68 protein-coding genes and 1 tRNA gene (2 of these 69 running past the window's edge) are annotated in these 53,270 nt (G+C 61.9%); 15 read left to right on the top strand and 54 right to left on the bottom strand.

Annotated elements, in window-relative coordinates; all coding sequences use genetic code 11:
- Nucleotides 1-286, bottom strand: partial view of a heme-degrading domain-containing protein gene (locus tag JET14_RS06330; protein ID WP_200337296.1) — the 5' portion only. The gene continues 185 nt to the left of window position 1, outside the view; 286 of the gene's 471 nt are visible here — the first part of the coding sequence; the start codon lies at nt 284-286; its stop codon lies beyond the left edge, outside the window.
- Between the two features lie 32 nt (nt 287-318).
- Entirely contained in the window at nt 319-939 is a 621-nt protein-coding gene (gene pdxH, locus JET14_RS06325; RefSeq protein WP_061449868.1) for a pyridoxamine 5'-phosphate oxidase, read from the bottom strand.
- A 258-nt stretch (nt 940-1,197) separates the two neighbouring features.
- Between pdxH and fabI the strand changes: the two genes are divergently transcribed.
- The 3 genes from fabI (at nt 1,198) to aroC (ending at nt 3,953) form a co-directional block, all read left to right on the top strand.
- Complete coding sequence (fabI, locus tag JET14_RS06320) at nt 1,198-2,016, top strand: enoyl-ACP reductase FabI (RefSeq protein ID WP_061449636.1); 819 nt, start codon at nt 1,198-1,200, stop codon at nt 2,014-2,016.
- A gap of 184 nt (nt 2,017-2,200) precedes the next feature.
- Nucleotides 2,201-2,794, top strand: a complete 594-nt coding sequence (locus JET14_RS06315; protein ID WP_200337295.1) for a histidine phosphatase family protein — start codon at nt 2,201-2,203, stop codon at nt 2,792-2,794.
- 61 nt (nt 2,795-2,855) lie between these two features.
- On the top strand, nt 2,856-3,953 hold the full coding sequence (gene aroC / locus JET14_RS06310) for a chorismate synthase (RefSeq protein ID WP_200337294.1): 1,098 nt from the start codon (nt 2,856-2,858) through the stop codon (nt 3,951-3,953).
- Between the two features lie 32 nt (nt 3,954-3,985).
- On the opposite strand, the gene JET14_RS06305 is transcribed toward aroC, so the two are convergent.
- Entirely contained in the window at nt 3,986-5,185 is a 1,200-nt protein-coding gene (locus tag JET14_RS06305) for a winged helix-turn-helix domain-containing protein (RefSeq protein ID WP_200337293.1), read from the bottom strand.
- Between the two features lie 112 nt (nt 5,186-5,297).
- On the opposite strand from JET14_RS06305, the gene JET14_RS06300 reads away from it, so the two are divergent.
- Genes JET14_RS06300 through JET14_RS06290 form a run of 3 tightly spaced genes read left to right on the top strand, consistent with a single transcriptional unit; the run spans nt 5,298 to nt 7,158 of the window.
- A complete protein-coding gene (locus JET14_RS06300) occupies nt 5,298-5,975 on the top strand; it encodes an energy-coupling factor ABC transporter ATP-binding protein (protein WP_200337292.1) in 678 nt (225 codons plus the stop codon).
- Nucleotides 5,975-6,598, top strand: a complete 624-nt coding sequence (locus tag JET14_RS06295) for an energy-coupling factor transporter transmembrane component T family protein (RefSeq protein WP_200337291.1) — start codon at nt 5,975-5,977, stop codon at nt 6,596-6,598. Before JET14_RS06300 ends, JET14_RS06295 begins: the two co-directional genes overlap by 1 nt.
- On the top strand, nt 6,595-7,158 hold the full coding sequence (locus tag JET14_RS06290; RefSeq protein WP_200337290.1) for a biotin transporter BioY: 564 nt from the start codon (nt 6,595-6,597) through the stop codon (nt 7,156-7,158). The genes JET14_RS06295 and JET14_RS06290 overlap by 4 nt, the downstream gene beginning before the upstream one ends.
- A gap of 5 nt (nt 7,159-7,163) precedes the next feature.
- On the opposite strand, the gene JET14_RS06285 is transcribed toward JET14_RS06290, so the two are convergent.
- Entirely contained in the window at nt 7,164-7,562 is a 399-nt protein-coding gene (locus JET14_RS06285) for an acyl-CoA thioesterase (RefSeq protein ID WP_061449629.1), read from the bottom strand.
- 267 nt (nt 7,563-7,829) lie between these two features.
- Between JET14_RS06285 and JET14_RS06280 the strand changes: the two genes are divergently transcribed.
- From JET14_RS06280 to JET14_RS06260, 5 genes are all read left to right on the top strand, one after another.
- Complete coding sequence (locus JET14_RS06280; protein ID WP_200337289.1) at nt 7,830-8,084, top strand: exodeoxyribonuclease VII small subunit; 255 nt, start codon at nt 7,830-7,832, stop codon at nt 8,082-8,084.
- Nucleotides 8,085-8,123: 39 nt separating this feature from the next.
- Entirely contained in the window at nt 8,124-9,053 is a 930-nt protein-coding gene (locus JET14_RS06275) for a pirin family protein (protein WP_200337288.1), read from the top strand.
- 64 nt (nt 9,054-9,117) lie between these two features.
- Nucleotides 9,118-11,037, top strand: a complete 1,920-nt coding sequence (gene dxs, locus JET14_RS06270) for a 1-deoxy-D-xylulose-5-phosphate synthase (RefSeq protein ID WP_200337287.1) — start codon at nt 9,118-9,120, stop codon at nt 11,035-11,037.
- 153 nt (nt 11,038-11,190) lie between these two features.
- The gene (locus JET14_RS06265; protein WP_200337286.1) at nt 11,191-11,970 is read left to right on the top strand and encodes a TlyA family RNA methyltransferase; all 780 of its coding nucleotides are present in this window, start codon (nt 11,191-11,193) and stop codon (nt 11,968-11,970) included.
- Entirely contained in the window at nt 11,960-13,213 is a 1,254-nt protein-coding gene (locus JET14_RS06260; protein WP_200337285.1) for a class I SAM-dependent RNA methyltransferase, read from the top strand. Before JET14_RS06265 ends, JET14_RS06260 begins: the two co-directional genes overlap by 11 nt.
- A gap of 63 nt (nt 13,214-13,276) precedes the next feature.
- Here the strand turns inward: JET14_RS06260 and JET14_RS06255 are convergent, their stop codons facing one another.
- The 6 genes from JET14_RS06255 to JET14_RS06230 form a co-directional block, all read right to left on the bottom strand.
- Nucleotides 13,277-13,780 carry a BA14K family protein gene (locus JET14_RS06255; protein ID WP_200337284.1) on the bottom strand — a complete coding sequence of 168 codons (504 nt, stop codon included), beginning with the start codon at nt 13,778-13,780 and terminating at the stop codon, nt 13,277-13,279.
- A 171-nt stretch (nt 13,781-13,951) separates the two neighbouring features.
- Nucleotides 13,952-14,557, bottom strand: coding sequence for a BA14K family protein (locus tag JET14_RS06250; RefSeq protein WP_024709634.1), 606 nt, complete (start codon nt 14,555-14,557; stop codon nt 13,952-13,954).
- Between the two features lie 133 nt (nt 14,558-14,690).
- Nucleotides 14,691-15,728: a histone deacetylase family protein gene (locus JET14_RS06245; RefSeq protein ID WP_200337283.1), complete on the bottom strand. Its 1,038-nt coding sequence runs from the start codon at nt 15,726-15,728 to the stop codon at nt 14,691-14,693.
- A gap of 106 nt (nt 15,729-15,834) precedes the next feature.
- Nucleotides 15,835-16,362, bottom strand: a complete 528-nt coding sequence (locus tag JET14_RS06240) for a GNAT family N-acetyltransferase (protein WP_200337282.1) — start codon at nt 16,360-16,362, stop codon at nt 15,835-15,837.
- A gap of 12 nt (nt 16,363-16,374) precedes the next feature.
- A complete protein-coding gene (locus tag JET14_RS06235; protein WP_200338004.1) occupies nt 16,375-16,941 on the bottom strand; it encodes a helix-turn-helix domain-containing protein in 567 nt (188 codons plus the stop codon).
- 88 nt (nt 16,942-17,029) lie between these two features.
- The gene (locus tag JET14_RS06230; RefSeq protein WP_200337281.1) at nt 17,030-17,827 is read right to left on the bottom strand and encodes a hypothetical protein; all 798 of its coding nucleotides are present in this window, start codon (nt 17,825-17,827) and stop codon (nt 17,030-17,032) included.
- A gap of 55 nt (nt 17,828-17,882) precedes the next feature.
- On the opposite strand from JET14_RS06230, the gene JET14_RS22900 reads away from it, so the two are divergent.
- Nucleotides 17,883-18,014 (top strand): hypothetical protein, encoded by a 132-nt coding sequence (locus JET14_RS22900; protein ID WP_281435286.1) that lies wholly within the window; start codon nt 17,883-17,885, stop codon nt 18,012-18,014.
- A 62-nt stretch (nt 18,015-18,076) separates the two neighbouring features.
- Complete coding sequence (lepA, locus tag JET14_RS06225; protein WP_200337280.1) at nt 18,077-19,903, top strand: translation elongation factor 4; 1,827 nt, start codon at nt 18,077-18,079, stop codon at nt 19,901-19,903.
- A gap of 48 nt (nt 19,904-19,951) precedes the next feature.
- On the opposite strand, the gene JET14_RS22895 is transcribed toward lepA, so the two are convergent.
- From JET14_RS22895 to JET14_RS06200, 6 genes are all read right to left on the bottom strand, one after another.
- The gene (locus JET14_RS22895; protein ID WP_281435285.1) at nt 19,952-20,080 is read right to left on the bottom strand and encodes a hypothetical protein; all 129 of its coding nucleotides are present in this window, start codon (nt 20,078-20,080) and stop codon (nt 19,952-19,954) included.
- Complete coding sequence (locus JET14_RS06220; protein ID WP_200337279.1) at nt 20,077-20,316, bottom strand: hypothetical protein; 240 nt, start codon at nt 20,314-20,316, stop codon at nt 20,077-20,079. Before JET14_RS06220 ends, JET14_RS22895 begins: the two co-directional genes overlap by 4 nt.
- Before the next feature lie 35 nt (nt 20,317-20,351).
- Nucleotides 20,352-20,909, bottom strand: a complete 558-nt coding sequence (locus tag JET14_RS06215; RefSeq protein ID WP_200337278.1) for a YceI family protein — start codon at nt 20,907-20,909, stop codon at nt 20,352-20,354.
- Between the two features lies 1 nt (nt 20,910).
- Nucleotides 20,911-21,495 carry a cytochrome b gene (locus JET14_RS06210; protein WP_200337277.1) on the bottom strand — a complete coding sequence of 195 codons (585 nt, stop codon included), beginning with the start codon at nt 21,493-21,495 and terminating at the stop codon, nt 20,911-20,913.
- Nucleotides 21,496-21,561: 66 nt separating this feature from the next.
- Nucleotides 21,562-22,137, bottom strand: coding sequence for a YceI family protein (locus tag JET14_RS06205; RefSeq protein WP_200337276.1), 576 nt, complete (start codon nt 22,135-22,137; stop codon nt 21,562-21,564).
- Nucleotides 22,138-22,368: 231 nt separating this feature from the next.
- Nucleotides 22,369-22,860, bottom strand: a complete 492-nt coding sequence (locus tag JET14_RS06200; protein WP_200337275.1) for an acyl-CoA thioesterase — start codon at nt 22,858-22,860, stop codon at nt 22,369-22,371.
- Between the two features lie 216 nt (nt 22,861-23,076).
- On the opposite strand from JET14_RS06200, the gene JET14_RS06195 reads away from it, so the two are divergent.
- Nucleotides 23,077-23,925 (top strand): hypothetical protein, encoded by an 849-nt coding sequence (locus JET14_RS06195; protein WP_246750542.1) that lies wholly within the window; start codon nt 23,077-23,079, stop codon nt 23,923-23,925.
- A gap of 4 nt (nt 23,926-23,929) precedes the next feature.
- On the opposite strand, the gene JET14_RS06190 is transcribed toward JET14_RS06195, so the two are convergent.
- Entirely contained in the window at nt 23,930-24,973 is a 1,044-nt protein-coding gene (locus tag JET14_RS06190; RefSeq protein ID WP_246750541.1) for a magnesium transporter, read from the bottom strand.
- A gap of 238 nt (nt 24,974-25,211) precedes the next feature.
- On the opposite strand from JET14_RS06190, the gene clcA reads away from it, so the two are divergent.
- Complete coding sequence (clcA, locus tag JET14_RS06185) at nt 25,212-26,558, top strand: H(+)/Cl(-) exchange transporter ClcA (RefSeq protein WP_432443080.1); 1,347 nt, start codon at nt 25,212-25,214, stop codon at nt 26,556-26,558.
- Between the two features lie 20 nt (nt 26,559-26,578).
- On the opposite strand, the gene JET14_RS06180 is transcribed toward clcA, so the two are convergent.
- The 37 genes from JET14_RS06180 to JET14_RS06000 form a co-directional block, all read right to left on the bottom strand.
- Complete coding sequence (locus JET14_RS06180) at nt 26,579-27,523, bottom strand: formylglycine-generating enzyme family protein (protein ID WP_200337272.1); 945 nt, start codon at nt 27,521-27,523, stop codon at nt 26,579-26,581.
- Between the two features lie 208 nt (nt 27,524-27,731).
- Nucleotides 27,732-27,808, bottom strand: a tRNA-Pro gene (locus JET14_RS06175).
- 496 nt (nt 27,809-28,304) lie between these two features.
- Nucleotides 28,305-28,697 carry a DUF6941 family protein gene (locus JET14_RS06170; RefSeq protein ID WP_200337271.1) on the bottom strand — a complete coding sequence of 131 codons (393 nt, stop codon included), beginning with the start codon at nt 28,695-28,697 and terminating at the stop codon, nt 28,305-28,307.
- Nucleotides 28,694-29,125 (bottom strand): helix-turn-helix domain-containing protein, encoded by a 432-nt coding sequence (locus JET14_RS06165; RefSeq protein ID WP_200337270.1) that lies wholly within the window; start codon nt 29,123-29,125, stop codon nt 28,694-28,696. The genes JET14_RS06170 and JET14_RS06165 overlap by 4 nt, the downstream gene beginning before the upstream one ends.
- A complete protein-coding gene (locus JET14_RS06160) occupies nt 29,112-29,591 on the bottom strand; it encodes a hypothetical protein (RefSeq protein ID WP_200337269.1) in 480 nt (159 codons plus the stop codon). The genes JET14_RS06165 and JET14_RS06160 overlap by 14 nt, the downstream gene beginning before the upstream one ends.
- A 236-nt stretch (nt 29,592-29,827) precedes the next feature.
- Nucleotides 29,828-30,151 (bottom strand): hypothetical protein, encoded by a 324-nt coding sequence (locus JET14_RS06155; protein WP_200337268.1) that lies wholly within the window; start codon nt 30,149-30,151, stop codon nt 29,828-29,830.
- A gap of 12 nt (nt 30,152-30,163) precedes the next feature.
- A complete protein-coding gene (locus tag JET14_RS06150; protein WP_246750540.1) occupies nt 30,164-30,586 on the bottom strand; it encodes a hypothetical protein in 423 nt (140 codons plus the stop codon).
- Nucleotides 30,583-31,527, bottom strand: a complete 945-nt coding sequence (locus JET14_RS06145) for a glycoside hydrolase family protein (RefSeq protein ID WP_200337267.1) — start codon at nt 31,525-31,527, stop codon at nt 30,583-30,585. Before JET14_RS06145 ends, JET14_RS06150 begins: the two co-directional genes overlap by 4 nt.
- A 61-nt stretch (nt 31,528-31,588) precedes the next feature.
- Nucleotides 31,589-31,945 carry a hypothetical protein gene (locus JET14_RS06140; RefSeq protein WP_200337266.1) on the bottom strand — a complete coding sequence of 119 codons (357 nt, stop codon included), beginning with the start codon at nt 31,943-31,945 and terminating at the stop codon, nt 31,589-31,591.
- Complete coding sequence (locus JET14_RS06135; protein WP_200337265.1) at nt 31,938-32,999, bottom strand: hypothetical protein; 1,062 nt, start codon at nt 32,997-32,999, stop codon at nt 31,938-31,940. Before JET14_RS06135 ends, JET14_RS06140 begins: the two co-directional genes overlap by 8 nt.
- A 27-nt stretch (nt 33,000-33,026) precedes the next feature.
- Entirely contained in the window at nt 33,027-33,293 is a 267-nt protein-coding gene (locus tag JET14_RS06130) for a hypothetical protein (protein ID WP_200337264.1), read from the bottom strand.
- Nucleotides 33,294-33,297: 4 nt separating this feature from the next.
- On the bottom strand, nt 33,298-33,942 hold the full coding sequence (locus tag JET14_RS06125) for a DUF4376 domain-containing protein (protein ID WP_200337263.1): 645 nt from the start codon (nt 33,940-33,942) through the stop codon (nt 33,298-33,300).
- A complete protein-coding gene (locus JET14_RS06120; RefSeq protein ID WP_200337262.1) occupies nt 33,942-34,799 on the bottom strand; it encodes a hypothetical protein in 858 nt (285 codons plus the stop codon). Before JET14_RS06120 ends, JET14_RS06125 begins: the two co-directional genes overlap by 1 nt.
- The gene (locus JET14_RS06115; RefSeq protein WP_200337261.1) at nt 34,796-37,993 is read right to left on the bottom strand and encodes a host specificity protein J; all 3,198 of its coding nucleotides are present in this window, start codon (nt 37,991-37,993) and stop codon (nt 34,796-34,798) included. The genes JET14_RS06120 and JET14_RS06115 overlap by 4 nt, the downstream gene beginning before the upstream one ends.
- Nucleotides 37,994-38,010: 17 nt before the next feature.
- Nucleotides 38,011-38,607: a tail assembly protein gene (locus tag JET14_RS06110; RefSeq protein WP_200337260.1), complete on the bottom strand. Its 597-nt coding sequence runs from the start codon at nt 38,605-38,607 to the stop codon at nt 38,011-38,013.
- Entirely contained in the window at nt 38,597-39,292 is a 696-nt protein-coding gene (locus JET14_RS06105) for an NlpC/P60 family protein (protein ID WP_200337259.1), read from the bottom strand. Before JET14_RS06105 ends, JET14_RS06110 begins: the two co-directional genes overlap by 11 nt.
- 13 nt (nt 39,293-39,305) lie before the next feature.
- Nucleotides 39,306-40,061 (bottom strand): phage minor tail protein L, encoded by a 756-nt coding sequence (locus tag JET14_RS06100; RefSeq protein WP_200337258.1) that lies wholly within the window; start codon nt 40,059-40,061, stop codon nt 39,306-39,308.
- The gene (locus JET14_RS22700) at nt 40,058-40,426 is read right to left on the bottom strand and encodes a spike base protein, RCAP_Rcc01079 family (RefSeq protein WP_246750538.1); all 369 of its coding nucleotides are present in this window, start codon (nt 40,424-40,426) and stop codon (nt 40,058-40,060) included. The genes JET14_RS06100 and JET14_RS22700 overlap by 4 nt, the downstream gene beginning before the upstream one ends.
- Nucleotides 40,423-40,770, bottom strand: coding sequence for a phage tail protein (locus JET14_RS06090; protein WP_200337257.1), 348 nt, complete (start codon nt 40,768-40,770; stop codon nt 40,423-40,425). Before JET14_RS06090 ends, JET14_RS22700 begins: the two co-directional genes overlap by 4 nt.
- Nucleotides 40,770-43,889: a tape measure protein gene (locus tag JET14_RS06085; RefSeq protein ID WP_200337256.1), complete on the bottom strand. Its 3,120-nt coding sequence runs from the start codon at nt 43,887-43,889 to the stop codon at nt 40,770-40,772. The genes JET14_RS06090 and JET14_RS06085 overlap by 1 nt, the downstream gene beginning before the upstream one ends.
- Nucleotides 43,890-44,138, bottom strand: a complete 249-nt coding sequence (locus JET14_RS06080) for a hypothetical protein (protein WP_200337255.1) — start codon at nt 44,136-44,138, stop codon at nt 43,890-43,892. It lies immediately after the preceding gene.
- The gene (locus JET14_RS06075; RefSeq protein WP_246750537.1) at nt 44,135-44,461 is read right to left on the bottom strand and encodes a gene transfer agent family protein; all 327 of its coding nucleotides are present in this window, start codon (nt 44,459-44,461) and stop codon (nt 44,135-44,137) included. Before JET14_RS06075 ends, JET14_RS06080 begins: the two co-directional genes overlap by 4 nt.
- Nucleotides 44,461-44,910, bottom strand: a complete 450-nt coding sequence (locus JET14_RS06070) for a phage tail tube protein (protein ID WP_200337254.1) — start codon at nt 44,908-44,910, stop codon at nt 44,461-44,463. The genes JET14_RS06075 and JET14_RS06070 overlap by 1 nt, the downstream gene beginning before the upstream one ends.
- Before the next feature lie 73 nt (nt 44,911-44,983).
- Nucleotides 44,984-45,511 (bottom strand): DUF3168 domain-containing protein, encoded by a 528-nt coding sequence (locus JET14_RS06065; protein WP_200337253.1) that lies wholly within the window; start codon nt 45,509-45,511, stop codon nt 44,984-44,986.
- Nucleotides 45,511-45,942, bottom strand: a complete 432-nt coding sequence (locus JET14_RS06060) for an HK97-gp10 family putative phage morphogenesis protein (RefSeq protein WP_200337252.1) — start codon at nt 45,940-45,942, stop codon at nt 45,511-45,513. The genes JET14_RS06065 and JET14_RS06060 overlap by 1 nt, the downstream gene beginning before the upstream one ends.
- Nucleotides 45,942-46,304: a head-tail adaptor protein gene (locus tag JET14_RS06055; RefSeq protein ID WP_200337251.1), complete on the bottom strand. Its 363-nt coding sequence runs from the start codon at nt 46,302-46,304 to the stop codon at nt 45,942-45,944. Before JET14_RS06055 ends, JET14_RS06060 begins: the two co-directional genes overlap by 1 nt.
- Nucleotides 46,285-46,467, bottom strand: coding sequence for a hypothetical protein (locus JET14_RS06050; protein WP_200337250.1), 183 nt, complete (start codon nt 46,465-46,467; stop codon nt 46,285-46,287). Before JET14_RS06050 ends, JET14_RS06055 begins: the two co-directional genes overlap by 20 nt.
- Before the next feature lie 10 nt (nt 46,468-46,477).
- On the bottom strand, nt 46,478-46,708 hold the full coding sequence (locus JET14_RS06045) for a hypothetical protein (protein WP_200337249.1): 231 nt from the start codon (nt 46,706-46,708) through the stop codon (nt 46,478-46,480).
- Entirely contained in the window at nt 46,705-47,214 is a 510-nt protein-coding gene (locus tag JET14_RS06040) for a head-tail connector protein (RefSeq protein ID WP_200337248.1), read from the bottom strand. Before JET14_RS06040 ends, JET14_RS06045 begins: the two co-directional genes overlap by 4 nt.
- Nucleotides 47,215-47,263: 49 nt before the next feature.
- Complete coding sequence (locus JET14_RS06035) at nt 47,264-48,466, bottom strand: phage major capsid protein (RefSeq protein WP_200337247.1); 1,203 nt, start codon at nt 48,464-48,466, stop codon at nt 47,264-47,266.
- Nucleotides 48,467-48,498: 32 nt separating this feature from the next.
- Nucleotides 48,499-49,125, bottom strand: coding sequence for an HK97 family phage prohead protease (locus JET14_RS06030; RefSeq protein WP_200337246.1), 627 nt, complete (start codon nt 49,123-49,125; stop codon nt 48,499-48,501).
- Nucleotides 49,109-50,284 (bottom strand): phage portal protein, encoded by a 1,176-nt coding sequence (locus tag JET14_RS06025; RefSeq protein WP_200337245.1) that lies wholly within the window; start codon nt 50,282-50,284, stop codon nt 49,109-49,111. Before JET14_RS06025 ends, JET14_RS06030 begins: the two co-directional genes overlap by 17 nt.
- Nucleotides 50,281-52,053 (bottom strand): terminase large subunit, encoded by a 1,773-nt coding sequence (locus JET14_RS06020; RefSeq protein WP_200337244.1) that lies wholly within the window; start codon nt 52,051-52,053, stop codon nt 50,281-50,283. The genes JET14_RS06025 and JET14_RS06020 overlap by 4 nt, the downstream gene beginning before the upstream one ends.
- Nucleotides 52,046-52,444 (bottom strand): P27 family phage terminase small subunit, encoded by a 399-nt coding sequence (locus JET14_RS06015; RefSeq protein ID WP_200337243.1) that lies wholly within the window; start codon nt 52,442-52,444, stop codon nt 52,046-52,048. Before JET14_RS06015 ends, JET14_RS06020 begins: the two co-directional genes overlap by 8 nt.
- 84 nt (nt 52,445-52,528) lie before the next feature.
- The gene (locus JET14_RS23035; RefSeq protein WP_432443079.1) at nt 52,529-52,729 is read right to left on the bottom strand and encodes an HNH endonuclease signature motif containing protein; all 201 of its coding nucleotides are present in this window, start codon (nt 52,727-52,729) and stop codon (nt 52,529-52,531) included.
- 85 nt (nt 52,730-52,814) lie between these two features.
- Nucleotides 52,815-53,066: a spike base protein, RCAP_Rcc01079 family gene (locus JET14_RS06005; RefSeq protein ID WP_200337241.1), complete on the bottom strand. Its 252-nt coding sequence runs from the start codon at nt 53,064-53,066 to the stop codon at nt 52,815-52,817.
- Between the two features lie 169 nt (nt 53,067-53,235).
- A protein-coding gene (locus JET14_RS06000) for a transcription termination/antitermination NusG family protein (RefSeq protein WP_200337240.1) crosses the window boundary here: on the bottom strand, nt 53,236-53,270 show its final stretch. The gene runs 523 nt beyond the window's last position; the window shows 35 of its 558 coding nt (coding positions 524-558); its start codon lies off the right edge, out of view; it ends in the stop codon at nt 53,236-53,238.

Genomic DNA, 53,270 nt, shown 5'->3' with positions numbered 1-53,270 from the left:
GGCGGTGTTCCAGCTCGATCGCATAAGACGAACGGTGAAAGTGGAACACGACGTTCGATTTGCGCCGCGCCCACATGTCGTTGTCCGGCGCGGAACCCGGCAGGGCGGCATGAAAGAGCGTGCGGTTCGGCGTGCGGATATTGATCACCACCTTCGCCTCGTGCGTCAGCGCGCGGCCGACCAGCCGCTGACCAAGATCCCAGGCGTCGTCCTCGCTGAAGGTGGAAAACACCAGCCGCTCTTCCTGAGCGGCGACGTCCTTTTCCGTGTCTGCGATATCGTTCATTCTTTCCTCCCGTGCCGGAAATGTGACGTCTGTCAGGGATACATCCTGACCTTCTGCCAGCCGCCCTCGGGGCTTGCCCGGCGGAACTCGATCCGGTCGTGCAGGCGGAACTTGCCGTCGCGCCAGAATTCGATCGAGACCGGCTTCAGCCGGAACCCGGACCAGTAGGACGGGCGCGGCACCTCGCCGACGCCGTATTTGGCGGTATGCTGCGCCACGGCCTTTTCCAGCGCAAAGCGGCTTTCCAGCGGCCGCGACTGCTTCGAGGCCCAGGCGCCAATGCGGCTGGCGCGCGGGCGGGACTGGAAATAGGCATCCGCCTCCTCTTCCGACACCACCTCGACCGGACCGCGCAGTCGCACCTGGCGGCGCAGCGACTTCCAGTGGAAGCACATGGCGGCCTTCGGCTGACCAAGCAGCTCCCGCCCCTTCTGGCTTTCGAAATTGGTGTAGAAAACGAAGCCGCGGAGATCGTATTCCTTCATCAGCACCATGCGCACATTGGGAAGCCCGTCTTCATCGACGGTGGCGACCGCCACCCCGTTCGGGTCGTTCGGCTCGCTCGCCTGCGCATCCTTCAGCCACTTGCCGAAGAGCGCGAAGGGATCGTTTTCGGCTGTAAAATCCTTGGGGGTCTCGTCCGACTGGGACATGGCATCGTCTCCCGCATCGCGCCAGGCGGCGCGTTCCAATTCGAATCCCGCCCGAGAGCGAACCGTCTTCACTGCCACATCGCCGCCTGCAGAGAGGTTTCACGCACCCGGCCAGGCGCCGGTCGGGGCATTTTTGCAAGGGCTTGGCAATAACCTTTTCGGAAGCTAAAGCGGGTTCAGCACGGTTCTGATTGCTTGAACCGCATTGCTGCCTATGCCATAGGCAGAAACGAAGAGAGTTGCAAGGAGCATCGACACATGGCTGAAGCAAACGGCCTCATGAAAGGCAAACGCGGCATTATTCTCGGTGTTGCCAACAACCGATCGATCGCGTGGGGCATTGCCAAAGCGTGTCATGAAGCCGGCGCCGAAATCGCGCTGACCTGGCAGGGCGACAACCTCAAGAAACGCGTGGAGCCGCTGGCAACGGAGCTGAACGCCCTCATGGCCGGCCATTGCGACGTCACCGATCCCGCGAGCGTCGAAGCCGTTTTCAAGACGCTCGAGCAGGAGTGGGGCAAGATCGACTTCGTCGTCCACGCCATCGCCTTCTCCGACAAGGATGAACTGACCGGCCGCTATATCGATACCTCGCGTGAAAATTTCGCGAAATCCATGGACATTTCGGTCTATTCCTTCACCGCGATCGCCCGACGCGCCGAGCAGATCATGAATGAAGGCGGATCGATGATCACCCTGACCTATTACGGCGCGGAAAAGGTGATGCCGCACTACAACGTCATGGGCGTCGCCAAGGCGGCGCTGGAGGCGAGCGTGCGCTACATGGCGGTCGATCTCGGCGGTCGCGGCATTCGCGTCAACGCCATTTCGGCCGGGCCCATCAAGACGCTCGCCGGCTCCGCCATCGGCGATTTCCGCTATATTCTGAAGTGGAACGAGTATAATTCGCCGCTGAAGCGCAATGTCACCATCGACGAGGTCGGCAATACGGCGCTGTTCCTGCTCTCCGACCTTTCGACCTCTGTTACCGGCGAGGTTCTGCATGCCGACAGCGGCTATCACGTTGTCGGCATGAAGGCGGTCGACGCACCCGACATTTCGGTCGTCAAGGACTGAGTCTGACCGACGGCGCGGACCTTGCCCGCGCCGTTTTGCTTTGCGCTTTCTTCTCGCCGACGATAGATTTCGAGAGCCGCAACCGCGTTTCTGCGGGTGAAGATTTTCCAAAACATGTGCAAAACCCTCCTAACACTTTGAATTTTCGCTTCATCCTTTAATGAAAATTGAACGGTAAGAAATCGTGCTCATCTACGCCATACGTCACGGCCAGACCGACTGGAACGCCGAATACCGTCTGCAGGGACAGAAGGACATTCCGCTGAACGACACCGGACGCGGTCAGGCCCGCGACAATGGCGCGCGTCTTGCGGAAATTCTGGGCGATGAATCCCGGCTTTACGATTTTGTCTCAAGCCCGCTGTCGCGCACGCGCGAGACGATGGAGCGGGCGCGCGCAGCCATGGGCCTGACGCCCGAGCTCTATCGCACCGACGACCGGCTGAAGGAACTCTCCTTCGGCGACTGGGAGGGACGCACGCTGGAAGAAGTCGCCGGCTTCAGTCCGGCGCTTCTGCACGAACGCGAGAAGGACAAATGGGCTTTCGTTCCGCCGGGCGCCGATGCCGAAAGCTACGAAATCCTGTCCTGGCGGATCGGCGCCTGGCTGAAGGATGTCGTCGGCCCGACGGTCTGCGTCTGCCATGGCGGCGTGATCCGCAGCTTCTTCCGCATCGTCGGCGGCGTTTCGACGGCCGAGGCCGCCGAGCTTCCGATCCCGCAGGATGCCGTCTTGCGCATCGATCCGGGCGCCGGAGCGATCGGCTGGATCGAGTAGGCTTCCCCTCATCCGGCAATTGCGATAGAGCGAAGCCGCGCAACGACGGCAGAGGTAAACCATGTCGCACAACACATACGGACATCTTTTTCGCGTCACCACCTGGGGCGAAAGCCACGGTCCGGCGCTCGGCTGCGTCATCGACGGCTGCCCGCCCGGCATTGCCTTCGAGCTGGCGGAAATCCAGGCCTGTCTCGACCGGCGCAAGCCCGGCCAGTCGCGCTTCGTCACCCAGCGGCGCGAGGCCGACGCGGTGAAGGTGCTGTCCGGCGTCCTGCCGCAGGAAGACGGCCGGACCTATGTGACCACCGGCACGCCGATTTCGCTGATGATCGAGAACACCGACCAGCGCTCGAAGGACTACGGCGAGATCGCGCGGCAGTACCGCCCCGGCCATGCCGATTATACCTATGACGTCAAATACGGATTGCGCGACTATCGCGGCGGCGGCCGCTCCTCCGCGCGCGAGACGGCGGCCCGCGTCGCCGCCGGCGCCATTGCCCGCAAGGTGCTGCCGAATGTGACCTATCGCGGCGCGCTGACCCAGATCGGGAAGTACAGGATCAACCGCGAAAACTGGGACTGGGCCGAGATCGACAACAACCCCTTCTTCTGCCCGGATGCCGGGATGGTGCCGGTATGGGAACGCTATCTGGACGATATCCGCAAGGCCGGATCCTCGGTCGGCGCGGTGGTCGAGGTGGTTGCCGAACATGTTCCGGCAGGCCTCGGTGCGCCGATCTATGCCAAGCTCGATCAGGATATCGCCTCGAACCTGATGTCGATCAACGCCGTCAAGGGCGTCGAGATCGGCGAGGGCTTCAATGCGGCCGAACTGACCGGCGAGGAAAATGCCGACGAGATGCGCATCGGCAATGACGGGCGGCCGCGCTTCCTGTCGAACCATGCCGGCGGCATTCTCGGCGGGATTTCGACCGGCGAGCCGATCATCGCGCGTTTCGCCATCAAGCCGACATCCTCGATCCTGACGCCGCGCCAGTCGATCGATCAGGATGGCCGGGAGGTCGAGCTGCGCACCAAGGGACGCCATGACCCCTGCGTCGGCATTCGCGCCGTGCCGATCGGCGAAGCCATGCTCGCCTGCACCATCGCCGACCATTATCTGCGCGACCGCGGACAGACGGGCCGGCTGGCCTGAGACTGTGCAGCAACGGCGGGGGGCGGGCTGTTTCAGGACAGGTTTTCACGCCACCCCGTCAGGTATTCCACCCGCTCGACGCCGGTAAACCTGGCGAGCCGCTGCAGTTCGGCATCAAGCCTTTCCAGCCGCCCGGCGGCTGCCCGAACGCCGGGTTCAAGCCAGAGCTTTCGGACATCGAGCGTGCCGCGCTTGCGGTCTGCCTTCATGTCGATCCGCCCGATCAGCCGCGCGCCTTCCAGAAGCGGGAAGACGTAATAGCCGTATTGCCGCTTCGGTTCCGGCACGAAGACCTCGATCCGGTAGGAAAAGCCGAACAGGCGCTCGGCGCGCGCCCGGTCGCGCAGGAGCGGGTCGAAGGGGCTGAGAACGCGCACGCGCGCCGGCGGGTCCGGCACGTCGGCAAGGCTATCGACCTCTCCGGCCAGCGCAAGGGCCAGACGCGGCTTGCCGGCCTCCACGGTCTCAAGCGCAACCTCCGCCAGTTGGTCGCGGTTCTCCTCCACCCAGGCCTTCGCCTCCTGCGGCGTGATGATATCGAAAAAGGCGGCGATCTCGCCCGAGGTCGCAAAACCGAGCCTTTGAAGAGCCGCCCGGCAGGCCCAGTCGACGAAGGCGTCATGATCGACGTCGACGAGACGGTGTGCATCCGGGATCACCCGCTCGGCAAGATCATAGGCCTTCTGGAAATTGACGCGGTGACAGATGGCGACCCGTCCCGTGCGCCAGTGGTATTCGAGCGCGGTCTTGGCCGGGTGCCAGTTCCACCAGCCGCCGGAGACGTGATCATCCTCCTTCAGTTCGCGGGAAAACAGCGGGCCGTTGTCCCTGACGGCCGCATAGGTCTCCTCGAAAACCGCCTCGAAGCCCTCGCCCTGCCATTTGCGCCAGCGCGCGACGAGGCGTTCCTGCTCGCGGGCGAAGCGGTGCTTCCAGTAGGGGTAGAAGCGGGTGGGAATGAGCGAGGCGTCATGGGTCCAGTGCTCGAACAGGCCCCGGTCCTTTTCCAGAAGCGCGGCGAGATGCTGTCGGCGGAAGGTCTGGTTGCGGGAGAAGAGAATGAGATCATGCGCGCGCTCGACGGTGCGGATCGAATCGACCTGAACGAAACCGATCTTCTCGATCAACGCCAGAAGGCCCGCCTTGTCCATCGCCTGCCCCGGAGGGCCGGAAAGTCCCTGACGCGCGAGGAAGATGCGACGCGCATCCATGTTCGAAATCACCTTGGCCATGGACCAACGTTAGTGCGATTCGGACAAAATAAGAACATCCGGTCTTTCGAAACCGCGCTTTGATGCCTATAAGGAAGCGCCCGACAGTCTTTAGAGAAAACCGGGGACGCATGTGAAAATCGAATTTCTGGAAGCCGGCGTGACCTATGAGGGCCGCACGGCCCTTCACCCGCTGACATTGACGCTCACCGGCCGCCGCATCGGCGTTATCGGCCTGAATGGTTCCGGAAAGACCACTTTTGCCCGGCTGATCAACGGGTTGACGAAGCCGACGACCGGAAAAGTGCGCGTCAATGGCCGCGACACGGCGGAGGAACAGGCAGCGGTCGCAGCCGATGCCGGCTATGTGTTCCAGTCGCCGCAAAACCAGATCATCCTGCCGATCCTGAAGGACGATATCGAGCTTGGCCTCAAGGCGCGCGGCGTGGCGAAGACGGACCTGGCTCTGCGCGCGGAGGAAAGCCTTGCGCGGCTCGGCATCGCCCACCTCGCTACGCGCCGCGCCCACGAACTCTCCGGCGGGGAACTGCAACTCGCAGCCCTTGCCGCCGTGCTCGCCACCCGCCCTTCCCTGGTCATCCTCGACGAGCCGACCAACCAGCTCGACCTGAAGAACCGCCGCCGGGTCGCCGAAACCATTGATGCGCTCAATGAGGATGTGATCGCGATTTCGCACGATCTTTCAACGCTTTCCTCTTTCGAGCGCGTGTTGCTGTTCCATGAGGGCAGGCTTGCCGGGGACGGTCCGGCAGAGGCGATCATCGCGGACTATCAGGCGATGAACCGCTGATGCAGTCGCTTTATGTCGAGGGCAACACGCTTCTGCACCGCCTGCCGCCGGGCTTGAAACTTGGCGGGCTGGTCGTCTTCTCCATTGCCGTCTTCTTTTCCGGCGATCTCGTCTTTCTCGGCGCGCTGCTCGCCCTTGCCGCGGGGCTTTACGTCTCCCTGCCGATGCGGCCGCGCCAGGCGCTCGCCCGGCTCTTGCCGATCGGGGCGGCGATCCTTCTCGTCGGTGGCTTCAATCTGATCTTCAGCCCCTGGCAGGTGGCGGCGGTCTCCGTTCTCCGGCTTTCGGCGCTGATGTTCCTGGCAGCCGCGATCACGGCAGCGACGCCGGTTCCGGACTTCATCGATACCGTCACGCGCTTCGCCATGCCGCTTGAGCGCGCCGGCCTCGTCAAGGCGGCCGATATCGGCCTTGCGATCGGACTTGTCATCCGCTTCGTGCCGGATATCCTGCAACGCTATCACGCCATTCGCGATGCGCACCGGGCGCGGGGCATCCGCTTCAGGCCATCCGGCGCAATCGTCCCGCTGATCATCTTGACCTTGCGGGACGCCGACAGTATCGCCGATGCGATTGACGCCCGCGGCATTCGCGGCGGGCAGGAAAAAAGGAAGACGAAATGACCTCACGCGATCTGGTTCTGGTTGCGCTTTTCACGGCCATCATCGTGGCGCTCGGCATTCTTCCGCCGATCCCGCTCGCCTTCATCCCCGTGCCGATCACCGCGCAGACGCTCGGCGTCATGCTCGCCGGCCTGATCCTCGGGCGCAGGCGCGGCGCGGCTGCCGTTCTTCTCATGTTCGTTCTGGTCGCCATCGGCCTGCCTGTGCTTTCCGGCGGACGCGGCGGACTGGGCGCCTTCGTCGGCCCCACGGCCGGCTTCCTCATTGGCTGGCTGCCGGGCGCCTATATCGCCGGCGGCCTTGCGGAAATGCATGCCGATACAAAGAGCGCGCTGCGCCAGACCTTCGGCTTCTTCATTGCCGCAGCCATGGGCGGCATCGTGGTGGTCTATTTCTTCGGCATCGCCTGGCTTGCCTTCGGCGTCGGGCTCGGCATCTCCAAGGCCGTGGCGGGAACGGTCGCCTTCGTGCCCGGAGACCTGGTCAAGGCCGCCCTTGCCGCCCTTGCCGCCCGCGCGGTGATGGTCGGCTACCCGCTGCTGCCGCGACGCTCGGCCTGAGCCTCTCAGTCGAGGAAGGAATAAAGCCAGTCCCGCGTTTCCTCAGGCAGGGGCGCGGGCTCGCCGCTGTCGCGATGGACGGCGCTCCACAGGAGCTCGACCTCTGCGGCGATCTCGTTGCCGGCCTGCACGGCGACATTGAAGCCGATCGACTTGCCGCCGATCTTTGCCGCCCTGACGGTCAGTTCCGCGAGTTCGCCGTTGCGAAGGCCCCGGTAATAGGTGCAGCCGACCTTGCGCACCACATAGGCCGGCTCGTTTGCGACTTCGGGACGAAACCGCCAGAAATGCGCAAGCGCCTCTTCCGCGTGCTCGATATAGGCGGCCGTGTGCATGCGCCCGTGCATATCGATATCCCGGTAGGGAACGCGCAGTTCAATTCGCTCCGGATGCCTGTCGTCCATCGGACACCTTCCCGGCCGCCTGCCCTTCATGGGACTTGCGACCCGTTACGCAAAACCTCGGTCTTCAAAGCCCCCGCGATGCGGCATGGCTCATTCGTTCTATAGAACCTTTCCACATCAAATGAAACGATGCGGTCAGGGAATGGTTAGCGCCCGTCAGGCCGGAAGCCCGCGCCGGCTTGCAATCGCGCCGCCGTGCATTACCTTGCCTGAACGGTCCCGCCGCGTTAAGTGCGGGCGATGATCGAAAATTCAAGAGGCAGGACTATGACCGATCCGGCAAAGCCGACCGCCGTTAGCGAACTCACCTTCGAGCGCGCCGTAGACGAGCTCGAACGGATCGTCGCGCGGCTTGAACGCGGCGACGTGGCGCTGGATGAATCGATCGCCATCTATGCGCGCGGCGAGGAACTGAAGAAGCACTGCGAAAAGCTGCTGAACGCGGCGGAAGCGCGCGTGGAGAAAATCAGGCTCGACCGCGAGGGAAAACCCGCCGGAGCCGAACCGCTTGACGAGGCCTGAGGCCGATTGACAGCGCCCGGCGCTGAGAAAGGTGCCGTAATGTCGTTTTTCCCCGGACAAGACCCCGAATTCGGCGACGCACAGTCGTGCAATGCCGTCTCGCAATTGATCATTCCGCGCACCAGCGATATCGGCGGCTTCGAGGTGCGTCGCGCGCTGCCGACGATCAAGCGCAGACTCGTTGGGCCTTTTATCTTCTTTGATCGCATGGGCCCGGCGCGCTTCGGCGGCTATGGCGAGGCGCTCGACGTCAAGCCGCATCCCCATATCGGGCTTTCGACCGTGACCTATCTGACCACGGGCGAGATCGGCCACCGCGACACGCTCGGCAACCATACCGTCATCCGGCCCGGCGACGTGAACCTGATGACGGCCGGGCGCGGCATCGTCCATTCGGAGCGCACGCCGGAGGATCTCCGGCTGCGCCCGCATGCGCTCTCCGGCGTCCAGACCTGGCTCGCCCTGCCGGAAAGCGACGAGGAGACCGACCCGACCTTCGGCCATACGGAAAAGAACGCGCTGCCAACGATTTCGGAGGCGGGCGTCAGCGGGCGCGTGGTGCTCGGCGATTTCTGCGGCTTGAAGGCCGATGTCCGGACCTTCACAGACACCCTGTTCGTCGACATTGCGCTCAGGCCCGGCGCGCGGTTTTCCTTTCCCGCCGAGCATGAGGAGCGCGCGATCTACGTGCTGGAAGGCGAAGTGGAGATTGCCGGCGATCGCTTCGGCCCGGAGCAATTGCTGGTTCTGGCGCCCCTCGACACGATCACGATTTCCGGTTCCGGGGAACACGGATGCCGTCTCATGCTTTTCGGAGGAGCGGCTTTGGAAAAACCGCGGCATATCTGGTGGAACTTCGTCTCCTCCTCGAAGGAGCGCATCGAGCAGGCAAAGGAAGACTGGCGGCAGGGCCGATTCGGCCTCGTCCCCGGCGATGAAACGGAATTTGTTCCTTTGCCCGGACGCTGAAATTCGCTAGAACCGATTTAGAAACAGAAAACGCGCGTTCGTTTCGCGCACGAGGCTTCAAGACGTGACGCTACCGGCCAAAACCTCCATCCTCGACCGGATCAACCTGCCGGCAGACCTTCGCGACGTGGAAGACCGCGACCTGCCGCAGCTTGCGGGCGAAGTGCGCGCGGAGATGATCGACGCGGTTTCGCGCACCGGCGGGCATCTGGGCGCGGGCCTGGGCGTGGTCGAACTGACGATCGCCATCCACAAGGTTTTCAACACGCCGCATGACCGGGTAATCTTCGATGTCGGCCACCAGTGCTATCCGCACAAGATCCTGACCGGTCGGCGCGACCGGATGCGGACGCTGCGGCAGGAGAACGGACTGTCCGGTTTCACCCGCCGCGCGGAGAGCGAATACGACCCCTTCGGCGCCGGTCATTCCTCGACTTCGATTTCCGCCGGCCTCGGCATGGCGGTCGCCTCGAAGCTTCAGGATAACCCGCGCAACGTCATTTCCGTCATCGGCGACGGCGCGATGTCGGCGGGCATGGCCTATGAGGCGCTGAACAATGCCGGCGCGCTCGGCGCGCGCCAGATCGTGATCCTCAACGATAACGACATGTCGATCGCCCGCCCGACAGGGGCAATGAGCGCCTATCTGGCGAGGCTCGCTTCCGGCAGGACCTATCTCGAGGTCCGCGACTTTTCCAAGCGGCTGACCTCCTATCTCGGCAAATCGATCGACAGGGCGATTTCCCGCGCCGTCGGCCACGCGCGCGGCTTCGTCACCGGCGGCACCATGTTCGAGGAGCTCGGCTTCTATCATATCGGCCCGATCGACGGCCATTCCTTCGAGCACCTGTTGCCGGTGCTGCGCAATGCGCGCGACAATGCGCGCGGGCCGGTGCTGATCCACGTGGTGACGCAGAAGGGCAAGGGCTATGCCCCGGCCGAGGCCGCCGCCGACAAGTGCCACGCCGTCAGCCGTTTCGACGTGGTGACCGGCACGCAGGCAAAGGCCAAGCCGAATGCGCCGAGCTACACCTCCGTCTTCTCCAGGGCGCTGATCGAGGAAGCCCGTCATGACGAGAATGTGGTGGCGATCACCGCCGCCATGCCATCCGGCACCGGGCTCGACAAGTTCCAGGAGCTCTACCCGAGCCGGCTCTTCGATGTCGGCATTGCCGAACAGCACGCCGTCACCTTCGCGGCCGGCCTTGCAAGCGAGGGGATGAAACCCTTCTGCGCGCTTTACTCGACCTTCCTGCAGCGCGGTTATGACCAGGTCGTCCATGACGTCGCGATCCAGGGCCTGCCGGTGCGCTTTCCGATCGACCGCGCGGGCTTTGTCGGGGCGGACGGACCGACCCATGCGGGCTCGTTCGACACCACCTATCTCGCCACCCTGCCCGGATTCGTGGTGATGGCGGCCGCCGACGAGGCGGAACTGATGCACATGGTTCGCACCGCCGCCGACTACAGCGACGGCCCGATCTCGTTCCGCTATCCGCGCGGCGAGGGCACGGGGATCGAGCTGCCCGAACGCGGAGAAATCCTTCAGATCGGCAAGGGCCGGATCATTTCCGAGGGGTCGAAGGTGGCGCTGCTCTCCTTCGGCACGCGCCTTGGCGAATGTCGCGAGGCGGCAACCGTGCTGAATGCGGCGGGGCTTTCCACGACCGTGGCCGATGCGCGCTTTGCCAAGCCGCTCGACCGCGACCTGATCCGCCAGCTTGCCGCCCATCACGAGGTGCTGGTCACCATCGAGGAAGGATCGGCCGGCGGCTTCGGCGCCCATGTCATCCAGTTCCTCGCCAATGAAGGCCTCATGGACAACGGCTTGCGGGTGCGCCAGATGGTGCTGCCCGATATCTGGATGGAACAGGCCAAGCCCGAAGTGATGTATGAGAAGGCGGGCCTCGACCGCGACGGGATCGTCGATACGGTTTTCCGCGCGCTCGGCCGCTCCGGCATCTCGACCGGCACAACGGGCTAGAGCGCCGTGCGTCCATTCGGACGCACAAAGGACGCTCTAACCTATTGAATCTACGCATCGTGCTTTCCGAAAATCGATTCCGATTTTCGGACCGATGCGCTAGCCTTTCCGCCGAGGCTTGCGCTTGGCGGAAAATGCGTTCATGGAGCGGAGATGACCGACACCGCCCAGCGCCTCGACCAACTTCTGGTGAGCCTCAACCATTTCGAAACCCGTTCGCGGGCACGCGACGCCGTTCTGCGCGGCGCCGTCACGGTGAATGGCCGGATCGCGAGGAAGCCGGGCGAGACCGTGCCTGCGGGAAGCGCCATCGCTGTCGATGATCCGGCGGGCGCCTATGTCTCCCGCGCGGCGCTGAAGCTGATTGCCGCGCTCGACCATTTCGATATTTCGCCCGAGGGGGCCGACGCAGTCGATATCGGCGCATCGACCGGCGGCTTTACCCAGGTGCTTCTGGAACGCGGCGCGGCCCATGTGACGGCTGTCGATGTCGGCCACGACCAGATGGCCGGGCGACTTGCGGCAGATCCCCGCGTGACCAATCTCGAAGGCTTGAATGCGCGACGGCTTGCGCGCGAAGACATCGGCGACAGGTCCATCGGCTTCGTCGTCTCGGACGTCTCCTTCATCTCGCTGAAGCTGGCCTTGCCGCCGGCGCTCGCCCTTGCCGAACCCGGCGCCGTCTGCGTGCTTCTGGTCAAGCCGCAATTTGAGGCCGGCAAGGAGAATATCGGCAAGAAGGGCCTGTTGAAGGATCCCGCGCTCGGGCCGAAGATCGCCGAAGACCTGGAAGACTGGCTGGTTCGCGATCAGGGCTGGCAAAGCCTTGGCATCACTCCCTCCCCGATCGAGGGCGGCGACGGAAACCAGGAATATCTGCTTGCCGGACAAAAGCCCGGCGCAACCGAAAGGCTGGACCGTCATGGCCGCTGAAACCTTTGAGATCGAACGGCTCGGAAGCCAGGGCGACGGGATCGCCGCCCATGCGCAAGGCCCGGTCTTCATTCCCTTCACGCTGCCCGGCGAGACGGTGATGGTTGCGCGCGAGAAATCGAAAGCCATCATGCTGTCGCTGCTTGAAGCCTCGCCCGAACGGATCACGCCGGCCTGTCGCCATTTCGGGCCGGACGGCGAGAACGGCACCTGCGGCGGCTGCGCGCTGCAGCACCTCGAACGCTCCGCCTATGACGCCTTCAAGCGGCAAGTCGTGGTCGATGCACTCGCGGCCCACGGCATCGACTGTCCCGTCGCGCCGCTGGTGACGTCCGGGCCCGGAGAGCGGCGGCGCGCGAGCTTTGCCGGACGCCGCACGGAAAACGGCATTCTGCTCGGCTTTTCCAGCCCGGAAAGCCATCACATCGTCGCCATCGAGGAGTGTCCCGTGCTCTCGCCGACGCTTTTTGCGCGGCTTCCGGCACTGAAGCTTCTGGCCGGCATTCTGGTCTCCACCAGCGACCCCTTCCGCATCGCCGTCATGGAGACCGAGACCGGTCTCGACATCAGCTTTGCCGGCATCAAGGCGCCGTCGGAGAAACGCCGGCAGGCGGCCACCCGCGCGGTCATGAGCGTCAGGGGCATCGCCCGGCTTGCCATCGGCGACGAGATCATCGTCGAACCGGTGAAGCCGGAACTGAACCTTTCGGGCACGCGGGTTTTTCCGCCTCCGGCAAGCTTCGCCCAGGCGACGCTCGGCGCGGAAAAAGCGATGACGGACATTGTCGTCAGGCATCTGAAGGGCAGCAAGCGGGTTGCCGACCTCTTTTCGGGCTTCGGCACCTTCGCTCTCAGGCTGGCGGCGAAATCCCGCGTCCACGCCGTCGAGTTCGACGGGCCGGCGCTTGCGGCCCTCGACCAGGCCGTGCGCAACCGGCAAGGCCTGAAACAGGTGACGACGGAGCGGCGCGACCTCTTCCGCCGCCCGCTTCTGCCGCGCGAACTGGCGCCCTTCGACGGCGTCGTGTTCGACCCGCCGCGCGCCGGCGCGAAAGAACAGGCCGAGGAACTGGCGCGCTCGGATGTCGCCCGGATCGTTGCCGTATCCTGCAATCCGCAGACCCTTGGCCGCGATCTCGCCATCCTGAGGGATGGCGGCTATAGCATCGACACTGTCGTCCCGGTCGACCAGTTCTTCTGGAGCGCCCATGTCGAGGCGGTGGCCTGCCTCAGGCGGGACTGAGAGACAAAACAAGACCCCGCAGCTTGCACTGCGGGGCCCCCGATCTCACACGCCCATCCGCAATCAGTAATACGGCGACAGGCACTGTTTGCGCGGGCCGTTATAGGGCTGGAAGGTGTTGTCCGACGGGCGATAGGAGCGGTAGCGCGACTCGCACCAGTCGTAATGCTTCGGGTTCAGCCCATAGGTCTGCTGCGGCTGGCGGCTCTGGTTGGCCGCGACTGCGCCGCCGATGATCAGCGCGCCCGCGCCGAGAATGGCGAGCGGCACCCAGGCGTCGTCATTGTCGTCGTAGTAATATCCGGGCGGCGGCGGGCGATAGCCCCGTCCGCCATTATAGCCCCAGCCGCCTCCGTTGTAATAGCGCCTGTCATAACCGCGATTGCGGCCCCAGCCGCCGCGATTGTCGTTGTAGCGATCGCCGCCGCGATACTGCACCGTCTGCACGGCGTTATCCGCCGTCGGGGCCGGCTTCATCACCGGCATCGCCTCCGCAGGCAGAACGCTCACCGCCATGAATGCGGAGGCAATGGCGGCCGCCGCCGTTTTCCTTGCCAATCTGATCATCTCATTCTCCTGTTTGCCGCGCCGAAGGGTCGGTCGACGATATCCTTGGTTACAGGCAGAGACTAATCAAGCCCGCCTGAACCCAGGATTAACGTTTCAGAAAGGAGAAAGGGCGCGCGCCGCCGGTCAAAAGACGCCGCGCGCGTTCACAAATCGTGTTCTCGCGCCGTCTCAGTAATAGGGCGAGGTGCACTCTTTGCGTGGCCCGCTATTGGGCTGGTAGGTGTTGTCCGAGGCGCGGTAGGACTTGTAGTGGTCCTCGCACCATTGATAATGCTTCGGATTGATGCCGGCCTGAACGGGGGCGACATCGCCGGACGATGCGGCTGCCGCAACGCCGCCGCCAATCAGCGCGCCGGCGCCGAAGGTGATCGCCGGGCCCCAGTTGTTCCAGTAGGGGCCGCCATACCAGCCCGGACCATAAGGCCCGTAGGGACCGCCATAGACGGGGCCGAAATAGGGACCCGGATAGGGACCGACCGGCCTGTAGGGCGGCGGCGGATTGCCGTGCCAATGCGGCCCGTAGCGGCCGCCGCCATGCCAGCCGGGACCGCCCGGATTTCCGTGCCAGTGCGGAGCGACAGGCCCGTGGAGCCCGCCATGCAGCGCCGGACCGGGACCCATGGGCACGCCGTGATAGTGACCGAAACCGCCCCCATGGAAGCCGCCGCCATGAAAACCACCTGCGGGATGCGCCGCGGCCGGCGTGATCGCGGCTGCCGCCAGCATGCCCGCCGCCACGGCCGTGACGAATGCCTTCCTTACTGCCTTCAACATCGGCTTCCTCCTGAAGCAAACACCTGAAGCAAAGGCGGCGGACCGGGTAAGGGTCAAGCCGCAATCTTCGGTGGTGTCGGTAATCCTCTCAACCTGAATGCAGCATTAACGGAGGAGTTGTCCGGTGGAGGGTTCAGGCTCCGTCCTCTTCCAGTCCGATCAGGACATTGGCGACATTGTCGCCGATCTCGTGCACGCCGTAGCCGCCTTCCATGACGGTGAGGACCGGGATGCCGAGCCCGGCGACCCTGGCGCCCATGGTGCGGAAATCAGGCGTCCTCAGGCGGAAGAAGGAGATCGGATCCTTTTCGAAGGTGTCGACGCCGAGCGACAGGACCAGGGCCTCCGCGCCGAAGGCCGAAATCCGTCTGAGCGCGGCCTCCAGCGCCTCGCCATAGGCCGGCCAGGCGGTGTTGCGCGGCATGGGAAAGTTGGCGTTGTAGCCCTCGCCCCTGCCCTTGCCGGTCTCCTCCCTGTGCCCCCAGAAATAGGGGAAGGCATCATCCGGCTCGCCGTGCAGCGACGCGAAGAAGATGTCGTCGCGCTCATAGGTGACGTCCTGCGTGCCGTTGCCGTGGTGGAAATCGACATCGAGGATGGCAACCTTCTTTGCCCCATTGTCGAGCATTCGCTGGGCGGCGATGGCGGCATTGTTGAGGAAGCAGTAGCCGCCGTAGAGGTCGATGCCCGCATGATGGCCGGGCGGGCGGCAGAGCGCGAAGGCAAAGCGATGCCCCTCGCCGAGATAATCCGCCCCGGTCATGGCGCAGTCCTTCGCCGCGATCGCCGCCTCGTAGGTGCCCTCGGTGATCGAGGTTTCCACCGAATTGGCGTAATAACCCAGGAGCCCGTCGATGTTGTGCGGCGGCCGGGCGTGGTAGGAACGGCGCACGGGAAGCGAGATCGGGATCGCCTCGGTGGTGAAACCCGCCGACAGCCAGCGCTCCCAGACGGTTTCAAGGAACTCCAGATAGCCGGCATCGTGCAGTTTGAGGGGCACGGAAAGATCGTGGCGCGCCGGCGCGACCTCGTCGTCAAACCCCTTTTCCTTCAGCGCGGCCCGGATCCACTCCACCCGGAACGGCCCCTCAAACGGCTTCACCAGTTCTCCGCCATGCAGCTCGGTCTTGGCGTCACGCAGCTTGTGATCCTCGGAATAGATGACACGCATTTTCGGGGCCCCTTGACGAGAAAGATTTCCCCTCTGTCGGTAGCCCCATTCCGGCGCAAAATCCACAGCAGACGCCAAGTTCGTTGAGACAATTGTGACAACGCCATCATGGCGACGGATCAGAGAGACGCTTGTAGAAAAAGGTCGTGTCGCAATAGCCGCCTTCGGGATAAAGCGCATAGTCCGGCACCACGCCGACGCGGTTCCAGCCGAGGCGCGGATAGATCGCCTCCGCCGCGCTGCCGGTGGCGGTGTCGAGCACCAGAAGCCAGCGGTTCCGCTTGCGGCATTCCGCCTCCAACGCCTCCATCAGCAGGCGGGAAATCCCCCTCCCCCTGAAGGCGCGCAGCACGATGAGCTTCATCACATCGCCGCGATGCGGCTGGTTCGGCTTTTGTGCCAGCCCCGCTTGCACCGTACCGACAAGCTCGCCCTCTTCCTCGGCAACGGCAAGAATGACCGCGCCGGCGGCAACGCCCGCGGCCACCTGCCGCCAGAACGCTTCAACCGCGCCCGCATCATAAGGCGCCATGAAGCCCATGGAGGCATTGTCCTCGATACTGTCCGCCAGCAGCGCGCAGAGCGCGGGAATTGCGGCCTCGGCCTCGTTACCGTTCAAAAGCCTGATGTCCATGGCTGCTCCTGACTATGGCACCCGCTCGATGATCACCGAATAGGTGACATCGGTCGCGCCGGGATTTGAGAAAACATGCGGCTCGGCCACCGGCATGAACAGGCAGTCGCCCTTCGAAAGTTGACGGTTTTCCTCGCCGAACTCGACGTCGAGCACGCCATCCAGCACCCAGACGTGCTGGCGCAGCTCCGCCGCGCCGTGCTTGGGCGGATAGGCGATGCGACCGCCTGCGGGAAAGCGGATGAGCACGATATCGACCGCTGAACCGGTGCCCGACGGCGAAACGGATCGGCGGGTATAGCCGGTTTCGGGATCGCGCCAGACCGGCTGGTCGACCCGGCGCGACAGCGGATCGACAGGCCTGTCCGCATCGGAAAAGAAGGCCGAGAGCGACGTGCCGAGCGCGGCGCAGATCTTCGCCAGCACCAGCGCGGACGGCGAAGCTTCCGCCCGCTCGATGCGCGAGATCATTGCGCGGCTAACATCGGAATATTCCGCAAGCCGGTCGAGCGTCAGCCCCTTTTCGGCACGCAGCCTCTTGAGGTTGAGCGCAATGGTTCGGTCGAAAGTTGAGTCGATAATATCCATGATGCGATCATGGATTTCTACTATAGGAGAGTCAAGCGGATATTGTCGGGGAAAACCCGGCTGCGATTGGCTCGCAAGTCTAGTCAGCCTCTCGCCAGGCCATATCCCCGCAAGGACCGGTGGTTTCCAGCACGGAGGCAAGGTCGCTCCTTGCCACGGCCTCATCGACGAAGGCCTTGCGCTCAGGGCTGGGTTGTCCTTCAAGGTTCGGACTGTTGACCGCAAGCAAGCTCTCCGGAGTGACGAACAATCCGAGTTCCACCGCCCATGGCGAACCATCCAGCGACTGTCCTAGGAAGAAAAGAATGTCAGGGTTCAGCCGGACCACACTGTTACCGTCCATCAGCAGATAATAGCCTTGCGCCAGTGCAAAGCCCTTGTCGGCCAGCCCCTCAAGGTAGCGGATTGTATCGACAACGAACAGGTCTTCCTCCGTCGTCGGTTCTCCGGAAAAACGGCCGCAATAGGAGATCGTGATGCTTGACGGATCGCGCTTATAGAGCGTTTCGATGGCATAGGCATAAGCGCCGGTCATGCAACCACCGAGAGAACTCTCTTCGTCCGCCAGTATATAGTCCCGCCATGTCTGATAGGCCTGCTCCGGCTCAGCAGTCTCCGCATATTCGGGAAAGTATTTCAGGTAGATTTCGTAGCTGCGACGCACCTTGCCGCCGCACTCCGGCAGCATTCCGTCCCGTTTCCAGTCGCCATCGATATAGAGCAATTCCTCGAACGAGATTTCTGTGCTTGGCTGAGGATGTTCCTGAAACGACCAATCCCCAGCAAAGCCCGTTTGTGGACCGGACAAAAACGTCAGCATGAACGCGGTCGAAGTGAAGACGAGCCTGGCAAAAGATATCCCCGCTTTTCCTCGCATTGTCGTCTCGCCTTAAAATTGCAGGTGTCAGCAACATAGCGAGAAAGGCCACCAGATGGCAAACGACAATTACTCTGAATGCGGCTGCCTGCGCCGGATTGAAAAAGCTCTACTGACGCGAAGCATCAAGGATCTGCATACGGAGCGCGAAAGCTATATCAAAGATCAAGAAGCGCTCGGCTGCTGACCACGCCCCTCTCCCCGCAATTTCGCTTCCAAGAAGCCGCGCGCGCTGCTATATGCGCGCGCATGAGCACAAATGAAGACCGCATTCCGCTGGACCATATCCGCAACTTTTCCATCGTGGCGCATATCGACCACGGGAAATCGACGCTGGCCGACCGCCTGATACAGACATGCGGCGGGCTGGCGGAGCGTGAGATGTCCGCCCAGGTTCTCGACAACATGGATATCGAGCGCGAGCGCGGCATCACCATCAAGGCCCAGACCGTGCGCCTGCACTACAAGGCGAAGAACGGCGAGACCTATGTGCTGAACCTGATCGACACGCCCGGCCATGTCGACTTCGCCTATGAGGTTTCGCGCTCGCTTTCGGCCTGCGAGGGGTCGCTGCTGGTTGTCGATGCCTCGCAAGGCGTGGAAGCCCAGACGCTCGCAAACGTCTATCAGGCGATCGACAATGATCACGAACTGGTCACGGTGCTGAACAAGGCCGACCTGCCGGCCGCCGACCCCGAGCGGGTCAAGGAGCAGATCGAGGACGTGATCGGCATCGATGCCTCCGACGCGCTGCTGATCTCCGCCAAGACCGGCATGGGCGTGCCGGACGTGCTGGAAGCCATCGTCCACAAGCTTCCTCCGCCGAAGACGGAAAAGGGCGCCGACGCGCCGCTGAAGGCGCTGCTGGTCGACAGCTGGTACGACACCTATCTCGGCGTCATGGTTCTGGTGCGCGTCATCGACGGCGTGCTGAAGAGGGGCCAGACCATCCGCATGATGGGCACGGACGCCAAATACCCGATCGACCGCGTCGGCGTGCTGACGCCGAAAATGCTGGTTGTCGACGAGCTCGGCCCCGGCGAGATCGGCGTGATCACCGCCTCCATCAAGGAAGTGGCCGATACCCGCGTCGGCGACACGATCACCGAGGACAAACGCCCGACGGAAAAGATGCTGCCGGGGTTCAAGCCGGCCCAGCCTGTCGTGTTCTGCGGCCTGTTCCCGGTCGATGCAAACGACTTCGAAGACCTGCGCGCTGCCGTCGGCAAGCTCAGGCTCAACGATGCATCCTTCTCCTACGAAATGGAGAGTTCGGCGGCGCTCGGCTTCGGCTTCCGCTGCGGCTTCCTCGGCCTTCTCCATCTGGAGATCATCCAGGAGCGGCTGGAGCGCGAATTCGACCTCGACCTGATCGCAACCGCCCCCTCCGTTGTCTACGAACTGACGATGACGGACGGGCGCGAGATCGAGTTGCACAATCCGGCCGACATGCCGGAAGTGGTGAAAATCGCCGAGATCCGCGAGCCGTGGATCAAGGCCTCGATCCTGACGCCGGATGATCATCTCGGATCGATCCTGAAGCTCTGCCAGGACCGTCGCGGCATCCAGACCAACCTGACCTATGTCGGCAACCGGGCGATGCTCTCCTACGACCTGCCACTCAACGAGGTTGTCTTCGATTTCTACGACCGGCTGAAGTCGATCTCGAAGGGCTATGCCTCGTTCGACTACCATCTCGACGACTATCGCGCCGGCAATCTCGTGAAGATGTCGATCCTCGTCAATGGCGAGCCGGTCGACGCGCTCTCCATGCTGGTGCACCGCACGGCAGCCGAAAAGCGCGGGCGCGACATGTGCGAGAAGCTGAAGGAGCTGATCCCGAAGCACATGTTCAAGATCCCGATCCAGGCCGCCATCGGCGGCAATGTGATCGCGCGCGAGACGATCTCGGCGCTCCGGAAGGACGTCACGGCCAAGTGCTATGGCGGCGACGCCACCCGCAAGCGCAAGCTTCTGGAAAAGCAGAAGGCGGGCAAGAAGCGCATGCGCCAGTTCGGCAAGGTGGAAATCCCGCAGGAAGCCTTCATCGCCGCACTGAAAATGAGCGACGAGTAAAGCAAGCAGCGCTTTTGCGGGTGTTTGTGCGACGCATGCGCGCCGGGATCATTCTCCCGGCGGCAAGAGGCGTTCCCGTCGCTTCTCGTTCCAGTCATTGGCGAGAACGGCCACCCAGCCGAGCCCTGCGACCAGCAAGGGCAGCACGAAATAGAAAAATGCCATTGTGCTGTTCATGGCTCTCTCAACCTTCCGAGAACGTGTCTTGCACCCATATGTGGTGCAAAAGCGGCAAAAAGCCAAACCATGCTTGAAATGATGGCAAGTCCCGACAGCGCTTCGACATGGCTAAGCGCCGAGACAGACGGGACAATCAGACCGGCGGCGATCGAGGCAGTTGAAGCCCTGTCGAGCGCATTCGCAAGAAGCTCGATGCGCTCGTTGTGGATTGTGTGTTTCTGCATCTCGGCCACGCGCGCCCTTTCATAAGGCCTTTCGTGGCGCGAGCTTACCGCATCGCTGTCAGGTCGAGAAGCACCGTCACCGTCTCTCCGACCGTATCGGCGTTCACGGCGGGCCCGAGGTTGTATTCCTTGCGGTCCAGCATCGCCTGACCGACAACATGGGCCGTATCGCCGTCGATATCGAGCGTGAAGTTAAGCTCGATCGGCAGGGTGACCGCTTTGATCGTCAGAAGGCCGTCGGCCTTGTAGCTGCCGTCATCGAGAGCCAGGACATTGTCCGTCGTGAAATCGGCGGAACCGAACTCATCGACGGCGAACCAGTCGGACGTCTCCAGCATGCCGTCATACTGGCCGTTGCCGGTCGCGGCACTGCCGGTGTCGATCTCCACGGTGATGAGCGCGTCTTCCGGTGCTTCCGGGTCGAAATCGATCGAAGCCGTCCAGCTCTCGAATGTGCCGGAAAGCGTCTTGCCGCCCTGCGGCACTTCAAAGCCGAGCGTGCTCTGATCATGGTCAACGGTCCAGGTCTCGGCCATGGCAGGGGTGGCGAAGGGAGCGGCGAGAACGGCGGCGGCAAGAAGGGTCTTCATGGAAAAGCGCATATCATTCTCCGGGAACGGTTTGGGCCCCGCGCGAGGGGCGCACCATGCGCTTCAGCGTCTCGTCGCGGGCGATGAAGTGGTGCTTGAAGGCGGCGGCGACATGGCCGGCAATCAGCAGGATGAGGAAATAGGCGCCATATTCATGCACGGCGGCGGCAAGCGCCGCCGTTCCGGCCTTGTCGCCCGGAACCGGCAGATGCGGCACCTCGAAGAGATCGAAGACGATCGTCGGGATGCCCCAGGGCGAGGCCGAGACCAGCAGCCAGCCGGAGAGCGGCAGCAGGAACATCATCGCGTAAAGCCCGGCATGCCCAAGATGCGCGACGCCCTTCTCCCAGACAGGCATCTCCGCCGGCAGTTTCGGCGAAGGGTTCACGGCCCGCCACAGCAGCCGAAGCGCGGCGAGCGTCAGCACCACGAAGCCGATCGACTTGTGCAGCTGGAACAGCGCGAAGGCGTCCGGATCCGACTGCGGCAGCCGCACCATATAGAGGCCAAGGCCGAGCATGCCGAGAATGAGCAGCGCCATGACCCAGTGAAACAGGATGGCGACGGCGCCATAGCCATGTCTGGTGTTCTTGATCATCGAAAATCTCCGAGAGACGCGGGGGAACCGCTCAGCGGCTCCGCCCGCGCGCTCATTGGTCAGCCGTTACTCGGCAATCAGCGCTTCGCCGGAGAAGACGACGGATACTTCATCGCCGATATAGGGCGTGTACATGTCCATGCCGTAGTCGGAGCGCAGCACGGTCGCCTCCATCAGGAAGCCGGCCGCCTGCTTCTCGGCCATCGGGTGCTCGCCGAAGGACAGGACTTCCACCGTCAGCACGGCGGGCTTGGTGATATCCTTGATGGTCAGGTCGCCGGTCACCTCAAGCTCGGCATCGGACAGCTTCTTCACCTCGGTGCTGGTGAAGGCGATCTCCGGATAGTTCTCGACGTCGAAGAAATCGGCGCTCTTGAAGTGCTCGTCGCGCGCATCCCAAAACGTGTCGAGGCTGTCGGCGGCGATCACGAACTCAACCGACGAGCTTTCCGGCACCTCGGCGTCGATCGTCAGCGTGGCGTCCCAGTCATCGAAACGACCGTCGGTGATCGAGTAGCCGAGGTGGTTGTAGCTGAATGACAGGTTGCTGTGCGACTTGTCGAATTCATAGGAGACCGGGGCGGCGAGAACCGGAGCGGACATCATGGACAGAACGACAGCCGTGGTAGCAAAACGGAACATAAATAACCTCTCGCTGATGCGGTTTGGACAGGACCGGAATGGTCGCGTGCACCACTACAGCTAGCGGAATTTGCGTGTTCGACAATTTCGCAAATGCTGAACGAACTGTTCAACGAGCCAAATGACTGATTTTACAGAGATTCCGCGCGATGAAGAAAATGTGAGCCGCGCGTTATCGTTTGCGGCGCAGCATAGGCCGGCGAAAGTCGTTCCAGACAGAAAGCTCCGGCCTCAGCCCTTTTCGGATTTCAATTCCCGGAAACGGGCCTCGTATTCCTTGCGCAGCTGATGGCGCATCCGGGCCTCTTCGAAGCGGCGTTCCTTGTCAGGCGTGTCGAGAGCGAGCTTCGGCACCGGCGTCGGCTTGCCGTGCTCGTCCACGGCGACCATGGTGAAATAACAGGAATTGGTGTGGCGGCGATGGCCGGTGCGCACATCCTCCGCCTCCACCCGGATGCCGATTTCCATCGATGTCCGTCCGGTATAGTTGACGGAGGCGCGCAGCGTGACGAGTTCGCCGACATTGATCGGCTCGCGAAAGGTCACCTGGTCGACAGACAGCGTGACGGCGTAATCCTGGGAAAAGCGCGCGGCGCAGGAATAGGCCACGCGGTCGAGCAGGCTCAACAGCGCCCCGCCATGCACCTTGCCGGAGAAATTCGCCATGTCCGGCGTCATCAATACAACCATTTCAAGCTGGCTCGGGTCGTGTGCGCGATCCATGCGTTATTCATCCCTCTCGTTTCGCGGCAGGCAGCCATCCCGCCCCGTCTCCTGCAGACTGCGCCAAGTCTTGCCCGAATGACGCCTGCGATCAACAGCAAAGAGCGCCCGCCTGGTGATCTCCGGCCATTCCCCGTGGTTGACCTTCGCCACACGAGCGGCCAAAGTCGCCGGCAAGCGTCACCACAGAGTTACCGGCAGACAGAAGAAGGCATGATGTCAAAGGACACCCACGCGGAAGAGCACCTTCAGGCGGGCGCCTGGCCTTTCGTCACGCTGCGTCGCGAAACGCGCGACGGTCGCCGGTTGCTCTGGCGTGCCCGTGATCACCGCAAGGGACTGTTCCGCCACAGGCGCGCGCTGGAACACGTTCGCGCGCCAGCTTGGCAGACCGCGCGCTATAACTGGATCATGGGGCTGGTCTTCGTCATCGGCGCCTCGCTGTTCATGGCGGGAAGCGCGATGGCGCTCTATCCGAAGCTCGTCTCCGGTCTGCCGGGGTGGACGACCAACGTCACCTTCTTCATCGGCTCGATCCCGTTCACCACAGCGGCCTATCTGCAGCTGTTCCAGGCGGCCAACGCCGACCAGACGGCGGCAGGCTCCGGCGTCAGGCCACAGCTGTTCGGCTGGAGCCCGGAAAGCCCCGGCTGGCTCAGCGCCGCGACGCAATTCGTCGGCACGGTCGCCTTCAATTTCAACACCTTCGATGCCATCAACGCGCCGAAGGGCTGGGTCGCGCAGAATCTTGCGATCTGGACGCCGGGCATGATCGGCTCCGTGCTGTTCCTGGTCTCGGCCTATCTCGCCTATATCGAGGTCGGACACGCCCACTTCTCCAAGCCCCGCCGCGAACTCGGCTGGTGGATCGCCGCGATCAACCTTGTCGGCTGCATCGCCTTCATGATCGCCTCGACGCTCGCCTATGTGCCCCGCCATGGCGTTTCGGTCGGGTTGATGGATGTCTCCAACGCCAATCTCTGGTTCGGCGCCTTCTGCTTCGCGCTTGCCGCCGCGCTCAGCATGCGCGAGGCCCGCCATGCGGGCGACAACGCCGCCGCCTGAGCCGCTATTGATGCACGACGACGATGCCAAGCATCATGGTGGTGATGGTGAAATAGAGAAGCAGCCCGGTCAGGTCGACGATCGTGGTCAGCGCCGGGCCCGAAACGACGGCCGGATCCTGCTTCACGGCAACGGCGCCGAGCGGCAGCAGCGCGCCGATCAGCGTGGCGGAGACCACCTGGGCGGCAAGGGCGACGGCAATGGCAAGACCGATCGCTTCAAGCGTCATCCCTTCCGGAACATCGGCGGCGTTGGAGATCAGCACCACCTTGAGGAAGGCGAAGACAAACAACATCGCGGCCATCAGCAGCGAAACGCGCATTTCCCGCCACATGATCGTCGCCGCCTCTGCCCAGCGGATGCCGCCGGTTGTCAGAACGCGGGTGACGAGGCTGGCGGACTGGGTGCCGACATTGCCGCCGGTATCGGCCACCATGGGCATGTAGAGCGCGAGGATCACCAGCGCATCGAGAGCGCTCTCGTAGATATGGACGACATAGCCAGCGGCGAGACCCGCAATCGCCAGACCCAGCACCCAGGGAAAGCGGCGACGGAAGTCCGACCAGACCGAACGCTCGAAATAGTCGTCGTTGACCGTGCCCGAAAGGCCGACGAAGACCTCGGCGTCCTCCTGCAGCGTATCGACCATGAAGCGGCTCGCCCGCGCGCCGTCTATGATGCCGACAAGCCGGTTCCTCCGATCGACGACAGGCATGAAGTCGATATCGCCCTCGACCATCTCATGCGCAACGGATTCGGCCGAACGATCGGCACGGGTCACAGCCATGTCCGTGCGGGCAAACATGCCGACCGGATCATCAAGCTTGTGGCGGAGGCAGTCGTGCAGGGAGACGACGCCGGCGAGAAGTCCCTCCGCATCGCGGATACAGGCCATGGTGACGGACCTGCCGCCGTTTTTGGTGAAAAGCTTCACCGCCTCGCCCGCGCTCGTCTCGGGCTTCAGCGTCAACGGCGATTGGTCGATTATTCGCGCAAGCGGCGTCAGGGGCGCGCTCAGCGCGAAATCACCGGCAGTGGCATCCGTCACGATAAAGTTCCTTTCGTTTTCCCCTTACTATACAAGGCATTATAAAGGCTTGATGACGTTGCGGAAGCAATGTGTGAATGGACCTTGATCGAGGGTAGACTCCAATTCGCTTGTCTGCATACTGGCCTTGCGTGAAGGGGGATGCAACACGACGGGCCTTGCAAGCCCAAGGCTCCGATGCACCTGCTTTTCCGTTGATGTTGACCCCTTGCGATCCGGTTGGTTACCCATGGATGACATGTCCCAGCTTCCCGATCAACCCGGCGACCGGCGGGCCGAGGCCCGCTTCATCGTCCTGGCTGCGGCTGCGGGCATCCTGACCGGCACGGCCGGCTCGTTCTTCCACCTGATCATCGACAGGCTGCTCATCTGGCCGTCGGTTCTTTCGCGCCATCTCGACGGCGCGCTTCTGGTCGGCGTTGCCGCTCTCATCACCATGTGTCTCACGGTCGCCTCGGTCTATATCGTGCGCCGCTATGCGCCCGAGGCCGGCGGCAGCGGCGTTCAGGAGATCGAGGGCGCGATGAGCAACCTGCGCACCGTGCACTGGCGCAAGGTGCTGCCGGTCAAATACCTCACCGGCATCGCCGCGCTTTCTTCAGGTCTGGTGCTCGGTCGCGAGGGGCCGACCATCCATATCGGCGCATCGATTTCGGCGGCGATCACCAGTTTCTTCAAGGTCTCCGACGTGGAGCGGCGCGGGCTCCTCGGCGCGGGTGCTGCCGCCGGGCTTGCCTGCGCCTTCAATGCGCCGCTTGCCGCCGTGCTGTTCATCATCGAGGAAACGCACAGCCAGTTTCCCTATACCTTCCGCACCTATATGGGCGTGATCGCCGCCGCCTTCTTCGCCACCGTGATGACGGAGACGATCGGCGGCACGGCGCCCGATTTTTCCATGTCCGTGCCCGCTCCGGCACTGGCGTTGCTGCCGGCTTTCGTCATCCTCGGCTGCGTGCTCGGCGCCGTCGGCGTCAGCCTCAACGCCGCGATCATGGGCGTGAGCAACTTCGTCATGGCCATGCACAGGCGCGTGCCATACCTGATGCCGGCGCTGATCGGCCTTGCCGTCGGCGCGCTGTTCATCCTGTTTCCGCGCGCCGTCACCGGTGGCGAGAACGTGATCGTGATGATGGCGCGCGACAACCTGGCGCTCGGCGCGCTGCTGGGGCTTGCGGTGCTGCGCTATGTCAGCATGGTTGCCAGCTATTCCGCCGGCACGCCGGGCGGCATCTTCGCGCCGATGCTGGCCCTTGCCATCTGCATCGGGCTTGCCTTCGGTACAGCGCTTGCGGGGCTCCTGCCCGAAGGCGCCGCCGTGCCGCTTGCCTTCGGCATTGCCGCCATGGGCGGGCTGTTCTCCGCTTCGGTGCGCGCACCGATCGTCGGCGTGGCGCTGACGCTGGAACTGACCGGCGCCTATACGATGACGCTGCCGCTGATCGCCACCTGCCTGACGGCAAATCTGGTCGCGCAGTGGATCGGCGGCCATCCCATCTACGAACAGCTTCTCGACCGCACCCTGGCCCAGGCCGGCGTCCACCCCGAGCGCATGCCGAAGAAACGTTCAGGCACGGGCATCGCATAGCTGCGGTTCAGGCGAAGGCCTTACGCGTCATAGGCCACGCGAAAACCCACATTGCTGGCCGCGCTGTCGGGCGTGAGGGCCATGCGGGCGGCAATCCGGTAGCGATAGCAATAGGAGATGTGGCAGAGAAAGGACCCGCCCTTCAACAGCCGTTCGTTGGCGGCAACCGCATCGGCATTGCGCTTCTTGGCGTGGCGCGACAGCGAACGGATGCGATAGGGATCGGCCGTCCATTCCCAGACATTGCCGGCCATGTTGTAGAACCCGCCCTCATTCGGCGCGAATGACCGTGCGGGCGCTGTCGCCATATAGCCGTCGGCCATGGTGTTGGTATGCGGGAACGTGCCCTGCCAGATGTTGCAGAAAATGGTCTCGTCATCCGGCTCTTCGTTGCCCCAGGCGAATTTGCGGCCGCGCACGCCGCCATGGGCCGCCCGTTCCCACTCCGCCTCGCTCGGAAGCCTGCCGCCGACCCATTCGGCGAAGGCCAGGGCATCGACATGGGACACCTGGGTGACGGGGTGATCGAGCCTGTCGTCGATCGAACTGCCGGGCCCTTCCGGCCGACGCCAGCTGGCGCCGTCGATTCGCACCCACCAGGGCGTCGATGGCGCGTTGCCCGTAACCTCGGTCCCGGCGGGCAGGAGTCCGGCGAAAACGGCCGACCAGCCGAAGCGCTCCGCCTCGCTGACATAGCCTGTCGCGGCGACGAAATCGGCAAAGCGGCCGATCGTCACCGTCTGGGCTTCCAGCAGATAGTCGTTGAGCTTGACGCTGCGCGCCGGGCCTTCGCCGTCGAGCGGGATGACAGGGTTGTCCATGCCCACATGGCTGCGTCCGCCGGGAATGAAGATCGCATTGGAGCGCTCGCCGGCAACGAAAGGCGCGGCGGCGGGCGCAGAGGCGGGCGCCGGCTCTCCTGCATTGCGCGAGACGGCACAGCAGCCCTTGACGGCGTCATCCATCGTTCTTCTCCCTCACTGAAGCGGGCGGTGCCCGTTCCGGTTGTTCTCAAGCGACTTCTAGAGCTTTTCCAGCTATTTGGAAACCGTTTCTACCACGGGAAGGTTGGCTGGAAAGCGTGGACGGACCAAAGGGCGATTGGCCCCGTTCACGATCCGAACCGACCCTATCCACCTGTATTTCCAGAAAGATTTTGGGGGGAAGTTTAAATGGTCGGGGTGGCGGGATTCGAACCCACGACCCCTTGACCCCCAGTCAAGTGCGCTACCGGGCTGCGCTACACCCCGACCAGCCATAACGGCCCGTCCCCATTAGACTTTCGGGTTTCCGCGCGCAAGAGGGAATTTCGCTTTCTTGAACAAAAACGGAAAATTTGCCTCGAGAGGTCAGCCGTGGGACCAAAAGTCCCACGAAAGTCCCACGAGATGTTCCGCCAATGTTCTAACCGAATTCTCCATCAAAAGGGAGTTGGCGAAGCACCACCCGCACTGCAGCTATTTTCGATTGGAGGCGATGACGAACCAGATCGCTAACATCAAAATAGCGATAGACAACGATGCTTCGATAAACTCAAACATCGACATCCGCTTTCCGCCCACCACCGACAACGATCGCGAAAATTCTCCTGGCTACTCGCAATCCTCGGCCTCGCACTGAAAGACTCTGGCTGCAGCCTTGGCGTCCCTCGGGTCGAACGCTCGCTCAATCGTGCAATCTCTGCTGACGTGGCAGTTCGAGTTTCCCTGTATCAGCGTTGAAACTCAGATCAGCGCCCTACTTTGGTCAGTCGTCAAGTTTGGGCTCGTCAGCAACGGTCACCGGCAGGTTCCCTAACTCATATTCCTCGTTGCTGACCTTAAATTTGCACGATATTTTACCCGTCTCCCCAATGTGCAAGGGAAATCCGGACAGCATGATGCTGTCGACATTTTCCGGATCCACTATGTGTGCCTCTGCACCGATGCTAAACGTTTTACCACCGGGAGAATGAAACTCTACGGATACATCATGCTTTCCCTTATCCAGGCCAGAGACCCTAATCCAAGCGCTCAGCAATATATCGACTGGGAGCTGCTCTAGGACAAGAGCACCCGTGTAAACGCCAATGAGTATAGCCTTGCCGTTGTCTTCTTTACGAATGTCGTCGCAAAAAATGACATCACCGGATACGGTCATAAATCCACGCCTTCGAAGGTATTTTTCCCATGGGGGATAGGCGCTCTCTTTACGTAAGGTGAGACGCCGCTCTCAATGAAATTGGAGCTACTATCAGCATTTTTTGTCCTAACACCTTTGGAAAGATGAGCGGAGTTGGACAAAACCAACTTGTGGTGCTGCTCCTTCTCTCGGAACTCAATGTGTGGCGTCAAGCCAACGGCCCACGCCAGATCGCCGATCGTTTTGAGCGTTAGGTTTCCTTTGCCATTAAGGATTTTAGATAAGGTCGACTTATCGATTTCCATCAATCGGGCGATGTCGCTTTGGGTAAGCTGCTTTTTTTTCTTCGCAGTTAAAACCGCTCGAATTAACCCGCGATTAACGCGGCTCTTGAAGCGACCAGTAGCTCTGTCTTTTTCAGAAAGTCCTAAACTAAATGACATCATTCAGCCCCCCATTTACAAACGGTGGTGGTTCGAAATTGAACGCCATCCGGTCACCTACTGCTTGATTTCTATAACCAGCGTAAAGGCTGTGCTTCTTGCACATTTCAGCCGAATTTATGGCAGATATAATGAAAACTCCCTTACGCCAGAACCAACCAAACATGCGAAGATCTGGAGTCCTTAGTTCCCATATTCCATCTTCAGCAGGCAGCATCACATGGGGGGGTAAATCCGCAGCAATATCCTCTCCAACAATAAAGGAATAGAACAGATCATCTGCTTGCTGAGCTGGCGTGGCAGCATTGTCATAAAACCCGTCAGAAGCCATATTCTCCAAGTTGGTATTCAGCCATTGGACCGCTCTCGGCGTGATATACAATAGCCGCGCGGGCTGCTCATGAGCGTCCAGGACACCATCGACCCTAAAGAGTTCATTGCGAGCAACAGCTTCGCTTGGAGTTGGCATATATGTCAACCTTCAACCGCAATCAAGATATCAATTCATCATATTTGCTAATCGGACTGCACCCCTTAACCAGCTCCTTCGGCCAGCACCGTTGCGATTCGATTCAGGTAACTATCCCACAACACCGAAGTAGCTACTCACGATCAACAATTTTTCCAATAGAATTTCGTAGATTTCTGATCATCTACTCGTGCTTAAGCCACACCTCAACCGTGTGATGGTAGCATTGTGCTATGTTACCCACCCTTCAACACCTTCAGCACCTGCATCAGCCCGTCGGAAAGCCACACGCCGAACCCGGTCCCGGCCATGGCGGCGCCGAGGATATAGCCCCGGCCGATCTGCTTGATCTTCTGGTATTCGGCGACGAACTCCTCGGTTTCGCCGATGCGCTGTGACAGGGCCTTGTTCTGCTCGAGCAGACGTTCGTTCTGGTGCTCGACCGTGTTCAGACGGTCATGGATTTCATCATTGCCGCTGCGGTTTTCGTCCACCTTGCGGATCAGGGCATCGAGCTTGCCCTGAACCTCTCCCAGATGACGCGCGAGATCGACCGTCATGCCCTGCCCTCGTTATTTGATGATTGCGCGAAGCCCGGCAACGCCCGAGCCGACATAAAAGACCCACTGGATCATGTTGCCCGCCCAGGCATCGAGCGGGGCGGGAAAGGCGGCGATCGTCCAGGGCTGCGCATAGATGCAGTCCGGGCACCAGAGCATGTTGTAAAGGCAGATCGCCGCCCACCAGACGGCAAGCGGTACGAGGAAGAGACCGGCAAACAGCCAGAACCAAGGAAACGAGAGTTTGACCTTGTTGTAGTCCGCCACGATGCGGGCTTCTTCGACCACCTGCCGCAGATACTCAGCCGTCAGATCGGCCTCGATCTTCTCCCGGTCGTTTGCCTGTTCGGCCCGCCTTTCGATCAGGTCGGCGGCGCGGTCGAGAAGACCGCCCGCACCGAGTTTGGCGAGCCATGTCACGATCGCTGCGATCATACCCACACCTCGTGACCGGTCAGCGTGTTGATCCGTCGCGCGATCACATCGCGGTAGCGCCAGGCGAACCAGAGTGCGGCCGCAATAGTCACTCCGCCGACAATCCAGCCGACCGGCAGGCCGGAGGCCCAGGCGAGCGCGCCGGTCGCCGCCGCCGATGCCCCGGATTTCTGCGCGGCATCTTTCACGGCCTTCATGTCGCGGCGCAGCTGGGCAATCGTTGCCGGGCCGATGATCCCGTCATTTTTGAGATGCGGATGCGCCATCTGATAGGCGAGCACCGCCGCCTTCGTCTTGTCGCCGAACCAGCCATCGATCGCGCCAGGATCGAAACCCCGTTTTGTGAGCATGGTCTGGACATCGCGCACGACGGGATCGCCCTTCTCAGGCACGGTATCCGTGGCCTTTCGCGGAACGCCCTCGGGCGCGACGGCATCCACACCAGTATAGATGCCCTGCTCGAACAGCAGCGCCTCTTCCCGGCGCCGGCGCACAAGCCCGGGCAGGCGCTTGCCCTTGGAGGTGTTGTAGTGCGAGGCGAGATAATCGGCCGCCGCCTTCAGCTTGCCAGCACGCCAGAGCTTGCCGAAGCGCCATCGGCTCACCACGCGGCCGCCGAGATTATAGGCAGCACTTGTTGCGGCATCGAGCTGATACTGCGTGCGGTCCGCCGGCGAGTTGGCGACGACTTCCCTTGCATAGCCCTGATTGAGGACGGCGCGGAAGATCCGGTCGCCATCCTCGACCGAGATTGTCGTCTTGCCGGGAACGATCCGCGTGATCCCGATCTTTGCCAGTTCCAGCCGGCAATAGGGCGAGTTCATGGTGAAGCCGGCAAAGAGCGTCGGCGTGCCGGTCGGATCGAGATAGGCAACCGTGGGCGCGCCCTCGTGCCAGCGCACGAAGGCTGCCCCCGGTTCGGAGACCGTGGTGATTTCCATTTTCTGTTTTCCCTTGGAGTTTGCGCCGGTCAGGCCGGCAGTCGTTCAGGCCGACAAATGATCAGGCAAAGCGTTCGGCCGGCGTTGCCGGTTCCGGCGCGACCTGGAAGGCCGCCAGTTCCGCCGGCAGCGCTGCGCCATCGGCCAGACGGAGATTGACGTGGTATCCGGCGACGGCCGCCATCTCCGGATAGGCGATGCCATCGCCGCCGGTCACGGTCTTGCCGGTCGGGGCATAGACGAGACCATCGCAGGCCGCGCCCACAGGCTTGAGCGCCAGCATGCCCGTGGGCAGGCCGGTATCGCGGTAGGTAAGGCGGGCATCCGCTCCCTCTTCGGCCGGGATCGTCACCCCGGCCGCATTGAGAACGGCCAACGCCTCGGCATGGTCTTCGAACTTCAAAAACACATCACGCATGGGCCATCGCCTTTCCTTCAAGCGCCGCATCGGTCATCCGGAACGGCCAGATCACCAGTTGATCGTACCAGCCGGCGGCAAAGCGATCGGCCGTGGTCGCGTTCTCGTCGCGGCCGAGATAGATCTTGTCCGTGTCACACAGAAGCTCCCGGCTTGCCGTCACCACGGCATTGCCATTATAGGAGCCGCCGATCGTGTCGTCGGTCCTGTCGAAAGCGAAGGCGGCGCCGGCGCGCGGCGATGGCTGGGAGAGGCCGGAGGCAAGAACAGCGGTCTGGTCGACCTCGAGATCGGTTCCGGAATAGCCAAGCAGGGGATAGTAGCTCGCCCCGCCGACGATCCGGCCGACAAAGCCGGTCAGCCCCTCGAACCGCACCAGAATGGAGGCCTTGTCGCGTTGAAGAAGCGCCGCAACGGCATCGCTCAGGCGCGCCTTGTCGGCCGGCCTGGTGACGGCGCTGCCGCCGTTTGTGATAATGGGCGAGCTTGTCACCGCAGACTGCTCGAACTGGGGCAGGATGAAGTAGACCACCGCGCCGGGATCCGCCCGGACGCTGAAGGTCGCATTGGCAACGGCCTGATGTCCGTCCAGGGTAATTCTCTCATAGGCCGTGTTGGAGACCCTCGGGCCGTTGGCCACTTCGCTGATCCTCAGATAGGCTTCTCCGGCATCCACGCGCATATAAGCCGAGATCGAGTGGACGGCGGTGTTATCCGCGTTTCCCGAAGCAACGGCAAAGGCAACCCCGGTTCCGGCGGAATTGTCGAGCTTGTAGACCTTGCCGGACGCGCAGACCTCGGAAAGACCGGCGGCGGAAAGGGCAGCCGTATCGTCAACGACCGAAAGGACGGCCGGCGCGGCCGACCCTCCGATCCCGGTCAGGTCGGTCGGATTGGCGTTGTTGCACAACACCTTGTTGGTTGCCGGTCCTTCGAGCAGCAATTGTCGCCGGCCATTGGTATGGTCGAAGCGCGGCACATTCGCCGCCGCGATCCTGAACACGCCGTCGGCATCGACATAGGTCGCCGAGCCGGGTCGGGTAAAATCAATCATCTCCGCAAAGCCTGCATTCCGCATGGCTCACCTCGCATATCTGTCAGTGGAAAAATCAAGAAAGGCGGCCGGCGCCCGGCCGATCCCGTCGGCATCGCCCGCCGCATAAGCCGGCAGTTCCCACCAGCCTTCGGTGATGGCGTAACGGTTGCCGCCAAAGTCCAGGATGGCCGCCGGGCCGAGCGTCAGACCCGTCTCTCTATCCATTGCCGGAAAGGCGACGGACGCCCACCAGCGTGCGCGCCCCGGCGGCCGCATGGCCGCAAGGCTCAGTCCGATTGTCAGGGATGGCATGGTGCTACTCCGGCCAGTGGATATCTGAGGCAAAGTCTGCCGGGATCGGTGACAGATCCTTCAGCGCCCGGGCGGCGAAGATATGCGCCTGTTTGTGGGCAAGGGCTGCCTGCCCGAGCGCATAGAGGGTCGCCGCATCCATTTTGTGCGTGCTGTTGTCGGCGGCGATCCAGACAAAATCGCTGTCACCGCCATGCCAGCGATAGTCGCCGGCTTCAGCGCCGGCGATCATGGCGCCAAGGGCGGCCGTTGCCGCGCCGGCAATGTTCTCCCGGTCTTCCGCCCGGGACTGGTAGAGAACGCCGTTGAAGACAAAGCCCGCCGCAATCCGGCGGTCCCGCTCGGCATCGACGGCATGGCACAGAGCGCGGTTTGCACGCTTCCGGGCAAAGGCCTCGACCGCATCGCGATGCGCATCGAGCATATCGTGGAGATCGTCGGGCGTCGGAAAGGCCGCATCGATCTGCCAGTCGAGGATCACGGCCGAACCGACGCGCGCGCCGGTGTCGTCATCGACAATATGACCGGTGCGGAAGTCGCGGCCCGGTTCCGCTTCGGGATAGGCCAGCGACAGAAGATAGCCGAGCGTATCGTGATCGAGATCCGGATTGAGCGCATTGGCGCTGTCGGGCGTGAGTTTTGTCGCCATTACTGGTTCCTCGCATATTTGGCCCGGACATAGATCTCGCGCACCGCCCAGTCATAGTTCTGGCAACGCAGGCCGGTGATGAACATGCCGTCCGGGCAGTCGACCGTGTTGCCGGTGGTCTGAACCGTGCCGATCTCGTATGTGCCGCTGTCGTGCTGGACGCGAGCGCCGGCGGCGGCCCGGCTGTTGGCATAGGCCGATGCCCTGCTTTCGATCCGGTCATGAATGGCTGAATAGGCGTCCGAGCGCCCCCAATTGTTCCAGACAGAACCACTGACATTGCCATCCGCGTGAAGCGTCCAGCCGGAACCAGAGGCCAGATCGCCATTGCTGCGGAATGCATACTCCATGCCCCGCGACCAGATGAAGCCATCGCCATTGCTGCGTTGACCGACCTCGACATAGCTGTTGCCGCCATTGTTGGAGCGGAACTCGATCCGGGCATCGCTCTCACCGCTCGCCTGGAACGAGGCCAGCGTCGCGCCATCGAACATCACGCGCACAAAGCCGGTGAGCGTTCCGCCGTTCCTGGCATAGGCACCGAGCTTGTTCCTGGCATCCGCCGCATCGCCCGCCGTCATCAGATCGTTGGTGAAGGCCGTTCCGCCGGCGCTCAGAAACCCGTGCCCGTCCGGATCCACCTCCCCGATCGCGACATCGGCCGCACCGTCGAAGACAAAGAGCTTCCACGGCTTGGAGGCGGTGCTGATCCACATCGTCCCCCCGGTCGCATAGGCAGGGCGTTCCACGCCGCTATGCATGGAAAGGCTTGCCGTCCGAAAGCTGTTGATATTGGCCGCAAGCTGCGAGCCATTGGTGACGGTCGGGTCGATCGTCACGTTGTTATACTGCGTCATGCATGCACCTTTCCGTAGCCGGCAGCCACAAAATCGAACGTGCGTTCGACCGGCGCGCCGGACTGGTCCTTGAACACGATGTCAAAGCCGCTCTCATCCTTGTTGGCGATCTCGTAGTAATCGCCGAAGCGAAGGCCCTCAGCCGAGACCGAAAGCCCGGTGAGGCCGAAGTAGGGCGGGTCAAAACCGATCCGCCGTCCACTGGCCGGCACGGCGAGATTATTGCCGCTCAGTATCCGGTCGGGCATATCGACCGTCAGTTCGGCGCGCGCGACGATCGGCGTGATGTTGTCATCGACCGAGGTGAGGATCAGCCGCATCTGATAGGCTCTTGCCGCCACGTCTCCGGTGGCCGCTTCCCGCCAGTCCGACCAGTGCACGCCGGCATCGTCCGGATCGTCATCCGTGGTGCGCATCTCCATGACCGCGTTCCACTTCGACGCATCCGCCCCGACAATGCCGTCGAGCGCGCTCAGCACCGGCCATTTCGACATCGTGTCATCGACATCCTGCCCGTAGACCGACAGGACCGGCGTTACCCGGGACGTATAGACCGAGCCGAGATCGATCGTGCGGGAAGAGACATAGGTGCCGGAGGGCAACAGCCCGCCCCCTTCCGCCTCCGCAAGCCGCAAGCCCGGCTCGCCCGCCCGGCAGCCGTCAAAACGTCCCGACCAGGCCGGCTGTTCGACAAAGCGTTCGACTGCATTCATCGGCGTGGCGCCGACTGTGGTCTGGATCATGGTCGCGACCGGGCTTTCCACCCCCTGCCGCGTCACCGCCTTGATCAGATAGGTGCCCGGCCGCGTCGGGATCTGCACGCTGGTGGCATCCACATGATCGAGCTGGGCGCCGGAGGAGCGCCAGGACACGCCCGTCAGTTCCGGCGAATAGCGGATCACATAATGCGACAGGTTGAGCGCCGTCACCGGTGCCCAGGTGAGCGTGGCAACATCGCCGATCACGGCAATATTGAAGCGCTCGACATTGTCCGGCGGCGACAACACGCTTGCCAGATAGACCGCGTCCAGCGTTGCCCAGGGCGAGCGCTGGTTGAGCGCCGCGAAGACGGAGCGAACCCTGAAGCTGTAAATCCCCGGATCGAGATCCTGCAGGTCGATCGAGACGCTTTCCGTGGTCCCGACAGCAAGCCAGATCCCGCCCTGCCCCTGATACTGGACTTCATAGAGCGTGGCCCTTGTATCGTTCGGCGCGCTCCAGCCGATGGTAACAGCACCACGGGCGGACACGCCGCCGGCAAGATAGAGATATTCCGCGACCGTCACGTCCGAAGGCGGCAGAAGCGGCCCGGTCGGATAGGTCGAGAAGGATGGCGGTTCGAGCTCGAGACCCTTCTCGACACGATCCCATTTGGTTGCGTCATAGATCAGCGCCGAGACATCGAACTGATGCTTGTCGTTTTCCGTGATCGACAACACCCGGAACGGGCGCGGCGCTGCATCCGAGCCCGTCAGGATCCACATGGCGCCATTGACAGGGCGATCCGGCAATGCTTCCGCCAGTGCCAGAACATCGGTCTCCCCCGCCCCGTTCACGACGACCCGATCGGCAAGCGTGCCGTCCGGCATGACTACGGTCAGCGTATAGGCATCGCCGTCATTGATCGTCACCGGCGCATCGAGCGTGACCGCCGCCAGATCGTCGGATACCGCCTTCACCCGGCCGCCATAGCGCACACCGGCATAGGAGGGATCGGCGACCAGCACCACATCGCCCGGCGCGACATCGGCGTGATCGAGCCCGGCCCGATAGGTTACGACCTCGGTCGAATTCTGTTCGGTATCGAGCAGCCATGCTCCGTAACGATGCGCCTGTCCGCGCGAACAGCAGCCGATCGCCTGGATCTCGGTCTGCCGCGATCCGTATCTTGCAACCGCCTCAGCATCCTCGACCACTTCGATCGCCGGCATATAATTGTTGGCCGGATCGAACCAGCGGACGAGCACCTGCGTGTGGCGGGCCGAGAGCGCCGATCCCTGATAGCTGAACGTGCCGTCGACCACATTGGCGGGCGTCACCAGCTTGACGGGATCGGCCGGCTTGTCGCAGACCGCCGTCACAGCGCCCGTGCCCCAATAGACCATGCCCCGGAACACGCCGGCAAAGGCCGTCAGCACATTGATCGCCTCATCGCGCGAGGTGATGGCGCCGTTGAAGGTGTAGCGCGGTTCCTTGCCCCCGAACCCATCATCGACCAATTCGTCGCAATAGCGTGCAATCTCGTAAAGCGCCCATTTGGACACCTGCCCGACATCGACATATTGGCCGAGGCCATAACGGTCATTGACCACAAGGTCATAGAAAATCCAGGCCGGGTTATCGGTGACGGCGCGTTTGAACGTACCATCCCAGACACCCGCATAGGACCGCGTTTCCGGATCATAGTTCGACGGCACGGCAATCTCGATCCCGGCCCAGTCGACCGAGACCGTCGGAATGGCGCCGCCGCCGAACTCAGCCGCATCAAGCGTCACGCCCATCACGGCACTGTCGGGATAGGTCAGCCGATAATCCTCGATCACCGTATAGGAGGACCAGTAGGTCTGGTTGTTGGACGTCGTGCCATTGGCATCCTCGGAAAGCCGCCGCACGCGGATATACCAGGGTCCCATCCCCTCAAGCGGGATCCGGTAGGCGCGAACATAGGGCGAGGTGCATTTGCCCGATATCGTATCAGCGCGGGCCTCTTGCCAGGTGCCATCCTCGGTGCGGCGATCGATGGCGATATCGACCGCATTCTCCTTGACATTGCCATTGTCGGGATCGGTGAAGATCAGTTGTGGCACCTGAATGGAGACGCGCACGGCCGTTGCCGCGAGATTGGTGATTGCCCGCGTTGCCGACAGGTTCTGTTTGATCTCGACGCCGACGCCCTGTTCGTTCTCGACGGCCGGAAAGCCGGACAAGGCCGCCTGATCGGGAAAGCCATTGCGGGTCTCGAACGAGCCGCCTTCGAAGTTGAACGTACCGTCGCCGTTTTGGACCGGCACGTCATCGAAGAAGATCGATTTTGCCCCGTCCTTCAGCCCGCCGGTGACGCCTTCGGAGACGAGGAACAGAAGCCGCAATGTCTGTTTGGAGCGCAGCGTGTTCGCCGCTTCGCTATAGCCGCCCGAGCCGCCGCTCTTGCCGCCCTTGCCGCCGCCACGGCCGGAGATGCGCAAATCATGCATGAGGTTTGTTCCGAAACTCAGATAGCCACGTCTTCGGTGGAAAGCCCGGCGGCAATCAGCACCGGTTTGACGCGGAATTTTTGGCCATAAACCAGCGGCACGGGACCGCCCTCGGTCGTCACATTGGCGCCGCCGCTGAAGAGATAGGAGGACTGATCCTCGCCGCTGTCCGCATTGATCTTCGGCGCCGGCGACAGCATCTGCCCGAGCCCGCCCATGGCAAGCGCCACGCCAAGCCCCTTCATCGCCCCGCCGATCGTCGAGCCGCCAATGCCGATGCCGGTGATCGCGCCCGGGAACATGAAGGCCGCCCCGATCAGGAAGACGCCGGCAATGATCTTGCCAAGCCCGCGATTGCCCGCGCCGGCAATGACCGGAACGATATGCAGATCCGCGTTCCCGAGATGGAAGTCGAGATCATCCGGCCCGAGCGCCATGCCGGTTTCCGGATCACCGCGCAGAACCCTAAAATTCCGGTCGGTCGCATATTGCCGGAAGCCGGGCACGACGGCGGCGAGCGCCTGGCCCGCCTCGCCGGCGCTCGCGACATCGAGCTGGTAGGTTGGGGCAAACTGCCGGGCGAGATCGCCGTGGAGGTGGATTTTACGAACCATAGCGCACCCAATGCGTCACCCGCTTCAGCCACGGCCCGACGGGCTCGCGCCGTGACAGCCGTCCATCGAGATGATGCAGGCAAAGGCCATCTTCCAGCAGAATGCCGGAGTGACACGGCACCTTCGATACAAGCCGCATGAAGAACACATCGCCGGGCTGAGCTTCCGACGTATCGACCGTCCGGAAGCCCGCCTCTTCAAAATGATCGGCAAGCAGGTTCTCGCCCTCTTCCCACCAGCTTTTCGAGCGGGGAAAGTCCGGAAGGCGGATGCCTCGCTCCTGCCAATACCAGCTGCGCACCAGCCCGTAGCAGTCGAACACGCCCGGCACGAAGGATCGTCCGGTCAGCGGCGCATCCAGGCAGTGATCGCCCCACCAGAGAATGGGCGTCGTCACCTCGCCGTCGCAGCTCACGATCCCGAAGGGAATATTGGCCGCGATCTGACTGACCATATCGGCTTTTGACGGCCAGTGCGGATGCACTTTGGCGTTATGGCTGTGGATGACCGCTTCTGGCCGGAACTTCAGCCAGGTTTCCGCCGGCATTTCGAAGCCGTTTTCGCGATCGGCCGCGATGTTTTCGATGGGGACATAATGACCGCCGGACACCACGCCGCAGGCCTCTTCCGGCCATGCCGCAAGCGCATGCGCCCGGGCCTCCCGGGCAACATCATCACCAAACATGATTGCTTATCCTTCAGGTGTTTGCCCGGCCGACGCCGGGAAAGGCCCGGGTCGGCAGATCGCCATGGCCGAAGCGCTTGACGCAGCCCGATTGCAAAAGCTTGCTGCACCGGTCCTCCGATGCCGAAACCGCATTACCCTTCGCGTCAAAACAGGCCGAGCCCGCATAGGGGCATGTGGCCCTGGAATAATCGAACGAGCCGGTTTCGGGATCGAAGCGGCGATAGGTATGCGTGCAGGCGCTCTGGATCACCTGTCGGCCGGGGAGCTTTCTGCCCTGTTGATCGATTGCGGCGGCCAAAACCCACTCGATATAGACCCGGTTCTGGTTGGTCTTTTGCTCGATCCGATAGACATCAATGGGGAAATGCGCGTCGGGATCCGCATCCTCCATGCCGTCGAGAAACCGCCGAAAGGTGCGGATGCGCCGGAAGGTCGCCCCGACCAGATCGCCGAACTCGTTGACCACGGCCGACAACACGCCGGAGACATTCGCGACCTTCAGCGTCGGGCGCGGCATGGTGCCTTGCGACGACATCTCCCAGCCATCGGTCTCGATCGGCGTCGGCGCATAGACATGGCCGCCGAAGGACACCGGCGCTTCCTCGAAGGCCGATGACGTGAAGCGATAGATGCCGCCGCCGATGACCGAGGCATCAAGTTCATAGAGGTGGATGATATCATCGCTCACCAGCCCCTGCGCCGTTTGCGACAGGCCGTTTCCCGCCTGCTCGACAACCAGCATCGTGCCATAATGCGATCCCGTCATTTGACCAGCGCCACGATCTCGGAAGCCGTCGTGCCCGTCGCCAGCACCTTGTGGGCGGCAACCGGCAGAAGCGTGCCGCTCTGGCAGTGATAGATCGCGGTGACGCCGCTCAGTTCAACCGCGACAGCCCCGCCAAAACCGACATAGAGCGATTGAACGCCGACCAGGGCATTATCGTCGGAGGGCGTGACAGCGGCATGCTGTCGGGCCGGCGTGATGATCTCGGCAGCCGTCCGAATGGCCTCGATCAGCGCCGTGGCTTCGTCCGACAGACCATGACGCGGACTAAGCGCGCCGTCGCCATTGGTTTCTGCCGAGATCGGGCGCTGGACGCCGGTGGCATCATAGACTTTGAGCGTGCTCATAGGTCATACACCCTTTCGATCTTCGCTGTGATCGTGTCACGGCCGCTGCCGAGAAAGCCCCGCGTCCAACTCTTGCAGCGATAAAGCCGGGCCGCTTTGTCACGCGGCGCTTTCCATTCAAAGGCATGGAAGCCGCGCAGGCTACGAAAGAAGGCCTCGATCTGATCGGCCTGTGAGATCGAGAGCGACGACCACACCGCGTTGAAGGTCAACCCCTCTGCATTGAGGCCTGCCCCGGATCTTTGGCTATAGCCGTCACCGAAACTGCTCTCCAGCACGCGGAATTCCGTTTCCCGCGTGCTTTGCACCGAGGGGCATTTCGGCGGTTCGAACCTGTCTGCCATCAGAATGGCCCTCCAGCCAGCATGCCGCGTCCGCGCCGGTTCTCCTGTATCCGCGCGTCGATGGCCGCATCGATCTGTTTTCGGAATTCCCGTCCCATGGCCGCCGCATCCTTCGGGTCCGTGGTTTCCGGGACGGTCACATTGATATCGCCGATACTCACCAAACTGGAGCCGCGCGACTGGACAGAGCGCAAAGCCTTCATCGGCAGGCGCGGCAAAGCCGCATGGCGAACAAGGCCGCCATCGGCAAGTTTCAGGCCATCGCCATTGTTGATCGCCTCAAGCAGGGGCGCGTATTTTCCCGCCGCCCTGGCATTGATCACATACTCACCATCGGAGAGCCATGCCGGGATCTTGTCACCGCGCGTTCCCCCAGGACCGGAAAGGCGACCGCCGCCCGTGGCATCAATGCGCCCGCCGGTGGCCGCATGAACGGCGCCGCCATCGGCCTTGCCAATACCGCCGAAAATCGCACCGAAGAAACTGCCAAGTCCCGGTTCGCCGGTATTGAACAGGTCGTTCAGCGCGAGGTCCAGCAGCTTGTCGCCGACGCGGCCAAGCGCATTGGCGAGGGCATCAGCGGCATTCACGCCGCTCACCAAGTCCGACACAAAGCCGCCGGTTACGTCTTTTGCCGTCGCCTTGAAGTCATCAACCGACTGGCGAAGATCCTCGTTCTTGCGCGCCGCCTTCTCGGCTTCCGCCGCCGCTTCCGCATAACCTTGCGCCAGATCCTCGATCGATTGCCGAAGATCCGCATCGACGCTCAAGCCCGCCGTTTCGGCAGCCGTCAGCAGATCCTGCGTTGCCCGCGCCTTCTCAAGGGCAAAGCCATAATCCTCGACCAGCGGGTTCAGCGCGGTTTGGGCATCCCTCTCGGCCATCAGAGCGGCGGTGCGCTCCCGGATCGACTGAACGGCATTGTCGAAGCTGTTGTCACCGCCTCCGCTTCCGCCACCGCCGCCGCTGCTTCGACGGGCATTGGCCGCCAACGAGCTTTGTGCCAGGTGGGCAATCTCATTGTCGGGAAGGAAGCCACCCTTGTTTTCGAGATCCCGCTTGATGCTTGCCTTTTCCCGCTCAAGAGCGATCTGTTCTTTTGACAGGCCGTTCTGGCGTTCGATTTCGTCGGCATAGTCTTTGCCGACCTGAAGCATTTTCTCGCCTTCAGACCGGCTTTCGCTATATCCGCGATAGGCCGACACCTGACTGTCGCTCATACCACCTGAGGTGCTGACATTGACCGCACTGAGAAGCGTCATGAACTCGCGCGATTTATCGACAAGCTTCTGCAGCATGCCGAAGATCGGCGCCAGCTTGGCGACATAGCCGGCCGCATCGGGATTGGCGTCGGCCATCGTTTCGAGCGCTCTTCGCGCCTCGGCCGCCCCTTCCTTCGTTCCGTCGAAATCATCAATGATGTCAGCAATCGCCTCGCGCTGATCGAGCGAGATCGGCATGGCCTGACTAAAGTCCAGCAGACTGTCGCGGGCTTCCTCAAGCTCGCGCTTCAGATCATTCACCTCGCTTGCGGCCTTTGCGCCGTCGAGATGCCGGAGTTTCTGTGCCGTCTGTTCGACCTGATAGGCCAGATCCGCGACCGGCTGGGAAACCTCGGTTGCCCGGATCTCCCGCATCTTGTTGATAACATCCTGGAAACCGACGCGACCGCGTTCAAGATCGCGCGCCATGTCGTGGATGCCGAAGACGGCATTCAGATCGACCGAGCCGCGTTCAAACTGATGCGTCAGTTCCTTTGCCTTGTCGACAATGCCGCCAAGGGCATCATCATCGCGGAACCAGCCGAGAAAGCCCTCGCCCATTTTGCTGAGGCGGTCATATTCGTCGGCGAGCATCTTCACCTTGCGATAGATCTCGCCATCGGTGAGTCCTTCGGCCGCTTCCGTCACACCCTCAAGCTTCGGCGCGGCCTCCTCGGCAACAAGGCCCAGCCGCTCCAGTTCGGCATTGACGGCTTCCGTCCGGGCTTCCGCTTCCTGCGAATGCCGCGAATAAAGCGCCACCGCCCCGACCAAGGTTCCGCCGATCAGCAGACCAAGCGGGCCAGCCGCCGCGCTCATGCCGCCAAGGGCGGTCGACAGGCTACCGGCGGCCATGGCCGAGCGCATGGCAGCCGCAAACTTCGTCAGCGCCGTGCCGGCAAGGCCAAGCTTGACCAGCATGCCCGCGATCGACCGACCGACCAGCGCGCCAGCGATCACGCCGGCAAGTGCCAGAACCGTGTCCGCCGTCTGATCGAAATTGTCAGCCAGGGCATTAAGCCCGGAGATCAGCCGCTGGGATGCGCCCAGGCTGCTATCCGTCTCGCCGATATATTTGGTGAGCGCATTGTTCACCTTCGTGACGCCCTGTGCGATCGTCTGCGTGGCGTTATCAGCCATCTTCTCGATGGTCGGAAAGCCCTTCATAAAGGCGTCGAAGAACTCTCGGCCCGAGACCTTGCCGTCATTGACCAGCTGCTTCAGCTTGGAAACGGAGCCGCCCGCTTCATCGAGACCATTGGCGACCGCGATCAGAATAGGCCGTGCGCCCTCATTGATCGAATTGAATTCCTCGGCCTGGACACGGGCCGAGCCGAGCAACTGCCCGAGCTGCGTCAGGGCGCCGGAGGCCTCCGCCGCCGACTTGCCCTCGACCTTCAGCGCGGTGGCAATCCCGTCGGTGAACTTGAGCAGGCGTTCCTGCGACTGCTGAAGATTGTCATTGGCCTGCGAGGCCTTGCCGAACAGATCGGCAAGCGCCGTGATCGGCGCGGCATTCTTCTGAGCGCTCTGATAGAGCGTATCAAGCGTGCGCACCTGATCCTGGCCGACAACGCCGGCAACAGCCAGCGCGTTCTTCGCTTCGGTCCAGGCATCGGCATAGCGCGCCACTTCACGCACCGAAAGCGCCGAGGTGAGCGCCGTCGTGGAATAGAGCAGCCCCTTGAACGCGTTCGCGCCAAAGCCCTCAAGACGGCGATCCATAGCAACCGCCTTTTTCTGGATCGCATTCAGGTGCTTGTTGGTGATGCCGTTGGCCTTGGCGAGCCGCTTTTCGTATTTGTTGAAGTCAGCGGAAAGCTGCACGACAAGCTGTTCAAGGTCGGTGGCGGCCATCTATTCCTGCTCCTGAAGCCAGGCCCATATCTCTTCGGCCTGCCCGTCTGTCAGCCTGGTCTGATCGTTCTCGGCGGCCGAGTTGGCCTTGATGTAGCCGTCGAGCGCTGCCGAGAACTGCCAGACGCTCATGGCGTCGACCTGTTGCGGGGAAAAACCCATGGCCGCGCCAGCACCGTAGATTTTCGCCATGCGGATCTTGCCGTTTGGAAGATCATCAAGGCGCTCTTCGGCCCCGGCGCTTGTCACTCCCCCACGGTTTCATCCGGAGCGCCGGCCAGACCGGCGAACACGATTGCCAGGGCAAGCGGGTGATTTTCGAGCGGCGGCCGATCCTTCACATAACGGCCGGCAAGTTTGAGAGCCTCTTTCGGCTCCATCCCGCCACCGATCAGGCCAATGCGGACGGTCTCGAAGACGTCTTCGATCTTCCAGTCGCCGGACTGCAGGCGCGAAAGCAACCGCATCGGACCGCAATCGCACTTTTCCTGCAGTTCGGTGATCTGTCCGTAGCCAAGGCGGAAGGGATAGACCCCATCGCCAAAGGGCTGTTCGATCCGGGCATCGCGCATCAGGCCGCGACCCACTCGTTTTCGATGGCGCCGGCCGAATCCATCTGGATTGCCGACTTCACCTTGGGATCGCCGCTCTTCTCACCGCTGATCTCAAAACTGGTCAGATGGAAGGGCCCTGTCCATTTCATGGTTCCGGTCGAGTACTGGATGGAAAGCTCGCAATTGATCGGCTCGGTACTGGCGAACGCCTCCCACCAGGGCTGGATCGACGTTGCGGCCAGAACGCCGTCGCCGGAGACCGAGGCCGAGAGGCTTTCGGCGTTGCGCTCCAGCCAGGTCACCTGATCTTCATCGTCACAGTCGACCACCAGCGTTTCGCCGGTATTCTTCGAGAAGGTCAGCGACTTCGACGTCATCCCGCAGGGCTGGGCGAAGACTTCCGGATCGGCGCCGTCACCCAGCTTGATCAGAAGTTTGCCAAAGGTCGTGGTTTTTGCTTCTGCCATTTTCCATAGCTCCAGTGTTCCGCCACCGTGGACGACGGCTGGCGATTGCAGATTTCAGATTGTCGGGTTAGGCTCAGTCGATCTCGACAAAGGCCGTGAACGACAGGGCGGCATGGTTGGTGATGCCATTCGGCTCGCGGACGATCCGGGTGATGCGATGGTCGATCGTCACGTTTCCGGTTTCACGAGGGCTTAGTGAAAGTCCGGAGCAGAAATCCATCACCACCGAGGGATAGAGGCTTATGCCCGAGACGCTGTCTTCCGCGCGGTACCGCTCAAACGGTTCTCGATCGATGACCGTGACTTCAGCACCGTGCAGACAACGTTTCACGGCGCCGGCGAGCTTTTTCACCTCGGCCGATCCATAGGCTTCACCGTCACCTTCCGACCAGCAGTCGATCTGGAAGCTGACTTCCTCTCCCATGATGCACTCGGCATCGTCCTGCAGGCTGTCGCTCGGTCCCATGGAGATATAGGGAAAGGCCGGCTTTGGATCGGCAGGCACGCGATCGAAGACGCGCGCCGCAACGAAACCGGAAACCGAAACGTCGCGCTTCAACCTGTTGATGACCACCCTGGTCAGTTCATAGTTTGGATCCATCAGCCACCTGCCGCGACCTGTTTTGCCGCCTTTGTGAGCGAGCGAGATATCCGTGATTTCACGCGGCGGCGCTTGGCCCGATAGGACACATAGAAATAAGGTTGCGCCGGCATGTCCTGTCGGCCGAATTCGACCCACCGCGCCCAAAAGGCTTCATCATCGCCGGCATAGATCGTGATGGTCAGTTCGGATCCGAGCGAGGATTTCACCGTGGCCGCGATGATCGAGCCGGATGGCGCACGCCCCCAGGTCCAGCCGATGCTGTCCCGAAGGGCGCCACTGTCGACCGGCGCAAGACTTTTCATCAAGGCGACGATTTCGTCGGCGGACTGCTCCATCGCGCGCCGGATCAGCTTTTTGGCGACCACCGGCATCCGCTTCAGTTTCCGCTCAAGGGCGGCACGGCCGAGAATGGTCGAGCGTCGGGCCATCAGCTCGGCGCCCCTTCCGAAACCATCATCTCGACCCACCGGTTTTCGTCATAGACATTGACCGGCGGCGCCGTGATCGCGAACACCCTGCCCGGCTTGCGGGCGTCCATGATACGCCAGTCTGCCGTGACCGCCGCCGCTTCGGCGCTGTATCGGATGCGCACCGTATAGGGCTGGACACCCTGGAGGCGCGCGGCCATCACGGTTTCGTTGCCATTGCGCGCGATCATCTGCGCACGGCGGGTGAACACGGTCTCGAAAGGTCCGGCGACATCATTGCCATAGCCGTCATCGGCGACGATCCGCTTCTGGAAATGCAGCCTCGACCGCAATTGTCCGCCGCTAGTCGCCGGTCGTGCCATGATCGGCCTCCGCGTCTCTTCGGCGGGCAGCGCCAGCGCTCACTGCAGCATCGGCGCAAGCAGCCCGGACGTTGTATTCGCCGCCCGCGCGATAGGCGATCGTGATCTTTGGCCTTTCCGGCGGCGACCAGCGAAAGCCCTGGCTGAATTTAACCCAGACCATACTGCAGACCTCAATCGCGTTTCGAAGGCTTCTCGCCGGATGCGCTCGGACTCGTTTTCGGCGTAAAATTGCGCTTGCCGTTGCCGGTCAGCTCCTCGCCTGCATCGCGGCCTGAAACTTCCTTCGCAACGCCGGCCTTTACCAGCAGCGCGGCGCGGTCATCCGGACACTCAAGTCGGTCATCCGTTGCAAACGGGACGCCACCATAATTGTGCTTCTTGGTGAACTCGACGGTTTTCATATGGTCTGCCTCCGAAAGCCGCGAACCATGATCGCAACGATGCTGCGCAGCCTGTTGTGATTGATGTTCGACCCTTCCTCATAGAAAGAGCGAGCGATGAAATACCCAGCCTGCCTGATAGCGTCCGGCACATCTCTGATGGGCCAGCCGGCGGTATAGGTCACAGTTACGGAGATGGCTCTCGGCCAAGTCTCGCCGGGATTAAGGACGAGCGTCCCGTCTTGAATGGCGTAGATCGTCGCGAGCGTCTGCTCTTGCCCATCCTCGTCAACATACGTGACAGCCGATGTCGTGATCAGGTCGTGGTAGGACAGGTTGACGGACCGGAAAGAACTGAAGCTCTCGGTGAACTCCGTCGCGACAATCGGGCGGCACAGAATGCCATTTGCGGGATCAGCCAAGTAGCTTTCAGCCGCGTCAAGATAAGACGTGATTTCGGCGTCGTCGTCGGCGAAATCGATCTTGCCTTGCTGCTTGAAAACGTCGAGATCCAGAAATTCCGGCATATGTCAGCCTCATGGGAGAATGAGGGCGACCGTAGCCGCCCCTTTCATATTACACGGCCGAAGCGTCGTGGAAGACGAAAGCCTCAGGACGCGACACTTCCAGCGCAAGACGCTTCTCAAACAGGATCGTGACCATGTTTTCCGAGAAGTTGTCGCCGTCTTCGGTCGATGCCATGACCGTAAGGCCCATGCGGTCCCAGATCTGCGCTCCGAGAGCGAACGCGCCGACAAGGAAATCTCCGGGCGTGATGCTGTCCGAAAGAACAACCGGCAGGCCCCACAGACGCGGTGTTGCGCCGGTCGTGACCGAAGAGAACAGGTAAGCGCCCTGGGTATCCTTCAGAAGCTCGATCATAGCCCAGTCTTCGGGGTTCAGAACGATGCCCGAGGCCGGATAGAGTGCTTTGCGAACCTGAAGCTTGGCGACACGGATATCATCGACCAAGGTGGCCGGCGTGTAGCCGCCAATGGTCGTGTTGTCATAAGCCGTCGCCTGGGGCAGAAGCCCCTTCAGGTTGGGGCTGGTGCCGTTGCCGGTCAGAAGCTGCTCTTCTTCGACAAGATTGAGGCCATAACGACCGCGCCCGTCGATATAGGAACGCAGCATCGGCGCATCGTCCAGGACTTCCATCGATGCCCGGAACTTGTGGGCGATCTTCTGGACCGGGACGATGAGCTCACCGAAGGTGATCTCAGACTTCGGCTTGGTTCCACCTTCCGCCACCGGAGCGGCGGCATTCGTGAAGCCGGTTTCCTGAATGGAACGGATCGAATTGCTCGAAGTCGTCCCCGCCGGGATCAGACTGCGAATGCGAAGATCAATATCAGGCGGAGCGACGAAGTCGCCGGACTGTTCCGGCGTCAGCACCGAACGGGAGACACCCGTCGCGATATTGCCGGCGTTCGTCACGTCCTTTATCTCAAGCGCGATCTTGACCGCCTCGCGGGTCGTCGCGTTCGACTTGAACTCGTCGCTGTCGATAAACTGCTGCCCGATCGACTTTGCCGACGTGGGGTTCAGAAGGCCGGCGAACTTCTTCTGCATTTCCGCAGCTTCGTCGCTCACCTTCTCGATGTCGCCGGAGAGCTTTTCAATCTCACCCTTGATAACACCGTTCTCGTCGCTCGCCGCCGACTTGAGCGCATCGATCATCGCCGCCAGATCGTTCGACTTGCCATCAAGCTTTTCGAACTGGCCTTTCACTTCCTCGCGAAGAGCTTCGCGAATGCCTTCCATGGACAATTCAGTCATGGTTTTCTCCAGATTTTGAGGAATATGGCCCGTCAGAGGCCGCTCAGCGCGCGTTTAAAGTCTTCTAGTGTCAGACTTTTTTGCCCGTCGCTCACCTCACGTTCCGCGCGAACACGGGCCACAGCGGCCGCCGCCGCTTTGGCCTCATCAGCCGAGAAATCCGCCTCACGCATGATATTCTCGACAAATCTCTTCAAAATGGCGGGGCTTTCGCCCTCAATCGACTTCACCGACGACACAAGAGCTTCTGGCAGCATCGGGAAGGTGACAAACGAGACCTCCCACAAGTCAACGCTACGCAACTCCCGGCCAGATTTGGTTTTCACGGCGTCCTTGGTCCGAAACCCGATGGACATGCCGTCGATCGCGCCGAACTCCAGGTTCGAATGAACATCTTTTCCGAGCGTCGAGCCCAGATTGACCCGTCCCTCGACATAAAGCCCGGTATTATCCTCTTCGATCCGGTCCCAAACGCCGACAACCTGCCCCGGATCGTGCTGAAAGAGCATCTTGGGCTTACGTTCCGACTTGGAAAACGCGCCTTTGACGACAATATCGCCGCCCATGTCGCGGATGCCGAACTTCGAGGCATAACCCGTGACCCTGCCTCGATCGTCAATTTCGGCCTCGAGAGGCGCAAACTTATACTGAAGGGCCATTCTGACCTCCGTTCCGCCTGTTTTTCTGCCAGAAGTCGTCGCCACGCTCAGGGAGATTGAACGGGGACTTGCCCTGTCTCACTTCATCCTCGGTCATCCATGGTGCGTTTCCGCCGGAACCGAGCGCTCGGGCATAGATTTCTGCTCTGACCTGCGGCGTGGTCCGCATGAGGGCATTTTCGTCGAAATTCGGTTCCACGGCGGACTTGCGGAAGAATGAACGCTTGAGCGAAGCTTCCCAGCGCCCGATCCATGGCGCCATGGTATTTGCCTGGTGAAACAGCATCACATCGGCAACCGCGCCCTGAGCGCCAGACCCCGCCGTCTGCATCAAATAGTAGGGATGAACCCCGAAAATCCGGCCGATTTCCTCGATCTGAAACTTCATCGTTTCAAGTAGTTGCTGATCGGATGAAGTCTGCACCAGCTGTTGGAATTTGCCGTCCATATCGACAACGGCAATGCCAGTTTTCCCAAACTGCTCGGACCAGGCCTTTTTCAGCTTTGCAACGCTATCCTTGCCGGTGCCTTCCTGAATGAACATGACGCCATACGGAGCGCGTGTATCGGCAAACTGCGCCTGCCGATCCTGCAAGCGCCTGGACAGATCAAGGACGCGCCGGCACGATTTGATGAGGTTGAGGCCGGCGAGCATATCCCAGCGCGGCGACGTGACTTCGAAAATCTCGTCACGGGTGAAATCACCATAAATCGCATAGTCATCGATGCTGACCGGCAGCACATACTGCCCATTCTTGTACATCCAGCGGCCGTTCCAATTCGGATGCAGCGGGATAAGCTCAACCGGCTTGCCGAGGCTGTTCCGGCGGATGTAAGCCCGCCCAGTTCCATTGAACACGGCATGAAGGGTGATCAGCTCTTTGAACTCGACACCCGTCATGAACTCGTTCGGCTCGGTGTTGATCAGATCCAGGACGCGAGATGTATTTTTATCCTCGCCTTCAGTCTTGAGAGGCAGAAGTCCCATGCCGCCGGCAATTACGAAACCAGCCCGCAGCGCAGCCGCGACGCTGGTGAATTGCCGCGACCCGACCTCGCCGACGCCCTCATAGAAGATGCGGTCTTCCTTGTCCTCAATCCCCGCCGCCGCGGCGTTCTTCATCTCTGCGGGGCGGAAGATTTTTCGAAAGAGGTTCATAGGATGATCAATTCCTCTTCCTCGAGATACGACCGCGTCTGGCTGGCCATTCGACTCGCCGCCGAACCGACCGCCATGGCAATGGTAACCATGCCGTCGATCCGACCTCGGGACTTCCGCTTGTCGAACCATTTGTTCTTGAAGGCGTCAGACTGAACGACCGCATTTGACGCACAGATTGTGGTCAGGCGATTTCGATCAATGACCACGACGTTGCGGAGGATGCTGTCCTCGAGGTGCCGCATGGACAGCGGCATGCAAAGCATCTTCTCTTCGAAGACAACCTTGCTTCCCTGGGCATGCGGTACGATCTTCAAGCCAACGCCCTCGGGCTGATCGTCGCCCTCGTACTTCCACACCGGGAAGCCAGCATCATCTGCCGCCCTTATGAAGTTCTGGATGAAGGTCGAGTCCACCACCATCTGCTCGACATCGTGCCTCGAATAGAGATCCGCGACCTGCCTCACCACGAAAGAATAGTCGATCGTGGCAGTCGCCGTGATGGTCACCTGTCCGGCCGCCTCAATCTCGCGGTAGGGAATCTGATCGGCCGTGCTGCGTTCGTCGACCCGCTCGCCAGTGGTGAAGTACCAAGTCTTCGCGGCAAGGGTTTCGCCTTCCCAACATCCCGAAAGCGCCGTCAGGTCGTTCTTTTCTGACAAGTCGAGCGAGAGGTGGAGCTTCCGCCCGACCATTTCCTCTTCATCAACGTCACCCTGAACGCGCTCCCAGGCATCCTCAGCAATCCAAAAGCCGGCCGTACCGACCGGGATGCCGAAATACAGACGCTTGGTCGTCAATGCAGTCGAGATCATGTTGCGGGAGGTCTCAACCTCTTTTCGCACGTTCTCGATCGGATAGGTGATGCCCAGCGCCGGAAGGGATTTGACCCAGCAGCTTTCGTCGTGAAGCGGATCATCGCCTTTATCCGTCCTCGCGATGAACGCAAAGGCAGAGTCATCGGTAAATTCGCCGCGCAGCACCTTCTGAAAGAATTCGCTGTATTCGGTCCCGACATGCTGGTCGACGGACGGCGTATTGGTGCCCAAAACCATCATCGGATCACCGCTCATCTTCGCGATCGCGGCGCGCCAGATCGAAATGGCCTTGTTCGTCTTCATTTCGTGGATCTCGTCACCGAGAACCAGAACAGGTTTCGGTCCCGAGATTGCATCGCTGTTTGCAACCGGTTCAAATTTCGAACCACTGGCCGGGTGTTCGATCTTCCAGGCGTTGTCACCAAAGCCCCGGATCATCACCTTTCCCAGACTTTCGAGCGTTTCGTCTTCCTTATCCGGGATAGGCGCCCGGCACATGGCGACCGCATCGCGAAACATGACGTTGGCGGTCTTCCGATCCTCACCAATGCAATAGACTTCGGCTCGCCGGCGCTTCCGGCCAGCAATCTCATAGAGCCCGAGGCCGGCCATCAACGGCGACTTGGCTTGCCCCTTACCGGTTTCCATCCAAACGAACCGAAACCGACGAAGCCCATTCGCGTCTTTCCAGCCGTAAATCGATCCGACCACGAAGACGTGCCACGGCAAGAGCTTGAAGGGCTCTCCCTCTTTCGCGCCTTCCGTGATGCTCAATACCGAAGGGAAGAAGTTGATCGCCCGCTCCGCGGCAGCAAGATCCCAGGTGAGGCCGCGTTTTGCGCCATCTCGCAGATCATCGAGATGTCGCTGTGCTGCCAGCCGAACAAGATCGCCCACAATGATTTCACCGGAAGCGGCCTTACGTGCCCATTCCGTTGTCTGGTCAATCAAGGTACGCGTCAGCTTTCGTGGGCTTTGATGCGGGCGGCTTCTCCGCGACCTTATCCTGTGCGGACTTGGGGCTGATCAGCAACGCATCTTCGAATTTTGCCATGCGGTCGTTGAGCTTCTCGCAAGCCGACCAATTGAAGTTGAAGACGTCGCCGCCGTTCGGGCCAACCTTCACCGGCCCCTCTTCGACTGCGATTGGATAAAGCGCGTGGTATTCAGCGCAGGCCCGCGCATATCGATCGGCGATCTCAACGCGCCGGACAGTCAGGAGGCCATTTTCGTCCAGCCAATCGATCGTTTCGCGCCAGACCTCTTTGGCCTTTACCGCCTTCTCTTCGTCCGCTCGAAAGATATCGGCATAGCGTGGCTGACGAGGCTTTTTCACCGCCATAGACCCCTACCCCATCTTTCAGCTTGATCTCAGTGCGAACGGAGGTGGGCCGCGGGTAACCAGACACCACCCCCTTGTTTTTTATCAGGGGGCCCAACCATCATCGCGTTGCATCCGACCGCCCCTCTCCATCCGCTGCTTGGCCGTGGAGTGGCAAAACTTGCAAAGCGTCTGAAGATTGCCGAGCGAAAAGAACAGCGCCCTGTCGCCCCTGTGTGGCTGAATATGATCAACCTCGGCTGCCTGCGGATCACTGCGTCCGGAAACCACGTGGCAATCACACATCCGACACCGGCCACCGTCTCGGGCGATCGCCTGAAGGCGTAGCTTCCGCCACGCCGCCGTCTGGTAAAGCCGGTGACGCTCGCCCTTACCAGAGCGCGACAATGTCCGTCGCCGTCGTGGCACTGAGCACATGCGTTACCCTGAGCGGATGATAGCCAGGCTCAACGCCGACAAGCTTCACCGTCTCACCACCGAGCATGGTCAGTTCGAGATCACCGCGTCCGCCAACAAACAGGGCACGCGTCGCGACACTGAGGGCTTCGGCGCCAGGGGTCACTTCTGCAGCATGGGAGGCCGGCGCGGTAACGCCAGAGGAATAGCTCTTGAAGGTGTCCATGCTTTTTGGGCTTTCGATGTCTGGAAACGAAAAAGGCCGCTATGAAAGCGGCCATAAACATCCATCTGTGAAGAGCGCCTTTCGCGCCTTCCGGGTTCAGGTATCGACACCGATCGGCCGAGGGACCCAAATCATCCTGCGCTATTTGTTTCCGATTTGTTCCCCATTGTCAAGCAGCTTCTAATTTATCTGTTGGCAGGCTCA

Origin of the sequence: Martelella lutilitoris (assembly GCF_016598595.1) — a bacterium.
GTDB classification, from domain to species: Bacteria; Pseudomonadota; Alphaproteobacteria; order Rhizobiales; family Rhizobiaceae; genus Martelella; species Martelella lutilitoris_A.
This window is presented reverse-complemented; position numbering and strand designations above follow the sequence as displayed.

What these genes read in the sequence shown, in the direction of transcription:
- pdxH (WP_061449868.1), bottom strand. Translation starts at nt 939, where the DNA reads ATGTCCCAGTCGGACGAGACCCCCAAGGATTTTACAGCCGAAAACGAT.
- fabI (WP_061449636.1), top strand. Translation starts at nt 1,198, where the DNA reads ATGGCTGAAGCAAACGGCCTCATGAAAGGCAAACGCGGCATTATTCTC.
- aroC (WP_200337294.1), top strand. Translation starts at nt 2,856, where the DNA reads ATGTCGCACAACACATACGGACATCTTTTTCGCGTCACCACCTGGGGC.
- JET14_RS06305 (WP_200337293.1), bottom strand. Translation starts at nt 5,185, where the DNA reads ATGGCCAAGGTGATTTCGAACATGGATGCGCGTCGCATCTTCCTCGCG.
- JET14_RS06295 (WP_200337291.1), top strand. Translation starts at nt 5,975, where the DNA reads ATGCAGTCGCTTTATGTCGAGGGCAACACGCTTCTGCACCGCCTGCCG.
- JET14_RS06290 (WP_200337290.1), top strand. Translation starts at nt 6,595, where the DNA reads ATGACCTCACGCGATCTGGTTCTGGTTGCGCTTTTCACGGCCATCATC.
- JET14_RS06285 (WP_061449629.1), bottom strand. Translation starts at nt 7,562, where the DNA reads ATGGACGACAGGCATCCGGAGCGAATTGAACTGCGCGTTCCCTACCGG.
- JET14_RS06280 (WP_200337289.1), top strand. Translation starts at nt 7,830, where the DNA reads ATGACCGATCCGGCAAAGCCGACCGCCGTTAGCGAACTCACCTTCGAG.
- JET14_RS06275 (WP_200337288.1), top strand. Translation starts at nt 8,124, where the DNA reads ATGTCGTTTTTCCCCGGACAAGACCCCGAATTCGGCGACGCACAGTCG.
- JET14_RS06265 (WP_200337286.1), top strand. Translation starts at nt 11,191, where the DNA reads ATGACCGACACCGCCCAGCGCCTCGACCAACTTCTGGTGAGCCTCAAC.
- JET14_RS06260 (WP_200337285.1), top strand. Translation starts at nt 11,960, where the DNA reads ATGGCCGCTGAAACCTTTGAGATCGAACGGCTCGGAAGCCAGGGCGAC.
- JET14_RS06255 (WP_200337284.1), bottom strand. Translation starts at nt 13,780, where the DNA reads ATGATCAGATTGGCAAGGAAAACGGCGGCGGCCGCCATTGCCTCCGCA.
- JET14_RS06250 (WP_024709634.1), bottom strand. Translation starts at nt 14,557, where the DNA reads ATGTTGAAGGCAGTAAGGAAGGCATTCGTCACGGCCGTGGCGGCGGGC.
- JET14_RS06245 (WP_200337283.1), bottom strand. Translation starts at nt 15,728, where the DNA reads ATGCGTGTCATCTATTCCGAGGATCACAAGCTGCGTGACGCCAAGACC.
- JET14_RS06240 (WP_200337282.1), bottom strand. Translation starts at nt 16,362, where the DNA reads ATGGACATCAGGCTTTTGAACGGTAACGAGGCCGAGGCCGCAATTCCC.
- JET14_RS06230 (WP_200337281.1), bottom strand. Translation starts at nt 17,827, where the DNA reads ATGCGAGGAAAAGCGGGGATATCTTTTGCCAGGCTCGTCTTCACTTCG.
- JET14_RS22900 (WP_281435286.1), top strand. Translation starts at nt 17,883, where the DNA reads ATGGCAAACGACAATTACTCTGAATGCGGCTGCCTGCGCCGGATTGAA.
- lepA (WP_200337280.1), top strand. Translation starts at nt 18,077, where the DNA reads ATGAGCACAAATGAAGACCGCATTCCGCTGGACCATATCCGCAACTTT.
- JET14_RS22895 (WP_281435285.1), bottom strand. Translation starts at nt 20,080, where the DNA reads ATGAACAGCACAATGGCATTTTTCTATTTCGTGCTGCCCTTGCTGGTC.
- JET14_RS06215 (WP_200337278.1), bottom strand. Translation starts at nt 20,909, where the DNA reads ATGCGCTTTTCCATGAAGACCCTTCTTGCCGCCGCCGTTCTCGCCGCT.
- JET14_RS06210 (WP_200337277.1), bottom strand. Translation starts at nt 21,495, where the DNA reads ATGATCAAGAACACCAGACATGGCTATGGCGCCGTCGCCATCCTGTTT.
- JET14_RS06205 (WP_200337276.1), bottom strand. Translation starts at nt 22,137, where the DNA reads ATGTTCCGTTTTGCTACCACGGCTGTCGTTCTGTCCATGATGTCCGCT.
- JET14_RS06200 (WP_200337275.1), bottom strand. Translation starts at nt 22,860, where the DNA reads ATGGATCGCGCACACGACCCGAGCCAGCTTGAAATGGTTGTATTGATG.
- JET14_RS06195 (WP_246750542.1), top strand. Translation starts at nt 23,077, where the DNA reads ATGTCAAAGGACACCCACGCGGAAGAGCACCTTCAGGCGGGCGCCTGG.
- clcA (WP_432443080.1), top strand. Translation starts at nt 25,212, where the DNA reads ATGTCCCAGCTTCCCGATCAACCCGGCGACCGGCGGGCCGAGGCCCGC.
- JET14_RS06180 (WP_200337272.1), bottom strand. Translation starts at nt 27,523, where the DNA reads ATGGATGACGCCGTCAAGGGCTGCTGTGCCGTCTCGCGCAATGCAGGA.
- JET14_RS06170 (WP_200337271.1), bottom strand. Translation starts at nt 28,697, where the DNA reads ATGACCGTATCCGGTGATGTCATTTTTTGCGACGACATTCGTAAAGAA.
- JET14_RS06165 (WP_200337270.1), bottom strand. Translation starts at nt 29,125, where the DNA reads ATGATGTCATTTAGTTTAGGACTTTCTGAAAAAGACAGAGCTACTGGT.
- JET14_RS06160 (WP_200337269.1), bottom strand. Translation starts at nt 29,591, where the DNA reads ATGCCAACTCCAAGCGAAGCTGTTGCTCGCAATGAACTCTTTAGGGTC.
- JET14_RS06155 (WP_200337268.1), bottom strand. Translation starts at nt 30,151, where the DNA reads ATGACGGTCGATCTCGCGCGTCATCTGGGAGAGGTTCAGGGCAAGCTC.
- JET14_RS06150 (WP_246750540.1), bottom strand. Translation starts at nt 30,586, where the DNA reads ATGATCGCAGCGATCGTGACATGGCTCGCCAAACTCGGTGCGGGCGGT.
- JET14_RS06145 (WP_200337267.1), bottom strand. Translation starts at nt 31,527, where the DNA reads ATGGAAATCACCACGGTCTCCGAACCGGGGGCAGCCTTCGTGCGCTGG.
- JET14_RS06140 (WP_200337266.1), bottom strand. Translation starts at nt 31,945, where the DNA reads ATGCGTGATGTGTTTTTGAAGTTCGAAGACCATGCCGAGGCGTTGGCC.
- JET14_RS06135 (WP_200337265.1), bottom strand. Translation starts at nt 32,999, where the DNA reads ATGATTGATTTTACCCGACCCGGCTCGGCGACCTATGTCGATGCCGAC.
- JET14_RS06130 (WP_200337264.1), bottom strand. Translation starts at nt 33,293, where the DNA reads ATGCCATCCCTGACAATCGGACTGAGCCTTGCGGCCATGCGGCCGCCG.
- JET14_RS06125 (WP_200337263.1), bottom strand. Translation starts at nt 33,942, where the DNA reads ATGGCGACAAAACTCACGCCCGACAGCGCCAATGCGCTCAATCCGGAT.
- JET14_RS06120 (WP_200337262.1), bottom strand. Translation starts at nt 34,799, where the DNA reads ATGACGCAGTATAACAACGTGACGATCGACCCGACCGTCACCAATGGC.
- JET14_RS06115 (WP_200337261.1), bottom strand. Translation starts at nt 37,993, where the DNA reads ATGCATGATTTGCGCATCTCCGGCCGTGGCGGCGGCAAGGGCGGCAAG.
- JET14_RS06110 (WP_200337260.1), bottom strand. Translation starts at nt 38,607, where the DNA reads ATGGTTCGTAAAATCCACCTCCACGGCGATCTCGCCCGGCAGTTTGCC.
- JET14_RS06105 (WP_200337259.1), bottom strand. Translation starts at nt 39,292, where the DNA reads ATGTTTGGTGATGATGTTGCCCGGGAGGCCCGGGCGCATGCGCTTGCG.
- JET14_RS06100 (WP_200337258.1), bottom strand. Translation starts at nt 40,061, where the DNA reads ATGACGGGATCGCATTATGGCACGATGCTGGTTGTCGAGCAGGCGGGA.
- JET14_RS22700 (WP_246750538.1), bottom strand. Translation starts at nt 40,426, where the DNA reads ATGAGCACGCTCAAAGTCTATGATGCCACCGGCGTCCAGCGCCCGATC.
- JET14_RS06090 (WP_200337257.1), bottom strand. Translation starts at nt 40,770, where the DNA reads ATGGCAGACAGGTTCGAACCGCCGAAATGCCCCTCGGTGCAAAGCACG.
- JET14_RS06085 (WP_200337256.1), bottom strand. Translation starts at nt 43,889, where the DNA reads ATGGCCGCCACCGACCTTGAACAGCTTGTCGTGCAGCTTTCCGCTGAC.
- JET14_RS06075 (WP_246750537.1), bottom strand. Translation starts at nt 44,461, where the DNA reads ATGCGCGATGCCCGGATCGAACAGCCCTTTGGCGATGGGGTCTATCCC.
- JET14_RS06070 (WP_200337254.1), bottom strand. Translation starts at nt 44,910, where the DNA reads ATGGCAGAAGCAAAAACCACGACCTTTGGCAAACTTCTGATCAAGCTG.
- JET14_RS06065 (WP_200337253.1), bottom strand. Translation starts at nt 45,511, where the DNA reads ATGGATCCAAACTATGAACTGACCAGGGTGGTCATCAACAGGTTGAAG.
- JET14_RS06060 (WP_200337252.1), bottom strand. Translation starts at nt 45,942, where the DNA reads ATGGCCCGACGCTCGACCATTCTCGGCCGTGCCGCCCTTGAGCGGAAA.
- JET14_RS06055 (WP_200337251.1), bottom strand. Translation starts at nt 46,304, where the DNA reads ATGGCACGACCGGCGACTAGCGGCGGACAATTGCGGTCGAGGCTGCAT.
- JET14_RS06050 (WP_200337250.1), bottom strand. Translation starts at nt 46,467, where the DNA reads ATGGTCTGGGTTAAATTCAGCCAGGGCTTTCGCTGGTCGCCGCCGGAA.
- JET14_RS06045 (WP_200337249.1), bottom strand. Translation starts at nt 46,708, where the DNA reads ATGAAAACCGTCGAGTTCACCAAGAAGCACAATTATGGTGGCGTCCCG.
- JET14_RS06040 (WP_200337248.1), bottom strand. Translation starts at nt 47,214, where the DNA reads ATGCCGGAATTTCTGGATCTCGACGTTTTCAAGCAGCAAGGCAAGATC.
- JET14_RS06035 (WP_200337247.1), bottom strand. Translation starts at nt 48,466, where the DNA reads ATGACTGAATTGTCCATGGAAGGCATTCGCGAAGCTCTTCGCGAGGAA.
- JET14_RS06030 (WP_200337246.1), bottom strand. Translation starts at nt 49,125, where the DNA reads ATGGCCCTTCAGTATAAGTTTGCGCCTCTCGAGGCCGAAATTGACGAT.
- JET14_RS06025 (WP_200337245.1), bottom strand. Translation starts at nt 50,284, where the DNA reads ATGAACCTCTTTCGAAAAATCTTCCGCCCCGCAGAGATGAAGAACGCC.
- JET14_RS06015 (WP_200337243.1), bottom strand. Translation starts at nt 52,444, where the DNA reads ATGGCGGTGAAAAAGCCTCGTCAGCCACGCTATGCCGATATCTTTCGA.
- JET14_RS23035 (WP_432443079.1), bottom strand. Translation starts at nt 52,729, where the DNA reads ATGTGTGATTGCCACGTGGTTTCCGGACGCAGTGATCCGCAGGCAGCC.
- JET14_RS06005 (WP_200337241.1), bottom strand. Translation starts at nt 53,066, where the DNA reads ATGGACACCTTCAAGAGCTATTCCTCTGGCGTTACCGCGCCGGCCTCC.